The sequence below is a fragment of the Rathayibacter sp. AY2B3 genome (assembly GCF_002931755.1).
Classification (GTDB): Bacteria; Actinomycetota; Actinomycetes; order Actinomycetales; family Microbacteriaceae; genus Rathayibacter.
On sequence record NZ_PSUG01000006.1, the window covers coordinates 1 to 55790 of the forward strand.

Here is a 55790-nt window from a genome sequence, read left to right on the forward strand (position 1 = left end):
CGGCCGGACGCCCCGAGCGGGCACACTGGGCACGTGAGCATTCCCGGATCCTGGTCCCGCGCCGCGGCGGGCGCCGGCCTCCTCGGCCCCGGCGCCGAGTACACCCCCGCCCCCACCGCCACGAAGCGCCGAGCCGGAGTGGGCGTCGTCGCGGCGCTCGCCATCGGCGCGGTCGTCGGCGGAGTCGCGGGAGCCGGCGTGTTCGGCCTCTGGTCCGCCTCCAACGGCGGCGGGACCCGCGTGGTCTCCGCCGGCGGCTCCCAGACGATCACGGTCAACAACGCCGAGGACGCGACGACCGCCACTGCAGTCGCCGCCAAGGCCACTCCGAGCGTCGTCACCATCGCGGTGAGCGGCAGTTCGTCCGCCGGCACCGGCTCCGGCATCGTGCTCTCGAAGGACGGCTACGTCCTGACCAACACCCACGTGGTCACCCTCGACGGCGAGATCGCGAACGGCACCGTGTCGGTCACCACCAGCGACGGCCGGATCTTCGACGCGACCGTCGTGGGCACGGACCCGACCCTCGACCTCGCCGTCATCAAGCTGACCGGCGCGACCGACCTCAGCCCGATGACGTTCGCGGACTCCACCAAGATCAACGTCGGCGACACGGCGGTCGCCATCGGCGCCCCGCTCGGCCTCTCCGGCACCGTGACCGACGGCATCGTCAGCGCGCTCAACCGCAGCATCCAGGTCGCCTCCTCGGCGGCTCCGGACGACTCGGGCGACAGCTCGAGCGGCGGCACCGAGAGCCCGTTCAACTTCGACATCCCGGGCCAGCAGGCGCCGACCCAGGCGAAGAGCACCATCTCGCTGCCCGTCATCCAGACGGACGCGGCGATCAACCCGGGCAACTCGGGCGGCGCGCTGCTCGACAGCGACGGCGAGCTGATCGGCGTGAACGTCGCGATCGCGAGCGCCGGCCAGTCCTCCTCGAGCGGCCAGTCCGGCAACATCGGAGTCGGGTTCGCGATCCCCAGCGCGATCGCGGAGCGCATCGCGAAGGAGATCATCGCGAACGGCTCGGCCTCGCACGGCCTGCTCGGCGCGAGCGTCTCGGACTCGACCGCGGACGTCCTCGGCGCCCGCATCGAGGAGGTCTCCGGAGGCGGTGCCGCGCAGGCGGCCGGTCTCGCCAAGGGCGACATCATCACCGCGATCGACAGCACTCCGATCACGAGCGCGTCCGACCTCACCGCGCAGGTCCGCGCGCAGGCCGCGAACGCCGCGGTCGAGCTGACCTACGTCCGCAACGGCCAGAGCTACCAGGCGAAGGCGACGCTGGGCCAGATGGCCGCCGGCTGATCCTCCGCCACCGCGCACAGCCCCTCGAGGATCCGTCCCCGGGGGGCTGTGCTCGGCCACCGCGCACAGCCCCTCGAGGATCCGTCCCCGGGGGCTGTTCCGCGTCCGGGCCGGGCCCCGGGGCGGGGCGGTCCCCGCTGGTAGGGTGGTGGATCCCTGCGCCCGCGCTCCTCCCGCACGAACTGGACCCATGCAGCCCGAGATCCCGGAAGACGACCTCTCCGACCTGCCCGGCGTCTCCTACGTCATGCCCGTCCTCAACGAGGTCGCGCACGTGCGCGCCGCGGTCGACTCGCTGCTGCACCAGGACTACGCCGGCCCCTTCGACGTCGTCCTCGCCGTCGCCCCGAGCATCGACGGCACGGAGGAGCTCGTCGCCGAGCTGAGCGCGGCCGATCCGCGGATCCGCGTCGTGCCGAACGAGGTCGGCTCCACTCCTGCGGGCCTCAACGCCGCGATCCGCGCCTCGCGCCACCCGGTCGTCGTCCGCGTCGACGCGCACTCCGTCCTGCCGCCCGAGTACGCGCGCACGGCCGTCGAGGCGCTGCAGCGCTCCGGAGCGGCGAACGTGGGCGGGGTGATGGCGGCGGAGGGGCTCACCCCGTTCCAGCGCGCGGTCGCCCGGGCGTACGGCTCGCGCATCGGCCTGGGCGGCACACCGCACCACGTCGGCGGCGAGGAGGGCCCGGCCGACACGGTCTACCTCGGCGTCTTCCGCCGCTCCGCCCTCGAGCGCGCCGGACTGTTCGACGAGCGCTTCAAGCGCGGGCAGGACTGGGAGCTGAACCGGCGGCTGCGCGAGCGCGGCGAGGTCGTCTGGTTCACTCCGCGGCTCACCGTCACCTACCGGCCTCGGCCCTCGATGCGCGCCCTGCTCCGGCAGTTCCTCTCGACCGGGATGTGGCGCGGCGAGCTGACCCGGATGTTCCCGGCCTCGCGGTCACTGCGCTACTTCGCCCCGCCCGTGCTCGTCGCGATGCTCGCCGTCGGGCTGATCGTCGGGCTGGCGGGAGTCGTCCAGGCGCTCGCCGGAGCCGCACCGTGGCTCCTGCTCGGGTTCGCGGTGCCCGTCGCCTACCTCCTCCTGGTCGCGGCGGCCACCCTCGTGGTCGCGCGGCCGGACGGCGCGCGTGCGATGCTGTGGTTCGCCGTGGTCATCCCGGCGGTCCACGTGGCCTGGGGGACCGGCTTCGTGCTCGGCTTCGCCGGGCTGACCAGCAACATCTCCGCCCACCGCCACCAGCCGCGGTCCGACTCGCCGAGGGGCGCATGACCACGACGACGAGACCCCGCTCCATCGCCGAGCTGCGCGCCGTCGCGCAGCCGCCGGAGGTGCGCGGGCGCCGCAACGCCGAGCACTGGACCGCGTCGCTCTACCTGCGCCGCTTCTCGCCGTACCTGACCTGGCTGCTGCTGAAGACCTCGATCTCGGCGAACGGCGTCACCGGGCTGATGATCCTGGTCGGCTGGAGCGCGGCGGCCGCCCTCCTGATCCCCGGGATCGCCGGAGCCGCGCTGGCGCTGCTCCTCGGCCAGCTGCAGATGCTGGTGGACTGCTGCGACGGCGAGGTCGCGCGCTGGCGTCGCACGTCCTCGCCGGCGGGCGTGTTCCTCGACAAGGTCGGGCACTACACGACCGAGGCGCTGATCCCGATCGCGCTCGGGCTGCGGGCGGCGGGCCTCCCGTTCGAGGCGCCGGCGGACTTCCTCTGGACGACGATCGGCTTCGCCCTGGCCCTGGTGATCGTCCTCAACAAGGCGCTCAACGACATGGTGCACGTGGCGCGCGCGAACGCCGGGCTCACGAAGCTGGCCGACACGAAAGGCGAGGCCGTGCCGTCCTCGTCCGGACTGGCGAGCCTGCGCCGGGCGGCCCGCTTCCTGCCCTTCCACCGCCTCTACCACTCCGTCGAGCTGACGATGCTGGCCTTCGCGGCAGCGCTCGTGGGCCTCGTCGTCGGAGCGGGAACGGCCGACCGGGTCCTCGTGGGGGCGCTGCTGCCGCTCGCCCTCCTCGCTCTGGCCGGCCACTTCGTCGCGATCATGGCCTCCAAGCGTGTCCGCTCCTGAGCCCCGGGTCGGCGTCGTCGTCCTGACGCAGGGGACCCGGCCCGACGACCTCGCCGCGGGGCTGGCCGGCGTCCTCGCGCAGGAGGGCGTCGACCTCGACGTCGTCTGCGTCGGCAACGGCTGGGAGCCGGACGGCCTGCCCGAGGGAGTGCGGGCCCTGGCGCTCCCCGAGAACCTCGGCATCCCGGCCGGCCGGAACGCCGGAGTCGACGCCGTCACGGGGGAGTATCTCTTCTTCCTCGACGACGACGCCCGGATCCCGTCCCCGCGCTTCCTCGTCCACGCGGTCGCGCTGCTCGCCTCGAACCGCCGCATCGGCCTGGTCCAGCCCCGCGTCGACAGCACGGACGGCACGCCGAGCCCGCGGCGCTGGATCCCGCGCATCCTCAAGGGCGACCCCCGCCGCTCCGGCCCCGTCTTCTCGGTCTGGGAGGGAGCGGTCGTGCTGCGGCGCGACGTGTTCACCCGGACGGGCGGCTGGGCGGCTCCCTTCTTCTACGCCCATGAGGGCATCGAGCTGGCCTGGCGGGTCTGGGACACCGGACGCACCGCCTGGTACGCGGGAGAGCTCGTCGCCCAGCACCCGGTCATCCAGCCGACCCGCCACGCCGACTACTACCGGCTGAACGCGCGCAACCGCGTCTGGCTCGCCCGCCGCAACCTCGCGGCGCCTCTGGCGCTCGTCTACGTGGGGTCCTGGACCGCGATCCAGTGCCTCCGCTGGCGTCGCGACCCGTCCGCCCTGCGCGCCTGGTTCGCCGGCTGGCGGGAGGGATGGCGCTCGGATCCGGGCGGCCGGCGCGTCCTCTCGGCTCGGACGGTGCTCCGGATGGCGTTCGCCGGGCGTCCGCCGATCGTCTAGCATCGGGGAATCCGCCCCCGCCGGGGCCCCCGAAAGGACGACGGTGTTCGATTCGACCCAGCTCTCCCCGCCCGAGCGCGCCGAGGCGGAGGCGACCCCTGCCGGACCGGACCTCCTCACGGCGGTCCGCGAGCGCCTCGGCGCCGTCGACGACGAGTTCTCCGGCCGCCTCGACGAGCACCTCCCGCGCCTGGTCGATCTGCTCGCCACGGTGTACGCCGGCCGCGACGACCTCGAGGACCAGCTGGTCGCGATCGTCGAGCTCGCCGCCGCCTCCTGGGAGGAGCGGCCCGAGGAGCTCCGCGCGCTCGACCGCACTCGCGAGCAGCACCCGACGTGGTTCCTCTCGAACAAGGCGCTGGGCGGCGTCTGCTACGTCGACCGCTACGCCGGCGACCTCGAGGGGCTGCGCGCCGAGATCCCGTACTTCCGCGAGATCGGGCTGAACTACCTGCACCTGATGCCGCTCTTCGACGCGCCCGAGGGCGAATCGGACGGAGGGTACGCGGTCTCGAGCTACCGGCGTGTGCGCCCGGACCTCGGCGACATGGAGCAGCTCCGCGGGCTGGCCTCCGAGCTGCGCGAGCAGGGCATCGCGCTCGTGGTCGACTTCGTCTTCAACCACACCTCGAACGAGCACGAGTGGGCGCAGCGCGCGCTCGCCGGCGAGCAGCGCTTCGAGGACTACTACTGGATCTACCCGGATCGGGAGCAGCCCGACGCCTTCGAGCGCACGACGCGCGAGATCTTCCCGGAGGACCACCCCGGCTCCTTCGTCCAGCTGGAGGACGGCCGCTGGGTCTGGACGACGTTCCACCGCTACCAGTGGGACCTGAACTACTCCAACCCCGAGGTGTTCCGGGCGATGGCGGGCGAGATGCTCTTCCTCGCCAACCAGGGGGTCGACGCCCTGCGGATGGACGCGGTCGCGTTCATCTGGAAGGAGCTCGGCACCACCTGCGAGTCGCAGCCTCAGGCGCACCTGCTGCTGCGCGCGTTCAACGAGGTCTGCCGCCTGGCCGCTCCGGCGCTGCTGTTCAAGTCGGAGGCGATCGTGCACCCCGACGAGGTGATCGAGTACATCGACGTCGAGGAGTGCCAGCTCTCGTACAACCCGCTGCAGATGGCGCTCACCTGGGAGGCGCTCGCCACCCGCGACGTCCGCCTCCTCGCGCAGGCGCTCGAGCGCCGGCACGCCCTCCCCGAGGGCACGGCCTGGGTCAACTACGTGCGCGGGCACGACGACATCGGCTGGACCTTCGCCGACGAGGACGCCGCCGAGCTCGGGATCGACGCCGCCGGCCACCGCCGCTTCCTCAACGACTTCTACACCGACCGGTTCGACGGCACCTTCGCCCGCGGAGTCCCGTTCCAGGAGAACCCGCGCACCGGCGACCGCCGCGTCTCGGGCACGACCGCGTCCCTCGCCGGAGTGGAGGCGGGCGACGCCTACGGGATCGACCGCGTGCTGCTCGCGCACTCGATCGCCCTGAGCACCGGCGGGCTGCCGCTGCTCTACCTCGGCGACGAGGTCGGCCAGCTCAACGACCACGGCTACCTCGACGACCCGACGACGGCCGGCGACTCGCGCTGGGTCAACCGGCCGCGCCGCCCCGCGGAGCGCTACGAGGAGCGCGAGGTCCCGGGGACGGCCGCGAGCGAGGTCTTCGGCGGGCTCCTGCACCTGATCGCCGTGCGCAAGGCCGTGCCGATGTTCGCCGGCACCGCGCTGAGCGTCTTCGACCCGGTCAACGACCACGTGCTCGGCTACCAGCGCCCCGGCGACGGGGAGTCGGTGCTGGTTCTCGCGAACGTGTCGGACGAGGTCCAGGAGGTCGCGGCCGAGCGGTTCGGAGGGTTCGCCGCGGAGGCGGTCGACCTGGTCACCGAGATCGCGGTCGACCTGCGCGAGGGCTTCCGTCTCGCTCCGCTGCAGTTCGTCTGGCTGAGGGTGACCCCGGCCTGATCGGCCCGCCGGACGCCCCCGGCGCGGGAGCCGTCGCCGGTACCCTGGAGCGGATGACTCCCGCTCCCCGTGCCCTGCTCGCCCGCCTCCGCACCGACGCGCGACTCGCGCGCAAGGTGGGCGGCGAGCTGCTCGCGGCCCGCCGGGCCCGCCACGCGGTGGCCCGGCTGCTCGCGGAGCGCGGGCCGCTGCCCGAGGGCCGCTTCGAGATCGGGGTCTACTTCGCCGACGGCGACATCAACCTGTACCAGCTGCGGCAGTGGTACCGACCGCTGGCCGAGCTGGCGCTGACGCACCCGGTCGTCCTGCTCAGCCGCAACGCCGGCGCCGCGGAGGTGCTGCTGCACGAGAGCCCGGTCCCCGTCGCCTACGTCCGCTCCGTCGCCGACCTCGAGAGCACCATCGCGAGCCAGCCGCTGAGGATCGTGCTCTACGTCAACCAGAACGCCCGCAACTTCCAGATGATGCGCTACGGGCGCCGCTGGCACGTTTTCGTCAACCACGGCGAGAGCGACAAGATGTACATGACGACGAACCAGTTCAAGGCGTACGACTACAGCTTGATCGCCGGGGACGCCGCCCTCGCCCGGCTGCACCGCGTGCTCTGGGACTACGACTTCGACAAGCGCGCCCTCGCCATCGGCCGCCCGCAGGCCGACCACTTCGCCGGCGCCGTGCCGCTCACGCCCGACGAGCGGCGCGTGGTGCTCTACGCGCCGACCTGGGAGGGCGACCGCCCCGCTGCGGGTTACGGCTCGATCCGGAGCCACGGCACGGACCTCGTGCGCGGGCTCCTGGCCGACCCGCGGTTCCGGCTCGTCTACCGCCCGCATCCCCGCAGCGGGGCGGTCGACTCCGACTACGCCGCGGCCGACCGGGCGATCGTCGCGATGATCACCGCTGCCAACGCCGCCGATCCGCGCGCCGGCCACGTGCACGACACCGGTGCCGAGCTCGGCTGGCAGCTCGCCGCCGCCGACCTCGCGATCCTCGACGTCTCGGCGATGGTCTACGACCGGCTGGCCACGGGGCGCCCCCTGCTGGTCACCCGGCCCGTCAGCGCCGAGGCGGAGGTCGACGAGAGCGGCTACCTCGGCGACGCGGAGTGGCTGCGCGCCGAGGACGCCTCCGCGATCGTCGCGCGGATCGACAGCGCCGAGCACGATCCGGAGTCGGTCGAGCGGCTGGAGCGCTGGGTGCACCGCTACTTCGGCGACACGTCCCCCGGAGCGGCGACGCGGCGCTTCCACGCGGCGATCGAGCACCTGCTCGCGGAGTGGGAGCGGCACGCCGCTCTGCACCGGGGCGACGGCGCGGTCGACGACCACGATCCGGAGGGCTGAGCGGGCGGGAGCACTGCCCGGACCGCCGCGTCAAGGGTGGGCTCGGTCGCCGGGCGGCCTCCCGGCGCCCCGCTACGCTCGTCCCATGATGACCCCGCGCGCCTTCGCCCGCTCCCGCCGGCGCCGGTCGGCACCCGCCCAGCCCGCGGTCGAGCCGGACATCGTGGTCTCCGCCGACCCGGAGAAGCCGGTCTTCACGATCCGCTCCTTCCGCATCGGGCTGTTCGGCGCGCTGGGCGTGCTGGTGGCGCTCGTCCTGGGCGGCCTCGTCGTGCAGCTGGGCACGGTGCTGACCTACATCTTCGTGGCGCTGTTCTTCGCGCTCGGCCTCGATCCGCTGGTCTCCTGGCTCGAGAGCAAGCGCCTGCCGCGGCCGCTGGCGATCACGGCGGTGTTCGCCGCGGTGGTGCTGATCTTCGCCGGTCTGCTGGTCTACATCATCCCGATCCTGGTCGAGCAGCTGACGATGTTCGTCACGAGCGCTCCGCAGATCGTCACCGACATCGCCTCGCAGCAGTGGGTGCTCGACCTCGAGCAGCAGCTGCGCGGCGTGATCGACATCGATGAGCTGATCGAGAGCGTCCAGAGCTTCATCGGCAACCCCAACAACCTGCTCTCGCTCGGCGGCGGACTGATCGCGGTCGGGACCGGGATCGCCAGCGGCGTGACCGGCGCCGTCATCGTGCTGATCCTGACGCTGTACTTCCTCGCGTCGCTGCGCTCGATGAAGGCCGTCGCCTACCGCTTCGCCCCCGCCTCGCACCGCGCGAAGGCGCACGAGGTCGGCGACGAGATCACCGGCGCCGTGGGCCGCTACGTGGTCGGCCAGGTCTCGCTGGCCGGGGTGAACGGGGTGCTCACGTTCATCCTGCTGCTCTCGATCGGCGCCCCGGTGCCGGCGCTGCTGGCCTGCGTCGCGTTCCTCGGCTCCTTGATCCCGCTGGTCGGCACGCTCTCGGGCGCCGTGATCATCTCGCTCGCCTGCCTCCTGGCCTCGCCGCTGACCGCGCTGGTCGCCGCGATCTACTACCTCGTCTACATGCAGGTCGAGGCGTACCTCCTCAGCCCCCGCATCATGAACAAGGCCGTCTCGGTCCCCGGTGCGGTCGTCGTGATCGCGGCGGTCGCGGGCGGCACCATCGCGGGCGTGCTCGGCGCCCTGGTCGCGATCCCGGTCGCGGCGTCGGTGATCATCGTCGTGCAGAAGGTCGTCTTCCCCCGCCAGGACGCCAAGTAGCGGACCGCACCGCGACGGCCGGTCCGCTCAGCGCCAGGGCGGCACCGCGCCGTCGACCGCGGCGGTGAAGCGGCGGACCGACTCCGGGACCACGACGCCCTCCTCCGCCGGCACCGGCATGAGTGTGCGGGTGACCAGCGGCACGACGCCCGCCCAGACCCCTGCCTCGGGCTCGTCGCCCGCTCCGTGCGCGCGCACCTTCAGGCTCGCCTCGGCCAGGGGGAGGCGCAGCACCAGCGTCGCCGCGATCTCGCGGGCGGTGCTCGGCCGCACCTCCTCGTCGCGCCCCGGCAGGAGGCGCGCCACCAGCAGGTCGAGGGCCCTCGCCTTCTCCTCGCCCTCCAGCGCCTCGGCGCGGCCGATCACCATCGCCGAGCGGTAGTTCATCGAGCTGTCGAAGGTGGAGCGGGCGACGACCAGGCCGTCGACCAGCGTGACCGAGGCGGTGAGGAGCGAGTGCCTCGCCGCCTCCCGCAGCAGTCCGCCGCCGCTAGACCCGTGCAACAGGAGGGAGTCGCCGTCGCGGGCGAACAGGATCGGCAGCACGATCGCAGCGCCGTCCCGCACGACGGAGACGTGGGCGATCAGCGCCTCGTCGAGCAGGGCGTGCAGCTCGGCGGGATCGGTGCGCTGGCGGTCGCGGAGGCGGGAGACGCGGGTGCGGTCGGTGACGGGGAGACTGTCCATGTCGGAATCGTCCCGCGCCGACTGGATCTGCCAGGATGCCACTGGGCCGCGATCGGAGTGGTCCAGAGCGGAGCGGTCGATGGCGTCGGGCGACCTGGAGATCCCGCTGCTGCTCGGGCCGACGCCGCGCGGCTCGGTCCGCGCCGCGCTCGCCGAGGCGCTGCGCCAGGCGGTGCTGGACGGGCGCTACCGGGCGGGGGACCCGATCCCGTCGAGCCGCGTGCTCGCCGAGCGGCTCGGTGTCTCGCGAGGATCGGTCGTCGCCGCCGTGGACCAGCTGGTGGGGGAGGGCTACCTCGTCGCCCACCCGCGCGCGGCGGTGACGGTCGCCTCCGACGGACTGCTGGCGCCGGCGCCGCACGAGCCGCGGCCCGAGTCCCGGGAGACCGTCGCCCCGCCCGCTGCGGCGGACCTGCGGCCCGGCAGGCCGGACACCCGCGCCCTCGACACCCCGGAGTGGCGGGCCGCCTGGCGCCTGGCACTCGCCTCGCCGCCCTCGGCGCCTCCTCGGGGTTCCGGGGACCCGGCCCTGCGGGAGCAGATCGCGGAGCAGTTGCGCCGGTCCCGCGGCGTCGACGTCCGGGCGTCCGACGTGGTGGTGACCAGCGGTACCGCGGGTGCCGTCGCGCTCCTCGCCCGCGCCGCCTCGGCCTCGCTCGGACGCGAGGTGCGCGTCGCCGTCGAGGACCCCGGCTATCCGGCGGTCCGGCGCCGCCTGCGCGCCGACGGGCACGAGGTCGTCGGCGTCCCGGTGCGCGGGGACGGCCTCGACCTCGACGCCCTCGCGAGTTCCGGCGCGGACCTGGTCGTCGTGACTCCGTCGCACCAGTACCCGACCGGCGGCAGGCTCGCGCTGGCCGAGCGCCTGGAGCTGGTGCGCCGCGCGTCGGCCGGCCCCCTGCTCGTGGTGGAGGACGACTACGACAGCGAGTTCCGCTACGTCGGCGCCCCGCTGCCCGCGCTCGCCTCGCTGGACTCCGGCGGCGGAGTCGCCCACGTCGGGTCGTTCTCGAAGACCGTCTCGCCGTGGCTCCGCATCGCCTACCTCGCCGTTCCGCAGGCGTCCTGGCTGCGCGGTGCACTGGCCGGGCTCGACGACGAGAAGGACGCCTCCGCCTCGGGTCCGACGCAGGCGGCACTCGCGCAGTTCATGGCGAGCGGGGCGTTCCGGAGGCACCTCACCCGTTCGAGACGGCGCTACGCCCACCGCCGCGAGCTGGTCCGCGCCTTCGCGGAGTCGGCGCCGTGGGGGCGCGCGAGCGGACTCGACGGGGGTCTGCACGTCGTCCTCTCCCTGCCCGCGCCTCTGGACGCGCACGCCGTCGCGGCCGCGCTGCTCCGGGAGGGACTGCTCGTCGCCACCCTGCACGAGTACGCCCTGTCGGGACGGGCTGCGACCGAGGCGCTGGTCCTCGGCTACGGGCACGTCAGCGACCTCGAGCTCGCTTCGGCGCTGGACCTCGTCGACCGGACCGTCCGCGCGCTCGCCGCCGGGGCCGTCCGTGGTATCCCTGGAGGATGACCCGCGATTCCGCCCTGCACATCACCGACGATCCCGACGCCGACGCGCTGCTCAGCCGCGACCCGCTGGCCCTGCTGATCGGGATGCTCCTCGACCAGCAGGTCGCGATGGAGACGGCCTTCTCCGGGCCCCGCAAGATCGAGGAGCGCCTCGAGGCCGAGGGCGCCTCCTTCGACGCCGCGTCGATCGCCGGCTTCGACGAGGACGCGTTCTCGGAGCTCTGCCGGACGCCGCCGGCGATCCACCGCTATCCGGCGAACATGGCGGGCCGCGTGCAGGTCCTCTGCCGTGCTCTCGTCGACGACTGGGACGGCGACGCCGCGGCCCTCTGGACGCGCGAGGACCCCGACGGACGCACGGTGCTCGCCCGCCTGAAGGCGCTGCCCGGCTTCGGCGAGCAGAAGGCGCGGATCTTCCTCGCCCTGCTCGGCAAGCAGCGCGGGTTCACGGGCGAGGGCTGGCGCGAGGCCGCCGGCGCGTACGGCGAGGAGGACTCCTTCCGCTCGGTCGCCGACATCGTCTCGCCGGAGTCGCTGACGAAGGTCCGCGCCACCAAGCAGGCCGCGAAGGCCGCCGCCAAGGCGAAGAAGTAGGGCGCGGGGGCGGCGGATCGATCGAGCGCTCGACGACGGTCCCGGTCGCCCGCTCGGCAGTCGCAGGCCGAGTAGCCTGATCCGATGATCCCCGCCGCCACCGCCCGGCTGCGCTTCCGTGAGATGGCCGTTGAGGACCTTCCCGCGATGGCGGACCTGCTCGGCGACCCGGTCGTGATGCGGTACTACCCCGCGCCGAAGGACCGCGAACAGGCGGCCGCCTGGATCGAGTGGAACCGGCAGAACTACCGGGAGCACGGTTTCGGGCTGTGGATCGTCGAGACCCTCGACGGCGAGTTCGTCGGCGACTGCGGTCTGACCTGGCAGCGCGTCGACGGCGGCAACGAGCTCGAGGTCGGCTACCACGTGCGGGCCCGCCTGCAGGGCCGCGGCTACGCCACCGAGGCGGCTGCGGCCTGCCGCGACCTCGCGCTCGCCCACCGCCTCGCGGGACGACTCGTGGCGCTCGTGCACCCGGACAACGCCGCCTCGAGGTGCGTCGCCGAGAAGACTGGCCTCCGCGTGATCGGCGAGGACCGCGACGACAGTGGACTCGTCCGCACGATGCTCGGGATGCCGCTCGGCGGGCCCGCGAGCCTCCGCAACGAAGGCTGAGCGCCCCCGTCCGCGCTCGAGCGCCGTCGATCGACCGCTCAGCCTTCACTGTGCGGGTCTCGGTCTAGAGCCGGTCGTCCAGAGCCGCGATCAGCGCCGCCCGGTCCTCGCGGAGGATCGACGCTCCGCCCCCCGGCACGGTCCGCACCTCGACGCCGCGGCCGGCGAGAACGCCGCCCAGCGAGCCGTGGCCCAGCGGGTCCTCCGGCAGCACGGCGAGCGTCGGCACGGGGAACGTCTCGGGGGCCTCGGCCGCACCCCGCGCCGTCAGCCCGTCGGCGGAGTCCTGCTCCCAGAGGGCGTGGGCCGACACGTCGAGCTCGATCTGCTCGTCCGTCCAGATCGGGTGGCGGTGGCGGAGGGAGTCGGCGTCGCCCTTCTCGACGTGCGCGACCGAGCCGCCGCGGTGGAGCGCGCTCGTCAGACCGCGGGCGTCGGAGAACGCGGGGTCGAGCAGGATCAGCTGATCGGCCCGGTAGTCCGGAGCGAGCCGGGCGGCGACGACGGCTCCGAGGCCGTGGCCGATGACGAGGTCGGGGGTCTGCAGCACCGAGGCGCGGACGTCCGACGCCCAGCGCTCCGGCGAGTACACGGGCGACGCGGGGGAGCCGCCGTGACCGGCGAGGTCGGGGGCCACCACGCGGTAGCCGTGCTCGTGCAGTGCGGGGACCAGGGCGTACCAGATCCGGGAGTCGGAGCCGAGGCCGTGGAGGAGGAGCGCCGTCCGCTCGCCCGTTCCGCCGTAGTCGCGGACGAACAGCGCCAGCGGCTCGGCCGGCGCGGCGGCCAGCGCCTTCCGCTCGGCGCGCGTCGGTTCCAGCACGAGGGTGTTGCCGAACGCCTGCGGTGCCGGCCCGAAGGCGTCGCGCGCGCTCTGGATCACCTTGCGGCCGAGCATCGCGTTGCCGACGCCGCCCAGTGCCGCTCCGATCCCGAACGGCATCGCGCGGCCGATGAGCCCCGCGCCCTGCTGGGCGAGGAAGTGCTTGGCGAAGGACTTCTTCGCGCGGTCGGCCAGCTCGCCCACGAGGAAGGACGGCAGGCCCTTCGTGACCACCGAGCCCCAGTACTGGTTGAGGCCGCTGCCCCCGCCGACGGCCTGCCCGGCCACCTGGCGCACCATCTCGCTGCCGGAGGAGCCCATCATCAGCGTGAGCACGAGGGCCCGAGCGCGGTCCGGGTCCTCGAGCGGGATCCCGTGCACCTCCGTCACCGACTGCGCGAAGAGCGCGCTCGCCTCCAGGAACCCCGCCGCTCCCGCGCCGGAGAGGGCCACCGAGGCGGCCGTGCCGATGCCGGGGACGACGGCGGTCGCTCCGATCGCCGCGCCTCCCGCGGCCACGCTCGAGAGGTACTGCCGCTCGAGCGAGGTGATGATCTGCTCCGGAGTCGCACCGGGACGCCGGCGCCGCAGCAGACGGATGTTCGCCAGCACGGCCGGGCGCTGCACCGCGAGGAGCCGGTCGAGCAGCTTCGCCAGCTGCGCGTTCTCGGAGCCGTCGGCCTGCTCCACCTCGCCGGCCCTCTCCACGGCGCGCTCGCGCTTGCGGTCCTTCTGGGCCATGTCGTGCACTCCTGCGTCCTCGGGCGCCGCGTGCGGGAGGGGTCAGTCGTCGGAGACGGTGCCCTGGACGGGCGGGCCCTCGGCCGGCGCCGTGCTGCTCCGCGGTGTCGGCGCGTAGTCCTCAGCGTAACGCGCGAGCACCTCCTCGATCGGCGCGTCCAGCACCAGTCGGCCCTTGTCCAGGTAGAGGCCGCGGGTGCAGAAGCGGCGGAGGTCGCGCTCGTTGTGCGAGACGAAGAAGAGGGTCCGGCCGGAGGCGAGGAGCTCCTCGATCCGCGCGTAGCACTTCTCGCGGAACGCCCTGTCGCCGACTGCGAGCACCTCGTCCACCAGGATGATCGGCTCCTCGAGCCGCGACACGACGGAGAAGGCGATGCGCACCTTCATCCCGCTCGAGAGGTGCTTGTAGGGGGTGTCCAGGAAGTCGCCGATCTCGGCGAACTCGATGATCGAGTCGAAGCGGGCGTCGACCTCGCGCTTGGACATCCCGTGGAGGCCCGCGGTCAGGTAGACGTTCTCGCGGACGCTCAGGTCGGCCACGAAGCCGCCGGTGATCTCGATGAGCGGAGCGACGCCCCCGCGCACCTCCACCGCACCCTCGTCCGGCAGCACCACGCCGGCGACGAGCTTGAGCAGCGTCGACTTGCCCTGACCGTTCCGGCCGACGACGCCGATCGCCTCGCCCGCCCGCACCTGCACGTCGAGCCCGCGCAGCGCCCAGAACTCCCCGGGCCGCGAGCGGCGGGAGCGGCCGGCGAAGAGGTCCTTGAAGGAGCGGCGGCCCCGCCGGTTGCGGCGGAAGCGGATCCCGAGGCCGCGGCACTCGATGACCACCGGGGCGTCGGCCATCACAGCTCCTTCAGCACGGCGCGCTCGGAGCGGCGGAAGACGACGAGGCCCAGCACCAGCACGAGCACCGAGATCCCCGCGGAGGCGAGGATGAGCGGGACGTCGAGCTCGCTCTCGAAGAACGCGGAGCGGTAGAGGGCGAAGATCCCGCTGAGCGGATTGAGCGCCGCGAGCGGCCGGATCTGCTCCGGCAGGTTGGCCGTGGAGTAGATGATCGGCGACGCGTAGAAGAGGAACCGGAGCACGAGCTTCACGGCCCGCTCCAGATCGCGGAAGAACACCACGAGCGGAGCCACCAGCAGGCCCACGCCGAGCGTGAGCAGTGCCTGCAGGAGGATCGCCACGGGGAACAGCAGCGCCGCCCAGGTCAGGTGCGCGCCGGCGATCACGGCGAAGAGCACCAGCACCGGCAGGCTCGCCACGAACTCGATGCCCTTCGAGAGCACGATCCGGCCGACCCAGATGGTCCGCGGGATCGACGTCGACCGCACCAGCTTCGCCTCGCGGAGGAACGCGCGGGTCGCGTCGGAGGTCGCCTGGTTGAACCACATCCAGGGCAGCAGGCCCGCGAGCAGGAAGACGATGTACGGGTCCTCGCCGACGGTCCGCTGGAAGACGACGGTGAAGACGAAGAAGTAGATGCCCGACATGACGAGCGGGTCGAGCACCGACCAGACGTAGCCGAGCGCGCTCGTGGCGTAGCGGACGGTGAGGTCGCGCTTCGTGAGGAGCCAGAGGGAGTGGCGGTAGCGCCAGGCCCGGGAGCGCCGGTGGCGCAGGGCCGTCTCGGTCGCGAGGGTGTCGGCCGTGCTCACTGCGCGACTCCTCCCGTCGGCTCCGCTCGAGCCGGGGAGGGGAGCGTCAGACGAAGAGGTTCGCGCGCTCGAGGTCCTCGGCGAAGTCCACCTCGACGGCGTAGAGGTCGGAGATGTCCATCGGCTCGACGAGCAGGCGGTCCTGCTCGATCGCCAACTCTATGCCACGCTCGAAGTAGTCCTGGGCGTCGACCCGGGCGAGCTGGCGCACCAGCGCGGCCTTGTCGGAGGCGGACACGTAGTTGATCCCGACCGCCTCGCCGAGGCCGCCGCGCACCGTCTTGGAGAGCTCCTGGATGAAGCCCTCGGCGCTCGTCGTGTACTTGACCTCCTCGTCCGACACCTTCGAGGTGTTGACGGTGACGAAGGAGACGTCCTTCGCGATGAGCGCGGCCGCCCGGTCGAGGATGCGCGGGTCGAAGACGACGTCGCCGTTCATCCAGAGGACGCCGCCCTGCCCGCTCGCCTGCAGCGCGCGGAGGAGGCTCTTGGAGGTGTTCGTCTGGTCGTACTGCTCGTTGTAGACGAACGTCGCCGAGGGGAAGGCCTCGATGATGTGCTCGAGCTTGTAGCCGACGACGATGCTCACCGGGATCTTCGCGCCGAAGGCGTGGTGGATGTTGTCGAACTGCTGCTGCATGATCGTGCGCCCGTCGCTGAGCGGCGTGAGCGGCTTGGGGAGGGAGCGGCCGAGCCGGCTGCCCATCCCTGCGGCGAGGATGACGACGGTGGCGGGGCTGCTGCTCGTCGAACCTGTGTGCATCATCGTGTGTTCTCCTCGAATTAACCGCTGCGTCTCGATCTGGTCGACTCCTCGGGTAGAGACCTAGTGTACAGTTCACGCCCCCCGGGGCCAGAGTGGTTGACCTCTCGCCGTGTCGCCGGGTGTCGGCGCGGGCGCCGGGGGCCCCCGGACGAGTTGGTACCGTAGCCGGATGACGTCCGTGACGAACGCCGAGCCCGCTGAGGGTGCCGCGGATCCGGACGGCGCCTCGCCCGTCGTCTTCGAGCTGCACCAGCTGACCCGGACCTTCGGGAGGACGGTGGCGGTCGACCGCATCGACCTGGCCGTCCGTGCGGGGACCTTCTACGGGATCATCGGCCCGAACGGCGCGGGCAAGACCACCACGCTCTCGATGATGACGGGCCTGCTGCGGCCCGACACCGGCCGCGTGCTCGTGCACGGCGTCGACGTCTGGAAGGACCCGTCGGCCGCGAAGCCGCTGATCGGCGTCCTGCCCGACCGCCTCCGGCTGTTCGACCGGCTCACCGGCGCGCAGTTCCTCGCCTACTCCGCCGCGCTGCGCGGCATCGACCTCACTACCGCGAAGCAGCGCACGGTCGAGCTGGGCGAGGCGCTCGGCCTCTCCGACGCGCTGGAGCGCCTGATCTCGGACTACTCCGCGGGGATGGCGAAGAAGGTCGCCCTCGCGGCGGCGATGATCCACGCTCCGCGCGTGCTGGTCCTCGACGAGCCGTTCGAGTCGGTGGACCCGGTCTCCTCGGCCGCCGTCATCACCGTGCTGCGCCGCTTCGTCGAGGGCGGCGGCACCGTCGTCCTCTCCAGCCACGGGCTCGACTTCATCGAGCGCGTCTGCGACGACGTGGCCGTGATCGTCGGCGGGCGCGTGCTCGCCTCCGGGACGGTCGCGGAGGTCGCCGGCACCGCGACGCTGGAGGAGCGCTTCCTCGAGCTCGCGGGCGGCAAGCAGATCGCCGAGGGGCTGCAGTGGCTGCACGACTTCTCCGGCTGAGGATCGACGTCCTCCTGGGCGCGTTCCGCTCAGGGCCCGCGCGCTCGGCCGGCGCCGTCCTGGGCGTGCTCGTGGTCGTCGCGGTGACGGCCCTGCTGATCGGGGCGATCGGCGCTCTGCGCTCCTCGGACGCTTCGGCGGGAGCCCTCGTGACGGCAGGCGGCCTCGTCTCCGTCGGCTTCCTGGTGCTGCCCTTCCTGCTCGGCCCGCTCGACCCGATGGACCCGCGGGCGTTCCGGCTCTTCGGCCTTCCGCCGCTCCGCCTGGCCGGTGCGCTGGCTCTGGCCGGCCTCGTCTCGGTCCCCACGCTCGCGCTGCTGGTGGTCGGGCTCGCGAGCGCGCCGCTCGTCCCCGGTGCCGGCGCCTTCGCCGTGGTCGGCCCGCTCCTCGCGGTGGCGACGGCCTCGCTCTTCGCGCGGATCGGCCTCGCCGCCTCCGCCGCACTCGTCCCCTCCCGGACCGCCCGCGAGCTGCTGGCCGTGCTCGGCCTGGTGCTGATGCTGGGCGGTCCCGCCGCCCTCGGCGCCGCCGCGCTGGTCGACATCGGGGACACACCGGTGCTCGAGCGCTGGGGCGCGATGATGGGAGCCACACCGTTCGGTGCGGCCTGGATGATCGCCCCGGCCGCCCGGACCGGGGACGCGCTCGGCCCGCTCCTGCTGTCCCTGGCGACGCTCATCGCGGCGGGAGTGCTCTGGTGGCTCGTCGTCCGCCTGCTGACGGGGCGCCCCGAGCGCACGCACCGCCCGCCGCGCGGCCTCCGCCTGGGCTGGTTCGACGTCCTCGGCTCGACGCGCACCGGAGCGATCGCGGCGCGCAGCATCACGTACTGGCTCCGGGATCCGCGCTACCAGGCGTCGCTGGTGGCCGTGCCTGTGCTGCCCGTCGCGGCGCTGCTGCTGCTCGCGGTGGTCGGAGTCCCCTTCCCGCTGCTCTCGCTGCTCCCGGTGCCGCTGATCGCGCTGTTCCTCGGCTGGTTCCTGCACAACGACGTCGCCTACGACGGCTCGGCGTTCTGGCTGCACGTCGCCGCGGGCGTCAGCGGCTGGTCCGACCGGCTCGGCCGCGCCTTCCCGACCCTCCTGCTCGGCGTGCCGGTCGTCGTGATCGGCTCGCTGATCAGCAGCGCGACCTCGGGGCTCCCCGACGCGCTGCCCGTCGTGCTCGCGGTGAACACCTGCCTCCTGCTCGTCCCCGCCGGCGTCGCCAGCGCCGTCTCGGCACGGCTCGCCTATCCGGCTCCGCGCCCGGGCGACAGCGCGTTCACGCAGCCCCAGGCCCCCGGAGCCAGCGGTGCCGGTCCGCAGTCCCTCGCGTTCGGATTGGGGCTGCTCCTCTCGGCGCCGGCCGTGGTGCTCGGCGTCCGGGCGCTCTTCGTCGACCCGGAGGCGGCGGGGGACGCCGTGCTCGTGGGCTTCAGCAGCGCGGTGGTCGTCTTCGCCCTCGGCGTGCTCCTCGGCGGCCGGCTCTTCGAGCGCCGCGCGACCGAGCTGGTCGCGTTCACCAGCCGCTACTAGCGGCCCAGGAGCACCTCGAGCTCGGCCACGACCAGGTCCGGGCGCGTGAGGAACGGGTGGTGGCCGGTCGGCACGTCGACCGAGCGCGTCGCCCGCTCGGCGTGGGAGCGCTGGAGCCCGACGCTCGTGCTCCGGTCCTCGGTGCACACCAGGTAGGTCGACTCGGCGCCCCGCCAGCCCGCCGCCGTCGTCGGAGTGGAGAAGGCGGACGAGGCCTGCGTCGTCACCCGCTGCCAGGCGCCCTCGCGGTCCTCCTCGTCGCCGTCCTGGAGGAACCGGTCGGCGAAGGACCGCGCGTCGTAGCCCGCGATCTGCAGCGAGCCGTCGGGCAGCAGTCCGATGCGGACAGGGTCCGGCTCGCCGCTCATGATCGCGCCCTGGGAGAGCCCGGGCTCGGGGGTGTAGGAGGACACGAGCAGCAGGCCGGCCACGGCCGGGTGGGGGCCCGCCTCGGCGATCACTGTCCCGCCGTACGAGTGGCCGACGAGCACGGTCGGGCCGCCGGCCTCCAGCGCCTCCCGCAGTGCTGCGGCGTCCGCAGCCAGGCCGGGCTCCGACTCGGGATCCGCGGGGGACTCACCGCAGGAGGGGAGCGCGAGGGCGCGGCTGCGGACGCCCGTCCGCTCCTCGAGCAGGGCGGCGGTTCGCCGCCACCACCAGCCTCCGTCGCGCACCAGCGCGCCGTGCACGAACAGCACGTCCATGGAGTCTCCTTCTCTCCTCGGAGCTCCGACGCTAGCTGCCGCGCGTAGGATCGTCGGCATGATTCCGCGCGCCGAGAACAGCAGCACCGACCCCCTCGAGGGAGGCGGAGGAACCGCCACCCTCGACCGCGAGCTCGAGGAGCTCCTCAACCAGGAGTCCATCGAGCCGGGCGACCACGAGCGCTTCTCCCACTACGTGCCCAAGGACAAGATCCTCGAGAGCGCCATCACCGGCAAGCCGGTCCGCGCGCTCTGCGGCAAGAAGTGGCTCCCGGGCCGCGACCCGGAGAAGTTCCCGGTGTGCCCGGCGTGCAAGGAGATCTACGCGAAGATGAAGTGAGCTCCCGCCTCGCTCACTCGTAGCGGGTCGGGAGGACGGGCTCGCCGCGGCCGAGCCGGAGCGCGTCGATCGGCAGCTCGAGGACGGCGTTCGCGTGGTGCTCGCGGGCGGCCGCCACTCCCTCGATGCCGAGGTGCTCGGGCCGGATCGTCCCGTCCTCGATCAGGGGGACGAGCAGCGCCCGCTCGCCCTCGCCGACGGCACCCTCGGGACCGGCGCCCACGTGCACGACCTCGGCCTCGGCGACCCCGTCCTCCGAGAGCAGCCGGCCGGCGGCCTTCCGCCCGCCGATCGACGCCTTCGAGACCGACTTCTTCGCCACCGCGACCCACTCGCCCGCATCGTCCTCGTGCGCGACCAGCTTGTAGACCATGCCCGCCGTCGGGTGGCCCGAGCCCGTCGCCACCGAGGTGCCGACGCCGTAGGAGTCGACCGGTGAGGCCGCGAGCGCGGCGATCCCGTACTCGTCGAGGTCGTTGGTGACGGTGATGCGCGTGCCGGTCGCGCCGAGCGCGTCCAGCTGCTGCCGGACGGCGGCCACCTGCTGGGGGAGGTCGCCGGAGTCGATGCGCACGGCGCCGAGGCCGGTGCCCGCGACGCGGACCGCCAGGTCGACGGCGGCGGTCACGTCGTAGGTGTCCACCAGGAGGGTCGTGCCCGGGCCGAGCGCGGCGACCTGTGCGCGGAACGCCTCCTCCTCCGAGTCGTGGAGGAGCGTGAAGGAGTGCGCGGAGGTGCCCATCGTGGGCACGCCGAAGCTGCGCCCCGCCTCCAGGTTCGAGGAGGCGCCGAACCCGGCGATGTAGGCGGCGCGCGCCGCGGCGACGGCGGACCGCTCACCGGCGCGGCGCGAGCCCATCTCCGCCAGCGGGCGCCCGTCGGCGGCCGAGACCATCCGTGCGGCGGCGCTCGCCACGGCGCTGTCGTGATTGAGGACGCTGAGCACCAGGGTCTCCAGCAGCACGCCGTCGGCGAAGGGCGCCTCGACGATGAGCACGGGGGAGCCGGGGAGGTAGACCTCGCCCTCGCGGTAGCCCCAGACGTCGCCGCGGAAGCGGTAGTCGGCGAGCCAGTCCAGCGTGCGGGAGTCGACCACGCGGTTCTCGCGGAGCCAGGACAGCTCGTCCTCGCTGAAGCGGAAGCGGGAGATCAGCTCGAGGAGCCGGCCGGTCCCGGCGAGCACGCCGTAGCGGCGTCCGGGCGGGAGGCTCCGGGCGAACACCTCGAACATGCAGCGGCGGTCGGCGGTGCCGCTGCCGAGGGCGCCCTCGACCATCGTGAGCTCGTACCGGTCGGTGAGGAAGGCCGTGGAGTCCATCCGCTCAGTGTTCCACGGCCGCCCCCGCGCGGCCCAGGCGCGGGTTCCGGGGCTTGCGCGCGCCGCCGGGCCCGGGAACGGCGTGCGGCCGGGACCGGCCCGCAGGGCGCGGGTAGGCTGTTCCTCCGTGACGGACGCACCGCTGGGCATCTTCGACTCCGGAGTCGGCGGGCTCACCGTCGCCCGCTCCGTGATCGACCAGCTGCAGAACGAGTCGATCGTCTACCTCGGCGACACCGCGCACTCGCCCTACGGGCCCAAGCCGCTCGCCGACGTCCGCGCCTACGCCCTCGACACTCTCGACACCCTGGTCGACCAGGGCGCCAAGCTGCTCGTCATCGCCTGCAACACCGCCTCGGCCGCGATGATGCGCGACGCCCGCGAGCGCTACACGCTCGGCCGCGGCATCCCGGTGATCGAGGTCATCCAGCCCGCCGTCCGCAGCGCCGTGCGCGACACCCGCAACCGCCGCGTCGGCGTGATCGGCACCGTCGGCACCATCCGCTCCCGCGCCTACGACGACGCCTTCGTCGCCGCGCCCGACCTGCAGCTGTTCACCGCCGCCTGCCCGCGCTTCGTCGAGTTCGTCGAGGCGGGCGTCACCTGGAGCGACGAGCTGCTCGCGGTGGCGGAGGAGTACCTCGCGCCCCTCAAAGCCGCGGGGGTCGACACACTCGTCCTCGGCTGCACCCACTACCCGCTGCTGCGCGGTGCGATCGCGTACGTGATGGGGCCGGACGTCCGCCTCGTCTCGAGCGCCGAGGAGACCGCGCTCGACGTCTACCGGACTCTCGTGGCGCACGGCCTGCAGCGCACCTCCGCCGCGCCTCCGACCTACCGGTGGGAGGAGACGGGCTCGAGCGACTTCGTCCGCCTCGCCCGCCGCTTCCTCGGCCCGGAGGTCTCGAGCGTCGACCTCGTCGAGACCGGCACCATCAACCTGCGCGAGCTCGACCGGGCCGCGCTCCCGCACGATCGAGGGAGACCCGAGTGACCGACAGCACCGCATCGAAGGCCCTGCGCAAGGACGGGCGGGCGCCCGACGAGCTGCGCACCGTGACGATCGAGCGCGGCTGGAGCACCCAGGCCGAGGGATCCGCGCTCGTCTCGTTCGGGAACACCAGGGTGCTCTGCACCGCATCCTTCACCAGTGGCGTGCCGCGCTGGCTGCAGGGCAAGGGCAAGGGCTGGGTCACCGCCGAGTACGCGATGCTGCCCCGCTCCACCAACTCCCGCATGGACCGCGAGTCGGTCAAGGGGAAGGTCGGCGGGCGCACGCACGAGATCTCGCGGCTGATCGGCCGGAGCCTGCGCGCAGTGGTCGACACGAAGGCGCTCGGCGAGAACACCCTCGTCATCGACTGCGACGTCCTCCAGGCCGACGGCGGCACCCGCACCGCGGCGATCACCGGCGCCTACGTGGCGATGGCCGACGCGATCGAGTGGGCGCGCGGCAAGAAGTACGTGGGGCAGAAGGCGCAGCCGCTGATCGACAGCCTCTCGGCGGTGTCCGTCGGCATCATCGACGGCGTGCCGATGCTCGACCTGGCCTACGTCGAGGACGTGCGCGCCGAGACCGACATGAACGTCGTGGTCACCGGACGCGGCCTGTTCGTCGAGGTGCAGGGCACCGCCGAGGGGGCCCCGTTCGACCGCCGCGAGCTCGACGCACTGCTCGACCTCGCGGTCGCCGGCGCCTCCGACCTCGCGCGGATCCAGGCCGAGGCGCTCGCCGCGGAGTCCGGCGCGTGAGCCTGGACCTCGTCCTCGCCACGCACAACGCGGGCAAGGTGGAGGAGTTCCGCGCCATGCTGGCCGGCGCCCTCCCCGGGGTCGGCGTCCGCGCCTACGACGGACCCGAGCCCGTCGAGGACGGCGTGAGCTTCGCCGAGAACGCGCTGATCAAGGCGCGCGCGGCGGCGGCTCACACCGGCCTCGTGGCGCTCGCGGACGACTCCGGGATCTGCGTCGACGTCCTCGGCGGCGCCCCGGGCATCTTCTCGGCCCGCTGGTCGGGACGCGCGCACGACGCGACGGCCAACCTCGAGCTCCTCCTCGCGCAGCTGCACGACGTGAAGGCGGAGCACCGCGGTGCGCACTTCAGCTGCACGATCGCCCTCGTGGTACCGGACTCCGTGCTCCCCGGCGGGCAGGAGACGGTGGTCGAGGGGCGCTGGGACGGCGCGATCGCGACGGCGCCGCGGGGTGGGAACGGCCACGGTTACGATCCGGTGTTCGTCCCCGAGGCCGGTGCGCTCACGGCCGCCGAGCTCGCTCCCGAGCAGAAGAACGCCCGGAGCCACCGTGCCCGCGCGTTCACCGCGCTGCGCGCCGAGCTCGCCGCCCTGTCCGCCCGCCTCTGACCCGCGCTCGGCCCCCCTCCCTGCCCCCTCCTCGCTCTGTCCCCCGCCGCGAGATGCCACTTCGGTACACGCCCGTCGGCGTGTCGCGTACCGAAGTGGCATCTCGCGGAGGCTGAGGCGGGGCGGAGGGTGAGGCGGGGGCCGAGGCCGAGGTCAGGACTTCGGGTGCTTGTCGTCCAGGGTGTCGGCGTCGAGCACGTAGGCGGCCGACTCGGTCGAGTCGGTCTCGGGGTCCGCGGCGAGCTTCGCCTTGCGCTGCTGCTGGAAGAAGTGGAAGAGCGTCGGCACCAGCGCGAGCACGACCGCGCCGATCAGGATCACGTCGATGTAGTGCGAGACGAAGTCGGCGACCGGCGGGATGAAGGCGAGCAGCCACCCGATCAGGGTGACCCCGCTGCCCCAGATCAGGGCGCCGATGAGGTTGTAGAGGCTGTACTTGCGGTAGTTCATGTGGGCCACGCCGGCCGCGATCGGCGCGAAGGTGCGGACGATCGGCACGAAGCGCGCGAGGATCACAGCGAGGCCGCCGAAGCGCTCGAAGAACGCGTTGGTCCGCTTCACGTTCTCGATGCTGAAGAAGCCGGACTCCTTGCGCTCGAAGACGCGCGGGCCGGCCTTGTGCCCGATCAGGTAGCCGACCTCGCCGCCGAGGAAGGCCGAGAACCCGACGGCCAGGCAGATGAGCCAGATGGGGACGCCGAGGCCGCCGTTCGACGCGTTCTCGTGGGCCAGCAGGCCCGTGATGATCAGCAGCGTGTCGCCGGGGAAGAGGAAGCCGATCAGCAGCCCGGTCTCGGCGAACACGATGAGGCAGACCACCAGCACGCCCCAGGGGCCGAACGAGGTCAGGATCGTCTCCGGATCGAGCCAGGGGACGAGGGCGGCGTGGTTCAACGGATCTCCAGTCGACAGGGGCCGGTGGCCGGTCGGCGGTCACGCGAGCGCGCTCAGCGTACCGGCCGATCCCGTGCGGAAGGAGGGACTCGAACCCTCACGCCTCTCGGCACAGGAACCTAAATCCTGCGTGTCTGCCATTCCACCACTCCCGCGTGCGGGCTCCAGTGTAGGAGGAGGGCCCCGCGCCTCAGTCGCGGGGGGCTGACCGGGGGAGGTACCGCGGGATCCAGCGGGCGAGCGCCCCCGCTCCGCCCAGACCGAGCACCCCCATCACGACAGCGGCGAAGGGGAGCGAGACCAGGGCGGTGAGCGCCGACACGACGATCGGGGCGGCGGCGTTGCCCGCGTCCCCGGTGAAGCGGAACGCGCCGAGGAACGGGGCCGGATCGGCGGGCGGCGCGAGATCGGCGCCGATGGTCATCAGGATCCCGGAGCCGATGCCGTTCGCGGCCGCGAGCACGCAGGCCACGGCGACGAACCAGGGCACCGGATCGAGGGCGAGCACCGAGGCGGCGAGTGCGAGGTGCCCGAGCCCGAGGCCGATCATCGAGGGGATCGCGGTGGCGCCCCGGCCGAAGCGGTCCATCAGCTGGCCGCCGGCGTAGAAGAGGGCGAAGTCGAGCGCGCCGGCGATGCCGATGATGATCGCGGTGTCGGTCTCGGCGAGCCCGATGCTCACCGCCCAGAGAGGGAGGATCAGCGTCCTGCTCGCCCGCAGCGCCCCGATCACGGCGGCGCCGGTCCCCATCCGCGCGAGGACCCCGCGGTGCTCGCGCAGCGTCCCGAGCAGCGACTGCGGCGACTCCGGGACGGTCGCCGGCGCCTCCGCCGCGACCACCTCGCCCGGGGCGGCGCGGTCGGCCGCGGCCTGCGCCCGCCGCAGGACCGTCGCGGGGTCGGGCACGAGGAGCAGGACCGCGACCGCCGCCACGCAGCAGACGATGTGCACCCAGAAGACGGACTCGACGGAGCCGGTGAGGTGCACCACTCCGGCCGCCAGGAACGGGCCGATCAGCCAGCCGGCGCGGAAGGCCCCGGCGAGGGCGCTGAGCGCGCGGGCGCGGTGGGTGATCGGCACGAACGACGTCATGAACGCGTGCCGCGCCAGCGCGAAGACCGCGGTCGCGAGGCCGATCACGAAGACGCCGATCGTCAGCCCGACCCACGACGTCGAGAGCAGGCACACCACCAGCCCGAGGATCGACGCGGCCGAGGCTCCGAGCATCGCGCCGCGCTCGCCGATCCGCGAGACGATCCAGCCGCTCGGGATGTCGCCCGCCAGCTCGCCGATCATGATCATCCCGGCCACGAGCCCCGCCAGCGCCAGTGTCGCGCCGAGATCGCCCGCCGCGGCCGGCAGGAGGGGGATGATCGCCCCCTCGCCGATGGAGAAGAGGAGCGTGGGGAGGAAGGTCGACAGCAGCAGCGGCCCGACGGGGAAGGGGCGCGGAGCGGTGCTGGTCACCGTCCCCAGGGTACGCCCGGGCCGGAGGGCGGCTCCCGGCCCCCGGTAGTCTGGACCCACCATGCTGGACAACGACTTCACCGAGCAGATCACTGCTCTCCGCTCCACCTTCGCCGACATCCGCGCCGTCATCGACGTGGACGGCCTCCGCTCGAAGATCGCCGAGCTCAGCGAGCAGGCCGGCGCCCCCGACCTGTGGGACGACACGGCCAACGCGCAGAAGGTGACCAGCGCCCTCAGCCACCGCCAGTCCGAGCTCGCGCGGATCACCGCGATCGACCGGCGCCTGGACGACCTCGAGGTGCTCGTCGAGATGGCGAACGAGGCCGAGGACGCCGAGTCCGAGCAGGAGGCGATCGCCGAGCTCTCCTCCCTCCAGAAGGTCATGGGCGAGCTCGAGGTGCAGACCCTGCTCGACGGCGAGTACGACGACCGCCCCGCCGTGGTCACCATCCGCGCGGGAGCGGGCGGCGTCGACGCCTCCGACTTCGCCGAGATGCTCATGCGCATGTACCTCCGCTGGGCCGAGAAGCACAAGTACGCGGCGACCGTCATGGACGCCAGCTACGCGGAGGAGGCGGGCATCAAGTCGGCCACCTTCCAGATCGACGCCCCCTACGCCTTCGGCACGCTCTCGGTCGAGGCGGGCACCCACCGCCTCGTGCGGATGAGCCCCTTCGGCGCCGCGGGCAAGCGCCAGACCTCCTTCGCCGCGGTCGAGGTCATCCCGCTGATGGAGGAGGCCGGGGCGATCGAGATCCCGGACAACGACATACGCGTGGACGTCTTCCGCTCCTCCGGTCCCGGCGGCCAGTCGGTGAACACCACCGACTCCGCGGTGCGCCTCACCCACCTGCCCACCGGCACCGTCGTGTCGATGCAGAACGAGAAGAGCCAGATCCAGAACCGCGCCGCGGCGATGCGCGTGCTCCAGTCGCGGCTCCTGCTGCTGCAGAAGGAGCAGGAGGCGGCCACCAAGAAGGAGCTCGCCGGGACCATCACCGCGAGCTGGGGCGACCAGATGCGCAGCTACGTCCTCGCTCCGTACCAGATGGTGAAGGACCTGCGCACCGACCACGAGGTCGGCAACCCCTCGCACGTGTTCGACGGCGACCTGGACGGCTTCATCGCCGCCGGGATCCGCTGGCGGAAGTCCTCCTAGCGCGGCGCGGGCGCGTCCCCACCGACGCGCCGCACGCCCCCTCGGCGGACTCTTCGGGATCGTCGCTTACCCTCGTACCGACATGATTCGCTTCGACAACGTCTCCAAGCAGTATCGGGGCGGCACGAGACCCGCCCTCAACGCCATCGATCTCGAGATCCTCCGGGGCGAGTTCGTCTTCCTCGTCGGCGCCTCCGGCTCCGGCAAGTCGAGCTGCCTCCGCCTGATCCTCAAGGAGGAGCGCCCCTCCTCCGGGTCGATCCACGTGCTCGGGCAGAACCTCGGCAAGATCTCGAGCCGCAAGGTCCCGTACTTCCGCCGCAACATGGGCGTGGTGTTCCAGGACTTCCGGCTGCTGCCGAACAAGTCCGTCTTCGACAACGTCGCGTTCAGCCTCCAGGTGATCGGCAAGTCGAAGGGCTACATCCAGGAGGCGGTCCCGGACACGCTCAAGATGGTGGGCCTCGCGGGCAAGGCCTCGCGCCTGCCCCACGAGCTCTCCGGCGGCGAGCAGCAGCGCGTGGCGATCGCCCGCGCCGTCGTCAACAAGCCGGCCGTCCTGCTGGCCGACGAGCCCACGGGAAACCTCGACCCGACCACGAGCGCCGGCATCATGGCGCTGCTCGAGCGGATCAACGCCGGCGGCACGACCGTGATCATGGCGACCCACGAGGCCGGCATCGTCGACCAGATGAAGCGACGCGTCATCGAGCTCTCGGCCGGCAGCATCGTCCGCGACGAGAGCCAGGGCGGCTACGGCCAGACCGAGAGCATCACCGTCGTCCACGACGGCGTCGTGGTCGTGGCGGCCGACGACCACGCGGTCGCCGAGCAGCCCGCGCCCCCGGCCCTCATCGACAGCGAGCTCGCGCCCGCCGAGGTCCCCGAGATCGACCTGCGCCAGGAGGCCCCGGCCCCGCCGCTCGAACCCGCCCGCCTCTCGCAGACAGCCGCCCAGCCCCGCGTGCCCGAGGGCCGCCGCTCCGCCGCGGCCGAGCCGGAGCGCGAGCCGGAGCCGGCCGCCGAGCCCGCCGCCGCCCCGCGCGTCGTCGAGCTGCAGAGCCAGACCGGTCCGATCTTCCTCCCCGCCGACACCGGCGCCCTGCCCGAGGAGTCGCTCGCCGCGCGCCTCGGCCTCCGCGCCCACGCGGGCGAGGGCGACGAGACCGGCGACGACCAGCAGAACGTAGGACCCGTCAAGTGAGATTCGCACTGATCTGGTCGGAGGTCGCCAGTGGCCTCCGGCGCAACGTCTCCATGGTCGTCTCGGTGATCCTGGTGACCTTCATCTCCCTCACCTTCGTCGGCACGGCGATCCTGCTGCAGATGCAGATCGGCCAGATGAAGAACTTCTGGTACGACAAGGCGCAGGTCGCGGTGTACATGTGCACCGCCACCTCCGGCGGCTCGAACTGCAGCGGCTCCGACGCCACCGCCGAGCAGATCGACGCGGTGCAGGGCCAGCTCGAGGGCGCCACGCTCGCGCCGTACATCGACCGCTCCTACTTCGAGGACCACGACCAGGCCTACGCGAACTTCCAGGAGCAGTTCGCGGGCAACCCGGTCGCCGAGTACGTCACTCCCGACCTGCTCAACCAGACCTTCTGGATCAACCTGAAGGACCCGACCCAGTCGGACGTCATCGTGGAGAGCCTGTCGAGCGTCTCGGGGGTCGAGAGCGTCACCGACCAGCGGCAGTACCTCGACCAGATCTTCTCGATCCTCAACGCGGCGAGCTACACGGCGATCGGCATCGCCGTCCTGATGCTCGTCGCGGCCGTGCTGCTCATCGCCACCACGATCCGCCTCTCGGCGTTCTCGCGGAGACGGGAGCTGGGCATCATGCGGCTCGTGGGGGCCTCGAACAGGTTCATCCAGACCCCGTTCATCCTCGAGGGGGTCTTCGCCGCGCTGGTCGGCTCGATCCTCGCGGGAGTCGCGGTGGTCGCCATCGTGCAGTTCTTCGTGCAGGGCTTCCTGGCGTACCGGATCCCGCTGACCTCCTTCGTGGGACTCGACGACGCTCTGATCGTCGTGCCGATCCTGATCGTGGTCGGCATCGTCCTGGCCGCCGTCTCGGCCAACGTCGCGATCGCGCGGTACCTGCGGGTCTGATCCCGGACCGGACGTATACTGGTGGGCTGTCCCGTTCGGGGCGGCCCACCGGTGCATCGCCCCGACGACGCCCGCCCCCTTCATCCGCTCGCGACCCGAGGAGCAGCCGTGCCCAGAGAACAGGGACAGAAGGTCGTCGCGACCAACCGCAAGGCGCGCCACGACTACCTCATCGAGGACACCTACGAGGCGGGCCTCGTGCTCACCGGCACCGAGGTGAAGTCCCTCCGGGCCGGCCGCGCGTCGCTCGTCGACGGCTACGCCTTCGTCGACGGGGGAGAGGCGTGGCTCGACGCCGTCCACATCAACGAGTGGGCGCAGGGCACCTGGACGAACCACCCGCCGCGCCGCAAGCGCAAGCTGCTGCTGCACAAGGCGCAGATCCTCAAGATCCACAACAAGGTGAAGGAGGGCGGGTACACGCTGATCCCGCTCTCGCTGTACTTCAGCGACGGCAAGGCCAAGGTCGAGCTGGCCGTCGCCAAGGGCAAGAAGGACTACGACAAGCGCCAGGTGCTCCGCGAACGCCAGGACCGCCGCGAGGCGGACCGCGCGATGTCGACCCGTCGCCGCCTCGGCGAGTAGGCCCCGCAGCGGGTGCTGCCCGACGGGTGCCGCGCAAGCCTCTTCTTCGCGCCCGGTGCTTTGGGAGACTGGGGCTCGTGACCTCCTCCGAGAACAGCGCCCCCGCCGCCCTGAGCGCCGCCGATGAGAAGACGCGGTGGCGCGCCTTCGCGGTGAGCGTCGGAGTCGCGGCGATCACGATCCTCGACCTCTCGAAGGTCAATGTGGGCCTTCCGTCGATCGAGCGCTCGCTCGGAGCGGACGCGAGCCAGCTGCAGCTGATCGTCGCGGGCTACGCGCTCGCCTTCGGCCTGGCGCTCGTTCCGGCCGGCCGGCTGGGCGACATCCGCTCGCGCCGGCTCCTGTTCCTCATCGGACTGACCGCGTTCACGGTCACGAGCCTGCTCTGCGCCGTCGCCCCGACGATCGAGCTGCTCGTCGTCGCGCGCTTCCTGCAGGGCGTCGCCGCGGGCATCCAGATGCCCCAGGTCCTCGGCCTGGTGCAGCAGATGTTCACCGGCGCCGAGCGGGCCCGGGCCTTCGGTGTCTTCGGCGCGACCATCGGCCTGTCGACCGCCTTCGGCCCGACCCTCGGCGGTCTCCTGATCGCGATCGGCGGCGAGCAGGACGGCTGGCGCCTGCTGTTCTGGATGAACATCCCGCTGGGCGTGGCCGCGCTCGTCTTCGCCTGGAAGCTCATCCCGAAGAAGCGCTCCCGGCCCGAGGGGGACAGATCCCTCGACCCCGTCGGCCTGCTCCTGCTGGCGGTCGCGATCTTCGCGTTCATGCTGCCGTTCCTGCTGACAACGGGCTCCTCCTCGGACTCGCCCTACCGCTGGTTCTGGCTGGTCCTCGCCGCGGCCGCCGCCGCAGTCTTCGTGCGCTGGGAGGCGCACTACGCCGCGTCGGGGCGCACGCCCGTGATCGACTTCCGCATCTTCCGGACCAGCTCCTACCGCAACGGCATCCTGGTCGCGACCTCCTACTTCGCCGCGATCCCGGCGACCTTCCTCCTCACCACGCTGTTCCTCCAGCAGGGGCTCGGTCTCGAGCCGGTGTTCGCCGGCATGGTGAGCATCCCCTTCGCTCTGACCTCGGCGGTGACCGCCTGGTACGGCGGCAAGCTCGTGCAGCGCTACGGCCGCGCGCTGGTGGTGCTGGGCATCGTGCTCGTGGTCATCGGCTTCACGCTCGTGCTGCTCGCCGCCGAGCTCCTCCCGGCCGAGACCGCGGCCTACGGCATGGGTGCCGCGATGCTGGTCGCCGGGGCCGGCGGCGGCTGCGTCGTGTCGCCGAACCAGACGCTCACCCTCGCCGAGATCCCGCCGGCGCAGGGCGGGGTGGCGGGCTCCGTCGGCCAGCTCGGCCAGCGCGTGGGCACCGCGGTCGGCACGGCCTGCGCCTCCGCCGTCTTCTTCGCGACGCTGGCGAGCGAGCGGGGGATGGCCGAGGGACTGGACCAGTACCACGACGCCTTCCGCAACGGGTACTTCGTCACCCTCGGGCTGATCGCGCTGGCACTCGTGCTCGGCCTGCTCGATCTTCGCCACCGCCGGGTGAGCGCCCGCGGAGCTGAGGTAGACTAGGGCCCGTAACTCCACAGTGTGCGACGAACGACCCACTCCAGCGGCCTCCGGGCCGTCGAGTGCTCGCGGGGATGATCGGTTTCGACATTGCCTGCGAAACTGCGAGAAGCGGGTCGAGGATCCAGGGTCATCTCGTCAACGATCCCTGGAAAACACAGGTGCCGAACAGAAGCGCACCGACTTCGCTCTCGCTGCCTAAGCCAGAGTAGATAGTCCGTCAGCCCGTGGGTGCGTCCTCGCCCCGGATCCTGGCGTCATCTAGAGGACTTGCTGCGTCGTTACGCCTGAGGGCGACGCGGGACTTGCACTCGGGCTGGGCCCGTCGACCGATGCGCCGATGGTAACGGTCGGGGCCGAGCAGAACGCTCTCATCGGCTACACCCGTAGAAGGCGCAGAATCACAGCGATGGACGGGGGTTCGATTCCCCCCATCTCCACCACCGGTCGTCGTCGCACACTGGGAGTTCTTCTCCGCCGCCCTCACGACGGGCGCACGTCGAGCTGTCTGATCCGCCCGTAGAGGGTGAGCATCGCCAGCCGGTCGTCGTCGTCGTGCGCGGAGCCGGAGAGAGCCTGCGGCGGGGCCCAGTCCCGGTAGAGCACGCCCGGCGCCAGCACGGCCACGGCGGTGCCCGCCGGGTAGTGGGCGCCGCGGTCCACCGGCAGCTCGGCGAACGCGTCGGGCAGGAGCCGGTGCAGGACCTCCAGAAGAGGGCGGAGCCGTGCTGCTCGCGCCTCGTGCACGGAGAGAGTCACGGCGTTCATGGCGGCGAGCGCGGCCACCAGGTGCTCGGCGGCGGCGTCGTCGTCGCAGCGCTCGGTGACCAGCAGCGATATCACGCCGCGCGGCTTCAGCCAGCCGAGCGTCGCGGCCTCGGCGTCTCCGCCCACCGAGACGACGCGGTCGGAGGCGTGGGCGTAGTCGTGCAGGAGCCGCGACCAGACGTCGCCCGGACCGGGCCCGTCGACCTGCGCGACCGCCTCCGCTGCAGCGAGGAGGGAGCTCTGCCGGTGGAGCCTCGGGAACAGGCTGTCGGCCGGTCCCCAGTGCTGCTCGGGCGTGCGCGAGCGCTCGGGGCGTTCCTGGTCGTGCCGGTCCTGCATGTCGACTCCTGAGCCGCCGGTCTCCGCACCCCCTCGCGCCTGCCGGTCGTCCCTTCACCCTGCGCTCCGGCGGGGCGCGTGTCAATGCGCCGAACGGGGGGTCGACCGGAGCCGGAGGTCAGCGAGCGGAGCCGAAGAGGCTGCCGGTGGTGGAGTCGTCGGCCGGGTCGAGGACGGCGCAGACGATCGTGCGGTCGCCGTGACGCCAGCCGACCTCGGAGGGGACCAGCGAGCGGTACTCGAGGGCGGAGTCGCCGTAGGCGATCCCCATCACGGCGCCGAACTCCGGCTCGCAGCCCGCCTCAGCCTGAGCGAGCAGCGTGTTGCGACTGGTGTAGCGGTCTCCCGGCTGAGCGAACGTGTGGAAGACCTCCAGCGCGTGCTCCTCGGCGCACGGGACGACGTCCACGTCGGCGATGCGGTCGTCGCCCGGGTCGGCCAGGCAGTCGCCGCGCCGCAGCGAGAACACGTCGGTGACGCCCGCGGTGACCACCGCGCCGCCCTCGTCGCGCACAGCCTCGGGACCGTCCGGGCCGACGACGGAGGAGCAGCCCGAGAGCAGCAGGAGGAGCGCCGCCGAGGCGAGCGCGGCCGTCCTGCTCCTCATCGCGGCGCCACGATCGCGAGCACCTCGTCGTGCAGCAGGCCGTTGGTGGCGACGGCGCTGCCGTGCCAGGGGCCGTCCTCCCCGTCGGCGGAGGTGAAGCGCCCGCCCGCCTCCTGCACGATCGGCACCAGCGCAGCGAGGTCGTAGGGCTTCACGTCGAACTCGCCCGCGCCGTCGAGCAGCCCCTCGGCGACGAGCATGTAGGGCCACGCGTCGCCGTAGGCCCGGTCGCGCCAGACGGCTCCGGCGAGCTCGAGCAGCTGCGGGAGCCGGCCCGCGCCGACCCACTGCTGGATGCTGTTGTAGCTGAAGGTCGCCGAGGCGAGGGTGTCGATCCCCGAGACGCGGAGCGGGCGCGGCTCCGCCCCGCCCTCCAGCTCGACGGCCCAGGCGCCGGAGCCCTCGGCCGCCCACCAGCGCGTGCCGAGAGCGGGAGCGGAGACGACTCCGACGACGGGGACGCCGTCGACCGCGAGCGCGATCAGGGTCGCCCAGATCGGGACGCCGCGGAGGAAGTGGGCGGTGCCGTCGATCGGATCGAGGATCCACTGCCGCGAGGCCTCGCCCGAGGTGCCGAACTCCTCGCCGAGGATCGCGTCGTCCGGCCGCTCGGCGGCGAGCAGCGCGCGGATCGCCTCCTCGACGGCGCGGTCGGCGTCGGTGACCGGGGTGCGGTCGAGCTTCGTGTCCACGACGAGGTCGAGCGCGCCGAACCGCTCCCGCGAGATCGCATCGGCCGCGTCCGCCAGGCGGAGGGCGAGTCGGAGGTCGTCGTCGAGGCTCTGGTCACTGCTCTGCGGGGTCACGCGACCACGATACCGGTGGGCCCCGCGGAGCCTCCGATCGCTGCCGCGGGCGGTCCGCCGCGCTCGATTTGACGAGACGGGGGGAGACGCTGGTAGTGTGATCCCTCGGTTCGGCACGCACGATCAGCCGGCCGGAATGCACCTCTAGCTCAATCGGCAGAGCAACTGACTCTTAATCAGTGGGTTCTCGGTTCAAGTCCGAGGGGGTGCACCAGCAGCCCCGCACCTCCTCGTGAGGTGCGGGGCTTCGTCGTTCCCGAGGACGGCCGTTCCCGGGCCCGTCCGGTCCCGACCGGACTCCTGACGGCGCCTCCGACGGCACGCCGACCAGGGCCGCGGAACGCCGACGGCTCCCGGCCGCCGGGAGGATCCCGAGGTCGAGTGCGGCGGAGGGTCGGGATGGGCAGCGCCTGAGCATCCGCACGGTGTCCGGCGCAGAATGCGGACCGACCCCCGTTCGCGTGGCAGGATCTCCGTTCGCTTCCGTTTCCCCTCCTGAAAGGACCGATGTGCCCGAAGACGTCCTCCCCGTGATCGGCTCGATCGCGCTCGCCGTGGTGATCGCGGTCGTGATCGCCGTGGTCGCGACCGCCGTCGTCGCCCTCGTGCTGCGCTCCGTCGGCAAGCGCAAGACTTGGGCGCGGCTGCTGATCCGGCGTCTGCGCATCCCGTTCCGCGTGCTGCTGATGACCATCGCGGTCTGGGCCGCGCTCGCCGCCACCGTGTCGGGCGACCCCTGGCCGGGACTCGTGCAGCGGGTGTTCCAGATCGCCACGATCGGCGCGGCGGCGTGGGTGATCGGCTCCCTGTTCGTGTTCCTCGAGGACCTGGGCGCCGAGCGCTACCGGACCGACACGGCCGACAACCGCCGGGCCCGCCGCCTCCGCACGCAGATGACGATCATCCGGAGGGTCGCCGTGGCGGCCGTCGTGGTCATCGCGATCGGCGCCTCGCTGCTGACCTTCCCCGAGGCCCGCACGGCCGGTGCGAGCCTCCTGGCCTCGGCCGGCGTGCTCTCGATCGTGGCGGGCCTGGCCGCGCAGTCGAGCCTCACGAACATCTTCGCCGGGATGCAGCTCGCCTTCAGCGACGCCATCCGCCTGGACGACGTGGTGATCGTCGAGACCGAGTGGGGGCGGATCGAGGAGATCACGCTGACCTACGTCGTCGTCCACCTCTGGGACGACCGCCGCCTGGTGCTGCCCACGAACTACTTCACGACCCAGCCGTTCCAGAACTGGACCCGCACCGGATCCGAGCTGCTCGGCGCCGTCGAGCTCGACCTGGACTGGCGGGTGAGCCCCGAGCAGATGCGCGACGAGCTGCACCGCATGCTCGAGGAGACCGACCTCTGGGACCGGCGCACCAGCGTGCTGCAGGTGACCGACGCGACGGGCGGCTTCGTCCGGATCCGGGTGCTGGTCACCGCGAAGGACGCGCCGACGCTCTTCGACCTGCGCTGCTACGTGCGCGAGCGGCTCGTCTCGTGGCTGCACGAGAACGACCCCGTCGCCCTTCCGCGTCAGCGCGTCGAGATGGAGCGGGAGCCCGCTCCCACCGCGACCCCGCGCCGGCACGGGTCCTCCGCCCCGGACAACCTGTTCTCGGGCGACGAGGGCTCGAACGAGCGGGGCGCTCTGTTCACGGGACTCATCGACATGCGCGACACCCCGACCCGCGACACCCGCGGAGTCCCCACCCGCGACCCGCGCGACTGACCCCCTCCGCGAGATGCCACCTGTGACGACGACACGCCGAGAACGGGCGTCACAGGTGGCATCTCGCGGGGGTCGGAGCGGGCGGAGGGGCGCCTAGCGGTTCACGGAGCTCATGTCGGCGTAGCGGTCGCCGACGGGGGCCTCGAGCGAGCCGAGGACGTCGAGCTGCTCCGGAGTCAGCACGAGGGCGTCCGCGGCGGCGTTCTCCTCGATGCGCGAGACGCGCTTGGTACCCGGGATCGGAGCGATGTCGTCGCCCTGGGCGAGCAGCCAGGCGAGCGCCACCTGAGCGGCGGTCGCGTCCGCCTCGGCCGCCACGCGGTCGACGGCCTCCACGATGCGCAGGTTCGCCTCCAGCGCTCCGTCGGCGAAGCGGGGGTTGTCGCGGCGGAAGTCGTCGCTGCCCAGCTCGGCGACCGAGCGGATGCTGCCCGTGAGGAAGCCGCGGCCCAGCGGCGAGTACGGCACGAAGCCGATGCCGAGCTCGCGGAGGACCGGCAGCACCTCCGCCTCGGGGTCGCGGGTCCAGAGCGAGTACTCGGACTGCACCGCGGTGACCGGGTGCACGGCGTGAGCGCGGCGGATCGTCGCGGGCGCCGCCTCCGAGAGGCCGTAGCCGCGGAGCTTGCCCTCCTGGATCAGCTCCGCGAAGGCCCCGGCGGTCTCCTCGACGGGGACGCCCGGGTCCATGCGGTGCTGGTAGTAGAGGTCGATGCGGTCGGTGCCGAGGCGCGCGAGCGAGCCCTCGACGGCGAGACGCAGGTTCTCCGGGGAGCCGTCGAGTCCGCGGCTCCCGTCGCCGCGGTGGCGGATCATGCCGAACTTGCTCGCCAGCACGACCTCGTCGCGGCGACCGGCCAGCGCGCGGCCGAGCAGCTCCTCGTTGGTGTACGGGCCGTAGATCTCGGCGGTGTCGAGGAACGTGACGCCGAGCTCGAGGGCACGGTGCACGGTGCGGATCGACTCCGCGTCGTCGGTGCCGGCGCCGGTGTAGAACGCCGACATGCCCATCGCGCCGAGGCCGAGGCGCGAGACCTCGAGGGCGGCGACGTCGGATCCGAGGGTGATCGTCTTCATCAGTGGGTGGTCCTCTCCTGGTACGCCGCGATCTTGATGTCGATCGCGGCGAGGCTGGCGTGTGTCCGGGCGAGCTGCGCCTCGACCTCCTCGCGGTGCGTCCGGAGCAGTGCGAGGCGCTCCGGCTCCGTGGCGGGCCCGGTCCGGAGGAGCCGGGCGTACTCGCGGATCCGCGCGATCGGCATCCCGGTCGCGCGGAGCTTGCTGAGGAAGTCGACCCAGCCGACGTCGGCCGGCCGGTAGCGGCGGTGCTGCGACGAGGCGCGCTCGACCGGGTCGAGCATGAGCCCGGCGCGTTCGTAGTAGCGCAGGGTGTGCACGGTGAGACCGGTGACGGCGGCGACCTGCGAGATCGACAGCACCTCCGGCTCGGCCGGGGCGGCGGTGGCGGTGGACATGGCGTCAACCTACGACCTCGAGTGCGCTCGAGGTCAAGCGGGAGCGGCCGGCTCAGCCGACCTCGCGGCTGAAGCCCAGGAGGGCTTCGGCGATGCGGGCGTCCGCCTCCTCGTGCCTGATGGTCGCCTCGCCGTCGCCCGCCTGCGGCCCGTACCACCCGAAGTCGGCGTGATTGGCGCCGTCGATCTCGACGAGGTCGGCGGAGGAGGGCAGCCGGACGCTCGCGTCGGCGACCTTCTCGGGGGTGCTGAGCCCGTCCTCCGATCCGCTGAGGCTGAGGACGGGGAGCTCGGAGCCCGAGAGGTCGTTCGCGCAGTAGCTGCCGAGCAGCACCAGGCCCGCCACCGCCGGGTCCTCGGCCCACTGGCAGGCCTTCACACCGCCGAGGGAGTGGCCGCCGACGAGCCAGCGGTCGACGCCCTCGGCCTGGCCGGTGAAGGTCTCGAGGGAGCGCAGGTCCAAGAAGGCCAGGTGCAGGATCGGCCGCGTGATCACGACGGTCGCTCCGGCGTCGACGAGCGGAGCCAGAGTCGCCTCGTAGGAGGAGGCGTCGACCTTCGCCCCCGGGATGAAGACCAGGCCCGTGCCGGCCAGCTCGCCGGTCGAGGTCGGCGTCATCACGAGTGCATTGTCCGTGCGCTCGACGGCGACCGCCGGATCGGCGCGCACCCGTGCGAGGGCGTCCTCGTCCGGGCCGCTGACGATCGAGCTCCAGGTGAGGAAGCCGAGGACCGCGACTCCGAGCACTCCGCCGATGCTCGTGAGCACGACGCGGCGGCGCCTCATCGGGCTGCCGCGATCGCGTCGGCCGCCTGCACGAGGGCGAGGTGGGAGAGGGCCTGGGGGGTGTTGCCCGCGTGCCGGCGGCCCTCGACGTCGTACTCCTCCGAGAGGAGGCCCACGTCGTTGCAGAGCCCGACGAGCCGGTCCATGAGGGTCCGCGCGTCGGCGATCCGGCCGGAGTCGGCGTACTGCCGGACGAGCCAGAAGGAGCAGGCGAGGAAGGGGTGCTCCCCGCCGGCGAGGCCGTCGACCGAAGACTCGGTCCGGTAGCGGTGCAGCAGGCCGTCCTGGAGGAGCACGCGCTCCAGCTCGGCGACGGTGCCGAGCATCCGCGGGTCGTCGGGGCGGACGAAGCCGACCATCGGCAGGACCAGGAGCGACGCGTCGACCTCGGGGGAGCCGTAGGACTGCACGAAGTGGCCGCGCTCGGCGTCGTAGCCCTGGGCCTCGATCTCGGCGCGCACCTCGTCGCGGAGGCGCTCCCAGGTCTCGACCGGACCGGGCAGGCCGTTCTCGCGCACGGCGCGGACGCCGCGGTCCAGGGCCGCCCAGATCATCACTCGCGAGTGCGTGAAGTGGCGGGGCTCACCGCGGATCTCCCAGATGCCGTTGTCCGGCCGCTGCCAGTTGGTCTCGACGAAGCCCAGCAGGGCGCGCTGGAGCGGCCAGGAGAACTCGGTCTCGTCCACGCCGGCCACGCGGGCCTCGTGCAGCGCGACCATCACCTCGCCGATCACGTCCGCCTGGTACTGGTCGACGGCGGCGTTCCCGATCCGCACCGGGGAGGCGCCGTCGTAGCCGGGCAGGCTCGGCATCTCGCGCTCGGGCAGGTCGCGCTCGCCGGCGAGGCCGTACATGATCTGCACGTCCTCCGGGGCGCCCGCGACCGCGCGGAGCAGCCAGGCCCGCCACTTCTGCGCCTCCTGCTCGAACCCGTGCGCGAGAAGGGCCTGCAGGGTGAGCGAGGCGTCGCGGAGCCAGACGTAGCGGTAGTCCCAGTTGCGGGCGCCGCCGAACTGCTCCGGGAGCGAGGTGGTCGCCGCCGCGACGATGCCGCCGGTCTCGTCGTCGGTGAGGGCGCGGAGGGTCAGCAGCGAGCGGACGACGGCGTCCCGGTGCGGGCCGTCGTAGTCGATGGCCGACGCCCACTCGGACCACCACGAGAGCGTGCGCTCGAGCGCGCGGTCGACGTCCAGGCGCTTGGGCGCCCGCTGGTGCGAGGGGAACCACGCCATCGAGAGGTCGACGACCGCGTCCGCGTCGACGTCGAACTCCGCGGCGTGGGCGTGGTCGACGGCCTTCAGCCGCACTCCGCGCACCACGACCGCGTCGGGGCCCGCGACGGCGACGAGCAGCGGGTCCTCGTCGGTCCCCTCCTGCCGCACCCAGGGCATGGTCCGGGCGTAGTCGAAGCGGATGCGCAGCTCCTGCCGCATCCGGACGGTCCCCGAGACTCCGCGCACCCGGCGCACCAGCTCGGCGCGCTCGTCGCGCAGCGGCATCACATCCACCACCTCGACCACGCCGGTCGGGGTCGTCCAGCGGGTGACCAGCGCGAGCGTGTCGCCGAGGTAGTGGCGCTCGCTCGTCGCCGCCCCGTCCACCGGCCGCAGCGACCAGCGCCCCTGGTCGTCGCCGCCGAGGAGGGCGCCGAAGACGGAGGCGGAGTCGAAGCGCGGCAGGCACAGCCAGTCGATCCCTCCGTCGCGGGAGACGAGAGCGGCTGTGCGGCAGTCGGAGAGGACGGCGTAGTCCTCGATCGGGGAGACCATGCGGCGATCCTCTCAGGTGCGGCTGTGGCCTCCCAGTCAAGGCGGAGCGGGGCTCTTCAGCGCGGCCGTAGGGTGAGCCGCATGGCACAGACCGTCTCGACCCTGCTCATCCTCGGAGCGACGGGGGACCTGTCCTCGCGGCTCCTCCTCCCCGCCGTAGGCCAGCTGCTGACCCGCGAGACCGACCGGAGGGTCCACCTCGTCGGCGCGGGGCGCGAGGACTGGACCCAGGAGCACTGGCACGAGGTGCTGACCGCCTCCTTCGCCACCGTCGAGGCGCAGGGCGAGGGTGTGGACGCGCTCACCTCCGGCACGCGCTACCAGCAGGTGGACGTCACCGATCCGGAGGCGCTCGCCGCCCTGCTCGCGAGCTGCGACGGACCGGTGGCGGTCTACTTCGCTCTCCCGCCGGCGATCGCGGCGAAGGCCTGCGAGGCGCTCGCCGCCCACGACCTGCCGGAGGGCACCGTGCTGGCGCTGGAGAAGCCGTTCGGGACCGACGAGGCGAGCGCGCACGCCCTCAACGAGCGCCTCGCCGCGCTGGTCCCCGAGGACCGCATCCACCGCGTCGACCACTTCCTCGGCCGCGCGACCGTGATGAACGTGCTCGGCCTGCGCTTCGCGAACCGGATCCTCGAGCCGCTGTGGTCGGCCGAGCACATCGAGAGCGTCGAGATCGTCTACGACGAGCAGCTGGCCCTGGAGGGGCGGGCGAGCTACTACGACGGCGCGGGCGCGCTGACCGACATGATCCAGAGCCACCTGCTGCAGGTCCTCGCGGTGATCGCGATGGAGCCGCCGTCCTCGCTCGACGCGGCCGACCTCCGGGACGCGAAGTCGATCGTCCTGCGCGCCACGCGCCTGCACGGCGACGACCCCGCAGCGAGCTCGCGCCGTGCCCGCTACACGGCGGGGACGATCGACGGCCGTGAGCTGCCCGCCTACGCGGACGAGAAGGGCGTGGAACCCGCTCGCGGAACCGAGACGCTGGCCGAGCTGGTCGTCGAGATCGACACCTGGCGATGGGCCGGCGTGCCGTTCACCCTCCGCTCCGGCAAGGCGCTGGGGGAGCGGCGGCGCGAAGTGGTCATCCGCTTCAAGCCGGTGCCGCACCTGCCCCGCGGCTTCGTGGGCACCGAGGCGCCGTCCGTGCTGCGGCTGTTCCTCGCGCCCGACCAGATGTCGCTCGAGCTGAACATCAACGGCCCCGGCGACCCGTACACGCTCGAGCGCGCCTCGCTGGAGGCGACCTTCGGCGCGGGCGAGTTGCTCGCCTACGGCGAGGTCATCTCGGGGATCCTCGACGACGACCCGTCGCTCTCGGTCCGCGGGGACGCCGCCGAGGAGTGCTGGCGCATCGTGCAGCCCGCGATCGACGCGTGGCACGCGGACCGGGTGCCGCTCGACGAGTACCCGGCGGGCAGCGAGGGCCCCGAGAGCTGGCCGGCGGTCTGACGGGCGGCCGGGGGAGGGGCCGTCGCGGGGGATCCCGAGACGGCGGCGGTGCCGCCTCCTGGATCAGCACGAGGTGCGGCGGTGCCGCCCACTCGGTCAGCAGGAGGGGCCCGGTCAGGAGGAAGGGGCTCGGTGCCCGCTCGATCAGCGGGAAGGGCGACGTCGCTCGTCCGCTCGGCCGGAGGGCGATGCGGTCGGAGGGCGATGCGGCCGGCTCGACCGCGCGCGTCAGGAGCGGGTCGCGACGGGGGTGTCGACGGCGACGTCGGCAGGGGTCGGCTCCGCCCAGACGGCGATGGGCTTCGGCTCCCAGGTGAGGGCGGCCGGCTCCACCGGAGGAGTGGAGGCGCGCATCGCGGGGATCGCCTCGGTGACGGGGGACGAGGTCCGCTCGGCGCCGGCGCGGAGCTGCTCCTCCTGGATGGCGGCGGAGAGCTCGTGGGCGAGGGAGCGCGCGAGCATTCCGTGGAAGATCGGGTCGCGGTCGTCGTGGCTGCGGCGCGTGACGACCCAGGCGCCCTCGGATCCGACGAAGGCCGCGAGGCGCTCGTGGACGACGGCGAAGAGCTCGTCCTGAGTGAGGACGGGGGCCGCCTCGACGACCTCGGGGGCCGGCGTGCGACGCCTCAGACGAAACCTCATGACGAACCCCGTTTCCCGTGCCGGCAGCGACTGGGAACAGTGTCGCCGCCACCGCCTCGCGAGCCCGGCTGACACGCCGCCCCGCGGGGAGGCGGCGCGTCAGGAGGGCCTAGCGGTCGCGCTTCGCGCCGCGCTCCTCCGAGACGATCTTCTTGGAGTCGTAGGACACGGAGCCCAGGGCGACGGTGACCGAGATGGCCCAGCTGACCCACTGGAGGGCCAGGCGCCAGTCGCGCGGGCCCTTGCGCGTGGTCTGCAGGATCGACCAGCCGCCGACGATCGCGCTGATGACGCTGGAGTTGAGGATGAACTTGCGCATGCGTATGCCTCCCGTGTTCACCCCGACGCTAGCGGGTGCGAAAGCTCTCAGAGGAACGCTTGACAGCACCGAGGGGTTGTCCCGCTACGGTGGACCGCCGCCGGGACCCGAATCCTCGAGCCGGGGCACGCCGAGGAGAACGGGAACGACATGCGCACGGCTGTGATCGGGGCGGTGCTGCTCGTCGTCGGGGCGGCGGCCGTCGTCACGGGGGTCCTCCCGATGGACGCACTGGGCGAGCTGGTCGAGCGGACGGCGCCGATCCTCGGCTTCGTGGTCGCGGTGACCGTGGTCGCCGAGCTGGCCTCCGAGGCCGGCGTCTTCACGGTGGTCGCCGAGCGCTCCGCCGAGTGGGGCCGCGGGCGGACCGCGGTGCTCTGGCTGCTGGTGGTGGCGATGGCCGTCGTCAGCACGGTGTTCCTCTCGCTCGACACGACCGCCGTGCTCCTGACCCCGGTCGTGGTCCTGCTCGCGGCGCACGTGCGCGTCCCGCCCCTGCCGTTCGCGATGGCCACGGTCTGGCTGGCGAACTGCGCCTCCCTCCTCCTCCCCGTCTCGAACCTCACCAACCTGCTCGCGCAACGGCGCCTGGGGGTCGAGGGCCCCTTCGCCTTCGCCGCTCTGACCGCGGTCCCCGCGCTCGTCGCGGCCGTCGTGCCCGTGCTGATCCTCGCGATCCGCTACCGGCGCGAGTTGACCGGGCGCTACACCCCGGGGGAGCGCACGCCGGTGGAGGACCGGGTGCTGCTGGTCGGCGCGGGGATCGTCGTCGCGCTGCTCCTGCCGGCGCTCGTCTCGGGTCTCGAGGTGTGGATCCCGGCGACGGTCGCCGCCGCCGCGCTGATCGTCCTCTTCGCGGTGCGCCGTCCCGCGGCGCTCACGCCCGCCCTCCTGCCGTGGCAGCTCGTCGTCTTCGCGGCGGGCCTCTTCGTGGCGATGGAGGCGGCGCACCAGCTCGGGCTGGGCGCGGCGCTCGCCGTGGTCGCGGGCGAGGGGAGCGGGACGCTCGACCTGCTGCGCCTCGCCGGCTCCGGGGCCGTCGCCTCCAACCTGGTCGACAACCTGCCCGCCTACCTCGCCCTCGAGCCGGTCGCGGCGGATCCGCTCCGCCTGGTCGCCCTGCTGATCGGCGTGAACGCCGGACCGCTGATCACCCCGTGGGCCTCGCTCGCCACCCTGCTCTGGCACCAGAGGCTGACCGCGCTGGGCGTGCACGTCTCGTGGCGCCAGTACGCGCTCCTCGGACTCGTCGCCGTCGTCCCGACGGTGGGCGGAGCGACGCTCGCCCTCGCCCTCGTGCAGGGCTGATCCCCCGTCCCCCGCGCGGGGTCGGCTGATAGCCTCGACGGGCACGACGACGGCTCGACCGACGAAAAGGGACCCTCATTCCTCCGCACTCCGCTTCCTCCTCCTCCGCCGCTGACAGGACCGACGACGGGACCTCGGGAGGGACCGAGCGCAACGCGTTCGTGGTCGTCTCGAACCGCCTGCCGGTGGACCGCGTCGTGGCCGAGGACGGCACCGCCTCCTGGAAGACCTCGCCCGGCGGGCTGGTCACCGCGCTCGAGCCCGTGATGCGCGCGAACGAGGGCGCCTGGGTCGGCTGGCCCGGCGTGGCCGACGAGGAGGTCGCCCCGTTCGTCGACAACGGCGTGCAGATCGTCCCCGTCGCCCTCAGCGCGCAGGAGCTCGAGGACTACTACGAGGGCTTCTCGAACGACACGCTGTGGCCGCTGTACCACGACGTGATCGCGCCCCCCACCTACCACCGCGACTGGTGGGACGCCTACGTGCGGGTCAACCAGCGCTTCGCCGAGGCGGCCGCGGCCGTGACGGAGGAGGACGGCGTGGTCTGGGTGCAGGACTACCAGCTCCAGCTCGTGCCGAAGATGCTGCGCGAGCTGCGCCCCGACGTCACGATCGGCTTCTTCAACCACATCCCGTTCCCGCCCTACGGGATCTTCGCGCAGCTCCCGTGGCGCCGGCAGATCGTCGAGGGCCTGCTCGGCGCCGACGTGATCGGCTTCCAGCGCCAGGGCGACGCGGGCAGCTTCCTCCGCGCGGTCCGGCGGCTGCTCGGCTACGACACCCGCAGCACGGTCGTCGAGGTCCCGGTCGAGGAGGAGGCCGTCGGCGGCACCCGCCGCGTCAACCGCTCGCGGCGCGGGGCGAGCGTGCGCCCGGTCGTCGCCCGGCACTTCCCGATCTCGATCGACTCCGCGTCCTTCGAGGCGATGGCGCGCACCCCCGAGATCCAGGCCCGCGCCGCCGAGATCCGCGCCGAGCTGGGCAACCCCGCGACGATCATGCTCGGCGTCGACCGGCTCGACTACACCAAGGGGATCGGCCACCGCCTGAAAGCGTTCGGCGAGCTCCTGGCCGACGGCCGCCTCACCTCCGAGGACGCGGTGCTGGTGCAGGTCGCGAGCCCGAGCCGCGAGCGCGTGGACACCTACCGGCAGCTGCGCGACGACATCGAGCTGCAGGTCGGCCGGATCAACGGCGACTTCAGCACGCTCGGGCACCCGGCGATCAGCTACCTGCACCACGGCTACCCGCGCGAGGAGATGGTGGCGCTCTACCTCGCCGCCGACGTCATGCTCGTCACGGCGCTGCGCGACGGGATGAACCTCGTCGCGAAAGAGTACGTCGCCTCCCGCTTCGACAACGACGGCGTGCTCGTGCTGAGCGAGTTCGCCGGAGCGGCCGACGAGCTCAAGCAGGCCGTGCAGGTGAACCCGCACGACATCTCCGGGCTCAAGGACGCGATGGAGGCGTCGGCGCGGATGCCGCGCGTCGAGCGCACCCGGCGCATGCGCGCGCTCCGGCGCCGCGTGCTCGAGAACGACGTGGCGCGCTGGTCGGAGTCCTTCCTCTCCGCTCTCGCGGAGCACGCGGCCGGCCAGCAGCTCGACGTGCGCCCCGCCGCCCGCGGGCAGGAGGCGCCGCACGGCCAGGAGGCGGAGCACCGCGACGACGCGGCCCACGGGCAGGCGGCCGAGCTCGAGCGGGAGGCCGCGGACGACCGCGAGCTCGACGGCGGCGCGCGATGAGCGAGGGAGTGCCCGAGCGGCTCGCGGCGGCGCTGCAGGAGCTCGCCGCGACCGACCGGCTCCTGGTGGCTCTCGACTTCGACGGCACCCTCGCGCCCGAGGTCGACGACCCCGCCCGCGCGCGGGCCCTCCCGGAGGCGCGCGAGGCCGTGCTGCGGCTCCTCGCCCTCCCCGGCACCCGGGTCGCGCTGGTCTCGGGCCGGGCGCTCGGGAGCCTGGAGGAGGTCTCGCAGCTGCCGGACGAGGCGCTGCTGGTCGGCTCCCACGGCATCGAGATCCGCCTCGACCCCGAGGGGGACGCGGTCCGGCTCGACGACGACGAGCTCGAGAAGGTCGGAGTGCTGGAGGACGTCCTGAAGGGCATCGCCCGCGGGATCGACAACGTCTGGATCGAGGACAAGCCCGCCGGCTTCGCCCTGCACACCCGCCTCGCGACCGAGCGCCACAGCCGCGTCGCCCACGTCGTCGCCCTCTCCGAGGCGCGCGCCGAGGTGCAGGGCGTCACCGTCCGCGAGGGCAAGAACGTCCTGGAGTTCTCGGTCCGCTCGACCACGAAGGGCGAGGCCGTGCAGCACCTCCGCCGCTACACCGGCGCGACCGCCGTGCTCTACGCGGGCGACGACGTGACTGACGAGGACGCCTTCGCGGTCCTCGGCTCCGGCGACGTCGGCATCAAGAGCGGCGAGGGCACCACCGCGGCCTCCTACCGGGTCCGCGGCCCCGAGCAGGTCGCGCACGCGCTCCGGCTGCTCGCCGACCTGCGCGCGGAGTAGCCGCTCCCTCCCGGCCCTCCGCGCCCGCGGTCCCGATCCGCCGACTCGCCGCGGACGGCCGTCCTCCGACGCGGGGAGCAGCCGTTCGCGACGAGTCGGCGCTCCGCGGGGACGCCCGCATCGGGTGCCGCTGCCGGGGGCCCGGGCCGGGACGGGTGCGCGGGCCGGTCCGGGTCCGCCCGGCGAGCAGGGGCACCGCGCGCGAGGCGGTAGCCTCATCGCATGCCGGAAATCGATTGGAAGCCCCGCTCGCGCACCGTCACGGACGGCATCGAGGCCACGACGTCGCGCGGGATGCTGCGGGCGGTCGGGATGGGCGATGACGACTGGGAGAAGCCCCAGATCGGCATCGCGTCCTCGTGGAACGAGATCACCCCCTGCAACCTCTCGCTCGAGCGCCTCGCGCGCTCCGCGAAGGAGGGCGTGCACTCGGGAGGCGGCTACCCGCTCCAGTTCGGCACCATCTCCGTCTCGGACGGCATCTCGATGGGCCACGAGGGCATGCACTTCTCGCTCGTCTCCCGCGAGGTCATCGCCGACTCCGTCGAGACCGTGATGATGGCCGAGCGCCTGGACGGCACCGTCATGCTGGCCGGCTGCGACAAGTCGCTGCCCGGCATGCTGATGGCCGCGGCCCGCCTCGACCTCGCCGCCGTGTTCGTCTACGCCGGCTCGATCGCCCCGGGCTGGGTCAAGCTGTCGGACGGCACCGAGAAGGACATCACGATCATCGACTCCTTCGAGGCCGTCGGCGGCGTCAAGGCCGGGATCATGTCCGAGGAGGACGCCAAGCGCATCGAGTGCGCCTTCGCCCCGGGCGAGGGCTCCTGCGGCGGCATGTACACCGCCAACACCATGGCCAGCGTCGCCGAGGCGCTCGGCATGAGCCTGCCCGGCTCCGCCTCGCCCGCCGCGGCCGACCGCCGCCGCGACTACTTCGCCCGCAAGTCCGGCGAGGCCGTCGTCGAGCTGCTGCGCAACGGCACCACGGCCCGCGACATCCTCACCAAGGAGGCGTTCGAGAACGCGATCGCGGTGGCGATGGCCTTCGGCGGCTCCACCAACGTCATCCTGCACCTGCTCGCGATCGCCAACGAGGCCGAGGTCGACCTCACGATCGACGACTTCAACCGCATCGGCGACACGATCCCGCACATCGGCGACCTCAAGCCCTTCGGCAAGTACGTCATGAACGACGTCGACCGCCACGGCGGCGTCCCGGCCGTGATGAAGGCGCTCCTGGACGCCGGGCTGCTGCACGGCGACTGCCTGACGGTCACCGGCAGGACGGTCGCCGAGAACCTCGCCGCGATGGACATCGCCCCGCTGGACGGCGAGGTCATCCGCACCCTCGACAACCCGATCCACGCCACCGGCGGGCTCACCATCCTCAAGGGCTCGCTCGCCCCCGAGGGCGCGGTCGTCAAGACCGCCGGGTTCGACGCCTCCGTCTTCGAGGGTCCGGCCCGCGTGTTCGAGCGCGAGCGCGCCGCGATGGACGCGCTCACCGAGGGGCGGATCCAGAAGGGCGACGTGGTGGTCATCCGCTACGAGGGCCCCAAGGGCGGCCCCGGCATGCGCGAGATGCTCGCCATCACCGCCGCCATCAAGGGGGCCGGGCTCGGAAAAGATGTACTACTGTTGACGGACGGACGATTCTCAGGCGGCACAACCGGCCTGTGCATCGGCCACATAGCTCCCGAATCGGTGGACGCAGGTCCAATCGCATTCGTTCGCGACGGAGACCCGATTCGGGTCGACATCGCCGCTCGCTCGATCGACCTACTCGTCGACGAGTCCGAGCTCGCCGCCCGCCGAGAAGGCTGGGCCCCTCTCCCTCCGCGCTACACCCGCGGTGTCCTCGCCAAGTACGCCAAGCTCGTCCGCTCGGCAGCCGAGGGCGCCGTCACCGGGTGACCCGGCCCGCTCCGGCCGGCCGCGCACTCGCGTTCCCGGGCACTCGCCTCCGGCTCTGCCCGCCGCCGCACCACCTCCTGAAGGAATCGACACCCGCATGACTCCGGATCCGTCCGCCGTGCAGCCCGCACCGACGCCCCAGCCACCCCGACCCGCCCACGCTCCTGGGGCCGCCCCCGCGGCCGAGGTCCTCACCGGAGCGCAGGCGGTCGTCCGCTCGCTCGAGATGCTCGGGATCGAGGACGTCTTCGGCCTGCCCGGAGGCGCGATCCTCCCGGTCTACGACCCGCTGATGGACTCCTCGAAGATCCGGCACATCCTGGTCCGCCACGAGCAGGGCGCCGGCCACGCCGCCGAGGGCTACGCCTCGGCGACCGGCAAGCTCGGCGTGTGCATCGCGACCTCGGGCCCCGGAGCGACCAACCTGGTCACCGCGATCGCGGACGCCTACATGGACTCGGTCCCGATGCTCGCGATCACCGGCCAGGTGTTCTCGACGCTCATGGGCACCGACGCGTTCCAGGAGGCGGACATCGTCGGCATCACGATGCCGATCACGAAGCACTCCATCCTCGTGACGCGCCCCGAGGACATCCCCTCGGCCCTCGCCTCCGCCGCGCTGATCGCCACCACCGGCCGCCCCGGCCCCGTGCTGGTCGACATCACGAAGGACGCGCAGCAGGACCAGGCGCCGTTCCTCTGGCCGCCGAAGATCGACCTGCCCGGGTACCGCCCGGTCACGAAGGCCCACGGCAAGCAGATCCAGGCCGCGGCCCAGCTGCTGGTCGAGTCGAGGAAGCCGGTGCTCTACGTGGGCGGCGGCATCATCCGCGCCCGCGCGGCGGCCGAGCTGAAGGCGTTCGCCGAGGCCTGCGGCGCCCCCGTGGTGACCACGCTGATGGCGCGCGGCGCGTTCCCCGACTCGCACGAGCAGCACCTGGGCATGCCCGGCATGCACGGCACCGTCCCCGCGGTGCTCGCGCTGCAGGAGGCGGACCTGATCCTCGCGCTGGGCTCGCGCTTCGACGACCGCGTGACCGGCAAGGCGGCGCTCTTCGCGCCCCACGCCAAGGTCGTGCACGTCGACATCGACCCGGCCGAGATCTCCAAGATCCGCACCGCCGACGTGCCGATCGTGGGCGACCTCAAGGACGTCCTCCCGGACCTCACCGACGCGTTCGCCAAGGCCTCCGCCGACGGCCGCGCCGACACCTCCGAGTGGTGGAGCTACCTCAAGGGCCTCCAGAAGGAGTTCCCCCTCGGCTACACCGAGCCCGACGACGGCCTGCTCTCCCCGCAGTACGTCATCAAGCGCATCGGCGAGATCACCGGCCCCGAGGGCGTCTTCGCCTCCGGCGTCGGCCAGCACCAGATGTGGGCGGCGCAGTTCATCAAGTACGAGCGCCCCAACTCGTGGCTCAACTCCGGCGGCGCCGGCACCATGGGCTACTCCGTGCCCGCGGCGATGGGCGCCAAGGTCGGCGAGCCCGAGCGCACCGTGTGGGCGATCGACGGCGACGGCTGCTTCCAGATGACCAATCAGGAGCTCGCCACCTGCACGATCAACGACATCCCGATCAAGGTCGCGGTGATCAACAACTCCTCGCTCGGCATGGTGCGCCAGTGGCAGACCCTGTTCTACGAGGGCCGCTACTCCAACACCGACCTCAACACGGGTCACGACACCGTCCGGGTGCCCGACTTCGTGAAGCTCGCCGACGCGTACGGCGCGCTCGGCATCCGCGTCACGAAGCCGGAGGAGATCGACGACGCCATCCGCCTCGCCATCGCCACGAACGACCGGCCCGTGGTGATCGACTTCGTCGTCAGCCGCGACTCCATGGTCTGGCCGATGGTCCCGCAGGGCGTCTCCAACAGCTACGTCCAGTACGCCCGAGACCACAGCCCGACCTGGGACGACGAGGAGTAGACCCGCATGACGCACCACGTTCTCTCCCTGCTCGTCGAGGACAAGCCGGGACTGCTCACCCGTGTCGCCGGGCTGTTCGCCCGCCGCGGCTTCAACATCGAGTCGCTGGCGGTCGGTCCGACCGAGCTGGCCGGGCTCTCGCGCATCACGGTCGCCGTGGACGTCGAGGACCTGCCGCTCGAGCAGGTCACGAAGCAGCTCAACAAGCTCGTCAACGTGATCAAGATCGTCGAGCTCGACACCGACCAGTCGGTCCAGCGCGAGCACCTGCTCGTCAAGGTCCGCGTCGACAACGTCACGCGCTCGCAGGTGCTCGAGGCCGTCACGCTCTTCCGCGCCCGCGTGGTCGACGTCGCGACGGACGCCCTGGTGATCGAGGTCACCGGCGACACCGGCAAGACCAACGCGTTCCTGCGGGTGATCGAGCCCTACGGCATCAAGGAGATCGCGCAGTCGGGCCTGCTCGCCATCGGGCGCGGCTCCAAGTCGATCACCGAGCGCGTCTTCAAGAACTGACCGAACTCTCCTCTACAGAAAAGGACTCACCACGTGACCGAGCTCATCTACGACGCCGACGCCGACCTCTCCATCATCCAGTCCAAGAAGGTCGCGATCGTCGGCTACGGCTCGCAGGGCCACGCGCACGCGCAGAACCTCCGCGACTCCGGCGTCCAGGTCGTCATCGCGCTGAAGGAGGGGTCGAAGTCGACCGCCAAGGCCGAGGACGACGGCTTCGAGGTCAAGAGCGTCGCCGACGCCGCGGCCTGGGCCGACCTGATCATGATCCTCGCGCCGGACCAGCACCAGCGCGCGATCTACAGCGAGCAGATCGCCTCCGCGCTGACCGAGGGCAAGACCCTCGCCTTCGCCCACGGCTTCAACATCCGCTTCGGCTACATCGAGGCGCCCGCCGGCGTCGACGTCATCCTCATCGCGCCGAAGGCCCCGGGCCACACCGTGCGCCGCGAGTTCGTCGCCGGCCGCGGCATCCCGGACATCATCGCCGTCGAGAACGACGCGACCGGCACCGCCTGGGAGACCGCCAAGTCCTACGCGAAGGCCATCGGCGGCACCCGCGCCGGCGTCATCAAGACCACCTTCACGGAGGAGACCGAGACCGACCTGTTCGGCGAGCAGGCCGTGCTCTGCGGCGGCACCTCGCAGCTCGTCCAGTACGGCTTCGAGACCCTCGTCGAGGCCGGGTACCAGCCGGAGATCGCCTACTTCGAGGTGCTGCACGAGCTCAAGCTCATCGTCGACCTCATGTGGGAGGGCGGCATCGCCAAGCAGCGCTGGAGCGTCTCCGACACCGCCGAGTACGGCGACTACGTCTCCGGCCCGCGCGTCATCGACCCGCGCGTGAAGGAGAACATGAAGGCCGTCCTCGGCGACATCCAGAGCGGCGCCTTCGCGAAGCGCTTCATCGGCGACCAGGACGCGGGCGGACCCGAGTTCCAGGAGCTGCGCGCCAAGGGCGAGAAGCACCCGATCGAGGAGACCGGCCGTGAGCTGCGCAAGCTCTTCGCCTGGAAGCAGACCGACGAGGACTACACCGACGGCAGCGTCGCGCGCTAGTCGCACCGCGTCGACCGGGGGAGCCCCGGTCCGACGAGGGACCCGACCACCGGGACCCCCTCGCCGGGCCGGGGCTCCTCCGCGTCCGGGGCGCGGCTACCGCTCGAGTTCGCGGACGAGACGGCGGAGACCGCCCTTCGGCGGGACGAGGACGGGGTCCGGCCACCGGGGCGAGAGGTGGTCGCCGAGCGTCACCCGGCGCAGCTTGCGGCCGACGAGGGGGAGGACCCAGTCGGCGGCCCAGCGGCGCTGCTCGTGCAGCCGCGCGCGGAGGCGGAGCGGCTCGGGGGCGTCCCACGGCCCGGTCGAGATCGTGTGCGGCACTCCGAGCGCGTCGAGCACACGACCGGCGAGGACGCGGTGGCCGCGCTTGGAGAGGTGCATCCGGTCGGGCGACCAGAGCACGGGGGAGTGGAACTCGCGCATCGCCCAGTAGTCGACGAGGATCGCGCCCCGCTCGCGGGCGATCCGGCGGACGGCGCTGTTGTAGAGGTGGTTGCGGCGCAGGAACATCCGCGGGGCGGGCAGTCCCGGGATGTCGACGCCGGTGAAGAGCACGAGGGAGGCGCCGGTGGTCGCGAGCGCGTCGACGAGCGCCTCGTAGCGGGTGATCAGATCGACCGTGTCGGTGCCGAGGTCGAGGATGTCGTTGCCGCCGGCGTAGAGCGTGACCAGGGTGGGGCGGAGCGCGAGGGCGGGCGCGAGCTGGTCCTCGGTGATCTGGGCGAGGCGCTTCGAGCGGATGGCGAGGTTCGCGTACTCCCAGCCCGGCTCGGCCTTCGCCAGGCGCTCGGCGACACGGTCGGCCCAGCCGCGCACGCCGTTCGGCAGGCGCGGGTGCGGATCGCCGACCCCCTCCGTGAAGGAGTCGCCGAGGGCGACGAAGCGGCGGCGGCGGTCGTCCATCCGCTCAGCCTCGCCCCCGGGGGAGGACGCGGGGTGTCCGCCGGGTGTCGGGGAGGCGGCGGCGGGCTCCGAGCCTCCTGCGAGGTGCGCGCGGCTAGGGTGTTGCGGTGATCGATGGTGGACCGGGCCGCTCCCCGGAGGACGACGACGCGGCGATCCCGCCGGTGGACCGCGGGCCGGACACCGGCCCGGAGGACGACGCCGACGACGAGGCCCTGGAGTGGGCGGGCGAGGGCGCGGACCCGACGCTCGCCGCGGGGACGGCGCGCGTGCGCCGGACGACCCGCACGGTCGCCGGGGCGGGCACGGCGGACGACGGCTCCGACGACGACGGCTCCGACGACGAGGACCCCGCCGACGAGGACTCCGCCTACGAAGCGGCCTCCTCCTCCGCTCTGCTGATCGCCGCGGGCATCGCGGCCGGACTCTACCTCCTGTACGCCATCGCCTGGGCGATCACGGCGACGCGGCAGTCGCCGGTCGCCGCGGCCGGCTTCGCGGGCGATGCGCTCGGCGGCGCCCTCTACTCGCTCGGGCTCTGGCTAGCCGTGCTGGCGCCGCCGGTGTGGTTCGCCGTGGTGCTCCTCGCCACCCGCGACGCCCGGGTGCGCACCCGCGTGCTCTGGCTGGTCGCGGGCCTCGTCCTCCTCGCTCCGCTGCCGTTCCTGAAGGGGGCGTGATGACCGACTCGACCCGGGCCACCCTCGGCGGGACCGGCCGCCGCGACCGGCCCGGCCGGCGCCTGGCGGCCTCCGTCCTCGTCGCCGTGGTGTTCGCGCTCTTCTTCGCCTGGGACGTCTGGGAGGCGGTCGGCAACCTGATCGGCCTGCGCAGCTACGCAGCCTCCCTCGGCACCGATCTGAATCCGACGGGCTGGACGGTGCTCCTGCTCGGCCTGGTGCTGCCGGTCGCCTGCTTCGTCGCCGCCGTCCTGCTCGGGCGCCGCCGGGGGCTCCCGGCGCGCGTCGGACTGCTCGCGGCGGCGCTCTGCCTCTCGGCGGCGCTCTCGCTCGACGTGCAGCTCGTCCTCGGCGTCGAGAGCCTGGTCTCGCTGAGCTGACCGGCGGCGTCACACGGCGCGGGGCGCGCGCGCCCCTCCGCTACAGTGTCGGGGGGCTGCCGTCGCCCCCGCCTCGGTGCCCGCTCCGTCCCCTCTCCGAAGGAAGCGCCTCTCGTGACAAAGCCGGTCGTCCTGATCGCCGAAGAACTCTCGCCCGCCACCGTGGACGCGCTCGGTCCCGACTTCGAGATCCGCTCCGTGGACGGCACCGACCGCCCGGCTCTGCTCGAGGCCCTCGCCACCGCGCACGCGATCCTCGTGCGCTCCGCGACGCAGGTCGACGCGGAGGCGATCGCCGCGGCCCCCTCCCTCCAGGTGATCGCCCGCGCCGGGGTGGGCCTGGACAACGTCGACATCACCGCCGCGACCGCCGCGGGCGTCATGGTCGTGAACGCGCCGACCTCGAACATCATCTCGGCGGCCGAGCTCACCGTCGGACACATCCTGAGCCTCGCCCGCCACATCCCCGCCGCGCACAGCGCGCTCGCGCAGGGCCTCTGGAAGCGCTCGAAGTACACCGGCGTCGAGCTCTACGAGAAGACCGTCGGCATCATCGGCCTCGGCCGCATCGGCGCGCTGATCACCGCGCGCCTGCAGGCCTTCGGCGTGAACGTCGTCGCCTACGACCCCTACGTGACCAGCGCCCGCGCGCAGCAGCTCGGCGTCACGCTCCTCTCCCTCGAGGAGCTGCTGGCCGAGAGCGACTTCATCACGATCCACATGCCGAGGACGCCCGAGACGACGGGCATGATCTCGGACGAGCAGCTGGCGCTGATGAAGCCGTCGGCGTTCATCGTGAACGTGGCCCGCGGCGGCCTCATCGACGAGGACGCGCTGCACCGCGCGCTCGTCGCGAAGACCATCGCCGGCGCCGGACTCGACGTGTTCGTGAAGGAGCCTCCGACCGGCTCGCCGCTGCTCGCCCTCGAGAACGTGGTCGTCACTCCGCACCTCGGGGCCTCGACCGACGAGGCGCAGGAGAAGGCGGGCGTCTCGGTCGCCCGCTCGGTGCGCCTCGCGCTCTCGGGCGAGCTCGTGCCGGACGCCGTGAACGTCGCCGGCGGCGTGATCGACGAGTACGTGCGCCCCGGCATCCCGCTGGTCGAGAAGCTCGGCCAGGTCTTCTCGGGCCTCGCGGACTCGCCGGTCACCTCCATCGACATCGAGGTGCGCGGCGAGCTCGCCGGCTACGACGTGAAGGTCCTCAAGCTCGCGGCGCTCAAGGGCGTGTTCACCAACGTGGTCTCGGAGACGGTGTCCTACGTCAACGCGCCGGTGCTCGCGGAGCAGCGCGGCATCGAGGTGCGCCTGATCACGGAGCCGGTCTCGGACGAGTACCGCAACGTGATCACGCTGCGCGGCGCTCTCTCCGACGGCTCGCAGATCTCGGTCTCGGGGACGCTGACCGGCACCAAGCAGGTCGAGAAGATCGTGGCGATCAACGGCTACGACGTCGAGGTCCCCCTCGCGAAGCACCTCGTCGTGATGAGCTACGTCGACCGCCCCGGGATCGTCGCGGTCTACGGCCGCGAGTTCGGCGACGCCTCGGTCAACATCGCGGGCATGCAGATCGCGCGCACCGAGGCGGGCGGCAAGGCCCTCTCGGTGATCACCATCGACTCTCCCGCCCCCGACGGCCTGCTCGAGAAGGTCCGCGTCGCGATCGACGCCGATCTCATGCAGGAGATCGACATCACCGAGCAGTGAGCTCGCGGCGGTTCGCTCAGGTCGACGTCTTCGGCGCCGCGCCGTTCCGGGGCAACCCGGTGGCGGTCGTCGTGGACGGCGACGGGGTGGGCGACGCGGCGATGGCGGAGTTCGCGCGCTGGACGAACCTCTCCGAGACGACCTTCCTCCTCCGTCCCCGCGACCCCGCGGCCGACTACCGGCTGCGGATCTTCACGCCGGGCGGGGAGCTGCCCTTCGCCGGGCACCCCACCCTCGGGAGCGCGCACGCCTGGCTCGCGGCCGGAGGGGCCGCCCGCGGGGCCGGGGAGCTCGTGCAGGAGTGCGCCGCGGGCCTCGTCCGGCTGCGGGTGACGGAGGAGGGCATCGCCTTCGCCGCGCCGCCCCGGCTGCGGACCGGACCGGTCGACGAGGCGACGCTCCAGCGGGTGGCCGCGGCGCTGCGGATCCCGCGCGCGGAGATCCTCGACCACGAGTGGGTCGACAACGGTCCCGGCTGGCTGGCCGTGCGGCTCGCCTCGGCGGAGCAGGTCCTCGCGCTGCGGCCGGACCAGGCGCTGCTCGCCGGGCTCCCCGTCGGCGTCGTGGGCGAGCATCCGGCGGGAGACGGGTGCGCGATCGAGGTGCGGGCGTTCATCCCGGACGCCGGAGTGGCCGAGGACCCGGTGACGGGCAGCCTCAACGCGGGGATCGCCCAGTGGCTGATCGGCAGCGGTGTGCTGCCCGAGCGCTACACCGCGGCCCAGGGAGCGGCGATCGGCCGCGCCGGGCGGGTGCGCGTCGAGGGCGCGGGCGGCGAGATCTGGATCGGCGGCGCGACGGTGACCCTGATCGACGGGGTCGTCGAGCTCTAGCGGGTCCGCCGGGGGCGGCGCGGCTCAGCTCCCGAGGAGGCGCTGGACGACCGCGAGGACGTCCTCGGCCTCGCCGCGCGACTGCGTGCCCGTGGGGAGCAGCGCGGAGTTGTAGTAGAGCCCGTCGCTCATCAGGAC

At 72.7% G+C, this 55790-nt stretch carries 54 protein-coding genes, 2 tRNA genes and 1 other RNA gene (1 of these 57 running past the window's edge); 36 read left to right on the forward strand and 21 right to left on the reverse strand.

Going from position 1 to position 55790, the window contains the following annotated elements:
• The first annotated feature begins 33 nt into the window (after positions 1-33).
• From C5C24_RS03140 to C5C24_RS03170, 7 genes are all read left to right on the forward strand, one after another.
• Positions 34-1308, forward strand: coding sequence for a trypsin-like peptidase domain-containing protein (locus tag C5C24_RS03140; protein WP_308470808.1), 1275 nt, complete (start codon positions 34-36; stop codon positions 1306-1308).
• Between the two features lie 190 nt (positions 1309-1498).
• The gene (locus C5C24_RS03145; RefSeq protein WP_181135468.1) at positions 1499-2581 is read left to right on the forward strand and encodes a glycosyltransferase family 2 protein; all 1083 of its coding nucleotides are present in this window, start codon (positions 1499-1501) and stop codon (positions 2579-2581) included.
• Positions 2578-3378, forward strand: a complete 801-nt coding sequence (locus C5C24_RS03150) for a CDP-alcohol phosphatidyltransferase family protein (RefSeq protein ID WP_104277640.1) — start codon at positions 2578-2580, stop codon at positions 3376-3378. The genes C5C24_RS03145 and C5C24_RS03150 overlap by 4 nt, the downstream gene beginning before the upstream one ends.
• Positions 3365-4240, forward strand: coding sequence for a glycosyltransferase family 2 protein (locus C5C24_RS03155; protein WP_104304286.1), 876 nt, complete (start codon positions 3365-3367; stop codon positions 4238-4240). Before C5C24_RS03150 ends, C5C24_RS03155 begins: the two co-directional genes overlap by 14 nt.
• A gap of 43 nt (positions 4241-4283) precedes the next feature.
• A complete protein-coding gene (locus C5C24_RS03160; protein ID WP_104304287.1) occupies positions 4284-6206 on the forward strand; it encodes an amylosucrase in 1923 nt (640 codons plus the stop codon).
• Between the two features lie 53 nt (positions 6207-6259).
• Positions 6260-7549, forward strand: coding sequence for a hypothetical protein (locus C5C24_RS03165; RefSeq protein WP_181135469.1), 1290 nt, complete (start codon positions 6260-6262; stop codon positions 7547-7549).
• 85 nt (positions 7550-7634) lie between these two features.
• Positions 7635-8786, forward strand: a complete 1152-nt coding sequence (locus C5C24_RS03170) for an AI-2E family transporter (RefSeq protein ID WP_244229611.1) — start codon at positions 7635-7637, stop codon at positions 8784-8786.
• A gap of 27 nt (positions 8787-8813) precedes the next feature.
• On the opposite strand, the gene C5C24_RS03175 is transcribed toward C5C24_RS03170, so the two are convergent.
• Entirely contained in the window at positions 8814-9473 is a 660-nt protein-coding gene (locus C5C24_RS03175) for a pyridoxamine 5'-phosphate oxidase family protein (protein ID WP_104304288.1), read from the reverse strand.
• Between the two features lie 79 nt (positions 9474-9552).
• Here C5C24_RS03175 and C5C24_RS03180 point away from each other — a divergent pair, with 79 nt between their 5' ends.
• The 3 genes from C5C24_RS03180 to C5C24_RS03190 all read left to right on the forward strand — a co-directional run bounded on the left by C5C24_RS03180 (position 9553) and on the right by C5C24_RS03190 (position 12203).
• Positions 9553-10995: a PLP-dependent aminotransferase family protein gene (locus tag C5C24_RS03180; RefSeq protein ID WP_181135470.1), complete on the forward strand. Its 1443-nt coding sequence runs from the start codon at positions 9553-9555 to the stop codon at positions 10993-10995.
• Entirely contained in the window at positions 10992-11588 is a 597-nt protein-coding gene (locus C5C24_RS03185; RefSeq protein WP_104280736.1) for an HhH-GPD-type base excision DNA repair protein, read from the forward strand. Before C5C24_RS03180 ends, C5C24_RS03185 begins: the two co-directional genes overlap by 4 nt.
• A gap of 84 nt (positions 11589-11672) precedes the next feature.
• A complete protein-coding gene (locus C5C24_RS03190) occupies positions 11673-12203 on the forward strand; it encodes a GNAT family N-acetyltransferase (protein ID WP_104280735.1) in 531 nt (176 codons plus the stop codon).
• 64 nt (positions 12204-12267) lie between these two features.
• Here C5C24_RS03190 and C5C24_RS03195 read toward each other — a convergent pair whose 3' ends face one another.
• Genes C5C24_RS03195 through C5C24_RS03210 form a run of 4 tightly spaced genes read right to left on the reverse strand, consistent with a single transcriptional unit; the run spans position 12268 to position 16194 of the window.
• On the reverse strand, positions 12268-13767 hold the full coding sequence (locus tag C5C24_RS03195) for an alpha/beta fold hydrolase (RefSeq protein ID WP_104304290.1): 1500 nt from the start codon (positions 13765-13767) through the stop codon (positions 12268-12270).
• A gap of 42 nt (positions 13768-13809) precedes the next feature.
• Positions 13810-14616: an ABC transporter ATP-binding protein gene (locus C5C24_RS03200; RefSeq protein ID WP_104223571.1), complete on the reverse strand. Its 807-nt coding sequence runs from the start codon at positions 14614-14616 to the stop codon at positions 13810-13812.
• Positions 14616-15431 carry an ABC transporter permease gene (locus C5C24_RS03205; protein ID WP_374954064.1) on the reverse strand — a complete coding sequence of 272 codons (816 nt, stop codon included), beginning with the start codon at positions 15429-15431 and terminating at the stop codon, positions 14616-14618. The genes C5C24_RS03200 and C5C24_RS03205 overlap by 1 nt, the downstream gene beginning before the upstream one ends.
• A 46-nt stretch (positions 15432-15477) precedes the next feature.
• Positions 15478-16194, reverse strand: coding sequence for an NTP transferase domain-containing protein (locus C5C24_RS03210; protein WP_104280829.1), 717 nt, complete (start codon positions 16192-16194; stop codon positions 15478-15480).
• Positions 16195-16366: 172 nt separating this feature from the next.
• Between C5C24_RS03210 and C5C24_RS03215 the strand changes: the two genes are divergently transcribed.
• Positions 16367-17185 carry an ABC transporter ATP-binding protein gene (locus tag C5C24_RS03215; protein ID WP_104304291.1) on the forward strand — a complete coding sequence of 273 codons (819 nt, stop codon included), beginning with the start codon at positions 16367-16369 and terminating at the stop codon, positions 17183-17185.
• Entirely contained in the window at positions 17161-18702 is a 1542-nt protein-coding gene (locus C5C24_RS03220; RefSeq protein WP_104304292.1) for an ABC transporter permease, read from the forward strand. The genes C5C24_RS03215 and C5C24_RS03220 overlap by 25 nt, the downstream gene beginning before the upstream one ends.
• Here the strand turns inward: C5C24_RS03220 and C5C24_RS03225 are convergent.
• The gene (locus C5C24_RS03225; protein WP_104304293.1) at positions 18699-19406 is read right to left on the reverse strand and encodes an alpha/beta hydrolase; all 708 of its coding nucleotides are present in this window, start codon (positions 19404-19406) and stop codon (positions 18699-18701) included. The genes C5C24_RS03220 and C5C24_RS03225 overlap by 4 nt on opposite strands.
• Before the next feature lie 58 nt (positions 19407-19464).
• On the opposite strand from C5C24_RS03225, the gene C5C24_RS03230 reads away from it, so the two are divergent.
• Positions 19465-19746, forward strand: a complete 282-nt coding sequence (locus C5C24_RS03230; RefSeq protein ID WP_104277629.1) for a DUF3039 domain-containing protein — start codon at positions 19465-19467, stop codon at positions 19744-19746.
• A gap of 13 nt (positions 19747-19759) precedes the next feature.
• Here C5C24_RS03230 and C5C24_RS03235 read toward each other — a convergent pair whose 3' ends face one another.
• Complete coding sequence (locus C5C24_RS03235) at positions 19760-21064, reverse strand: nicotinate phosphoribosyltransferase (RefSeq protein ID WP_104304294.1); 1305 nt, start codon at positions 21062-21064, stop codon at positions 19760-19762.
• A gap of 127 nt (positions 21065-21191) precedes the next feature.
• Between C5C24_RS03235 and murI the strand changes: the two genes are divergently transcribed.
• From murI to rdgB, 3 genes are read left to right on the forward strand one after another with little or no spacing between them, the layout of a single operon-like run.
• A complete protein-coding gene (murI, locus tag C5C24_RS03240) occupies positions 21192-22058 on the forward strand; it encodes a glutamate racemase (protein ID WP_104223566.1) in 867 nt (288 codons plus the stop codon).
• Entirely contained in the window at positions 22055-22816 is a 762-nt protein-coding gene (gene rph / locus C5C24_RS03245; protein ID WP_104277627.1) for a ribonuclease PH, read from the forward strand. The genes murI and rph overlap by 4 nt, the downstream gene beginning before the upstream one ends.
• A complete protein-coding gene (gene rdgB / locus C5C24_RS03250) occupies positions 22813-23427 on the forward strand; it encodes an RdgB/HAM1 family non-canonical purine NTP pyrophosphatase (protein WP_104280731.1) in 615 nt (204 codons plus the stop codon). The genes rph and rdgB overlap by 4 nt, the downstream gene beginning before the upstream one ends.
• Before the next feature lie 153 nt (positions 23428-23580).
• Here rdgB and C5C24_RS03255 read toward each other — a convergent pair whose 3' ends face one another.
• The 3 genes from C5C24_RS03255 to C5C24_RS03265 all read right to left on the reverse strand — a co-directional run bounded on the left by C5C24_RS03255 (position 23581) and on the right by C5C24_RS03265 (position 25789).
• Entirely contained in the window at positions 23581-24321 is a 741-nt protein-coding gene (locus C5C24_RS03255; protein WP_104304295.1) for a DedA family protein, read from the reverse strand.
• Between the two features lie 74 nt (positions 24322-24395).
• Positions 24396-24476: transfer RNA gene (locus C5C24_RS03260), tRNA-Leu, on the reverse strand.
• A gap of 35 nt (positions 24477-24511) precedes the next feature.
• Positions 24512-25789, reverse strand: coding sequence for an MFS transporter (locus C5C24_RS03265; RefSeq protein ID WP_258065030.1), 1278 nt, complete (start codon positions 25787-25789; stop codon positions 24512-24514).
• A 61-nt stretch (positions 25790-25850) separates the two neighbouring features.
• Here C5C24_RS03265 and prfB point away from each other — a divergent pair, with 61 nt between their 5' ends.
• The 6 genes from prfB to ssrA all read left to right on the forward strand — a co-directional run bounded on the left by prfB (position 25851) and on the right by ssrA (position 31656).
• The gene (gene prfB / locus C5C24_RS03270; protein WP_104226967.1) at positions 25851-26951 is read left to right on the forward strand and encodes a peptide chain release factor 2; all 1101 of its coding nucleotides are present in this window, start codon (positions 25851-25853) and stop codon (positions 26949-26951) included.
• Positions 26952-27033: 82 nt separating this feature from the next.
• The gene (ftsE, locus tag C5C24_RS03275; RefSeq protein WP_104276192.1) at positions 27034-28155 is read left to right on the forward strand and encodes a cell division ATP-binding protein FtsE; all 1122 of its coding nucleotides are present in this window, start codon (positions 27034-27036) and stop codon (positions 28153-28155) included.
• Positions 28152-29066, forward strand: a complete 915-nt coding sequence (gene ftsX / locus C5C24_RS03280; RefSeq protein WP_104276191.1) for a permease-like cell division protein FtsX — start codon at positions 28152-28154, stop codon at positions 29064-29066. Before ftsE ends, ftsX begins: the two co-directional genes overlap by 4 nt.
• A 108-nt stretch (positions 29067-29174) precedes the next feature.
• Entirely contained in the window at positions 29175-29651 is a 477-nt protein-coding gene (smpB, locus tag C5C24_RS03285) for an SsrA-binding protein SmpB (protein ID WP_104223558.1), read from the forward strand.
• A gap of 77 nt (positions 29652-29728) precedes the next feature.
• Positions 29729-31216, forward strand: coding sequence for an MFS transporter (locus C5C24_RS03290; RefSeq protein ID WP_104304296.1), 1488 nt, complete (start codon positions 29729-29731; stop codon positions 31214-31216).
• Between the two features lie 67 nt (positions 31217-31283).
• Positions 31284-31656: a transfer-messenger RNA gene (gene ssrA, locus C5C24_RS03295) on the forward strand.
• Positions 31657-31696: 40 nt separating this feature from the next.
• On the opposite strand, the gene C5C24_RS03300 is transcribed toward ssrA, so the two are convergent.
• From C5C24_RS03300 to C5C24_RS03310, 3 genes are all read right to left on the reverse strand, one after another.
• Positions 31697-32320 carry a hypothetical protein gene (locus C5C24_RS03300; RefSeq protein ID WP_104304297.1) on the reverse strand — a complete coding sequence of 208 codons (624 nt, stop codon included), beginning with the start codon at positions 32318-32320 and terminating at the stop codon, positions 31697-31699.
• A gap of 118 nt (positions 32321-32438) precedes the next feature.
• Positions 32439-32927, reverse strand: coding sequence for a septum formation family protein (locus C5C24_RS03305; protein ID WP_104276188.1), 489 nt, complete (start codon positions 32925-32927; stop codon positions 32439-32441).
• Positions 32924-33733: an inositol monophosphatase family protein gene (locus tag C5C24_RS03310; RefSeq protein WP_104276187.1), complete on the reverse strand. Its 810-nt coding sequence runs from the start codon at positions 33731-33733 to the stop codon at positions 32924-32926. Before C5C24_RS03310 ends, C5C24_RS03305 begins: the two co-directional genes overlap by 4 nt.
• Before the next feature lie 138 nt (positions 33734-33871).
• Here C5C24_RS03310 and C5C24_RS03315 point away from each other — a divergent pair.
• Both C5C24_RS03315 and C5C24_RS03320 read left to right on the forward strand, forming a co-directional pair.
• Positions 33872-33947: transfer RNA gene (locus C5C24_RS03315), tRNA-Lys, on the forward strand.
• Positions 33948-34242: 295 nt separating this feature from the next.
• Positions 34243-35451, forward strand: coding sequence for a mechanosensitive ion channel family protein (locus C5C24_RS03320; protein WP_181135472.1), 1209 nt, complete (start codon positions 34243-34245; stop codon positions 35449-35451).
• 93 nt (positions 35452-35544) lie between these two features.
• Here the strand turns inward: C5C24_RS03320 and C5C24_RS03325 are convergent, their stop codons facing one another.
• The 4 genes from C5C24_RS03325 to C5C24_RS03340 are packed head-to-tail and all read right to left on the reverse strand — an operon-like array spanning position 35545 to position 39482.
• Positions 35545-36528, reverse strand: coding sequence for an aldo/keto reductase (locus C5C24_RS03325; protein ID WP_104276186.1), 984 nt, complete (start codon positions 36526-36528; stop codon positions 35545-35547).
• Entirely contained in the window at positions 36528-36926 is a 399-nt protein-coding gene (locus C5C24_RS03330) for a MerR family transcriptional regulator (protein ID WP_104276185.1), read from the reverse strand. Before C5C24_RS03330 ends, C5C24_RS03325 begins: the two co-directional genes overlap by 1 nt.
• A 52-nt stretch (positions 36927-36978) precedes the next feature.
• Positions 36979-37713, reverse strand: a complete 735-nt coding sequence (locus tag C5C24_RS03335) for an alpha/beta hydrolase (RefSeq protein WP_104304298.1) — start codon at positions 37711-37713, stop codon at positions 36979-36981.
• Entirely contained in the window at positions 37710-39482 is a 1773-nt protein-coding gene (locus C5C24_RS03340; RefSeq protein ID WP_104276183.1) for a glycoside hydrolase family 15 protein, read from the reverse strand. Before C5C24_RS03340 ends, C5C24_RS03335 begins: the two co-directional genes overlap by 4 nt.
• A gap of 81 nt (positions 39483-39563) precedes the next feature.
• Here C5C24_RS03340 and C5C24_RS03345 point away from each other — a divergent pair, with 81 nt between their 5' ends.
• The gene (locus C5C24_RS03345; RefSeq protein ID WP_181135473.1) at positions 39564-40937 is read left to right on the forward strand and encodes a glucose-6-phosphate dehydrogenase; all 1374 of its coding nucleotides are present in this window, start codon (positions 39564-39566) and stop codon (positions 40935-40937) included.
• 228 nt (positions 40938-41165) lie between these two features.
• Here the strand turns inward: C5C24_RS03345 and C5C24_RS03350 are convergent, their stop codons facing one another.
• Together C5C24_RS03350 and C5C24_RS03355 are read right to left on the reverse strand one after the other, a co-directional pair.
• Positions 41166-41579, reverse strand: a complete 414-nt coding sequence (locus C5C24_RS03350) for a hypothetical protein (protein ID WP_104280725.1) — start codon at positions 41577-41579, stop codon at positions 41166-41168.
• A gap of 109 nt (positions 41580-41688) precedes the next feature.
• Positions 41689-41898: a hypothetical protein gene (locus C5C24_RS03355; protein ID WP_104276180.1), complete on the reverse strand. Its 210-nt coding sequence runs from the start codon at positions 41896-41898 to the stop codon at positions 41689-41691.
• Between the two features lie 150 nt (positions 41899-42048).
• Here C5C24_RS03355 and C5C24_RS03360 point away from each other — a divergent pair, with 150 nt between their 5' ends.
• The 7 genes from C5C24_RS03360 to ilvC all read left to right on the forward strand — a co-directional run bounded on the left by C5C24_RS03360 (position 42049) and on the right by ilvC (position 51146).
• On the forward strand, positions 42049-43206 hold the full coding sequence (locus C5C24_RS03360) for an SLC13 family permease (RefSeq protein ID WP_104276179.1): 1158 nt from the start codon (positions 42049-42051) through the stop codon (positions 43204-43206).
• 161 nt (positions 43207-43367) lie between these two features.
• Positions 43368-44951, forward strand: a complete 1584-nt coding sequence (locus tag C5C24_RS03365; protein ID WP_104304300.1) for a trehalose-6-phosphate synthase — start codon at positions 43368-43370, stop codon at positions 44949-44951.
• Positions 44948-45724 (forward strand): trehalose-phosphatase, encoded by a 777-nt coding sequence (gene otsB, locus C5C24_RS03370; protein WP_104276177.1) that lies wholly within the window; start codon positions 44948-44950, stop codon positions 45722-45724. The genes C5C24_RS03365 and otsB overlap by 4 nt, the downstream gene beginning before the upstream one ends.
• Before the next feature lie 222 nt (positions 45725-45946).
• The gene (ilvD, locus tag C5C24_RS03375) at positions 45947-47641 is read left to right on the forward strand and encodes a dihydroxy-acid dehydratase (RefSeq protein ID WP_104276176.1); all 1695 of its coding nucleotides are present in this window, start codon (positions 45947-45949) and stop codon (positions 47639-47641) included.
• 97 nt (positions 47642-47738) lie between these two features.
• Positions 47739-49571, forward strand: a complete 1833-nt coding sequence (locus C5C24_RS03380; protein WP_104276175.1) for an acetolactate synthase large subunit — start codon at positions 47739-47741, stop codon at positions 49569-49571.
• A gap of 6 nt (positions 49572-49577) precedes the next feature.
• Entirely contained in the window at positions 49578-50087 is a 510-nt protein-coding gene (gene ilvN, locus C5C24_RS03385) for an acetolactate synthase small subunit (RefSeq protein WP_104223540.1), read from the forward strand.
• Between the two features lie 33 nt (positions 50088-50120).
• Positions 50121-51146 carry a ketol-acid reductoisomerase gene (gene ilvC, locus C5C24_RS03390; RefSeq protein WP_104223539.1) on the forward strand — a complete coding sequence of 342 codons (1026 nt, stop codon included), beginning with the start codon at positions 50121-50123 and terminating at the stop codon, positions 51144-51146.
• A 96-nt stretch (positions 51147-51242) separates the two neighbouring features.
• Here the strand turns inward: ilvC and C5C24_RS03395 are convergent, their stop codons facing one another.
• Positions 51243-52052 (reverse strand): SGNH/GDSL hydrolase family protein, encoded by an 810-nt coding sequence (locus C5C24_RS03395; protein ID WP_104304301.1) that lies wholly within the window; start codon positions 52050-52052, stop codon positions 51243-51245.
• A 107-nt stretch (positions 52053-52159) separates the two neighbouring features.
• Here C5C24_RS03395 and C5C24_RS03400 point away from each other — a divergent pair, with 107 nt between their 5' ends.
• The 4 genes from C5C24_RS03400 to C5C24_RS03415 all read left to right on the forward strand — a co-directional run bounded on the left by C5C24_RS03400 (position 52160) and on the right by C5C24_RS03415 (position 55652).
• On the forward strand, positions 52160-52732 hold the full coding sequence (locus tag C5C24_RS03400) for a hypothetical protein (RefSeq protein ID WP_104304302.1): 573 nt from the start codon (positions 52160-52162) through the stop codon (positions 52730-52732).
• On the forward strand, positions 52732-53112 hold the full coding sequence (locus tag C5C24_RS03405) for a hypothetical protein (RefSeq protein ID WP_104276172.1): 381 nt from the start codon (positions 52732-52734) through the stop codon (positions 53110-53112). Before C5C24_RS03400 ends, C5C24_RS03405 begins: the two co-directional genes overlap by 1 nt.
• A gap of 114 nt (positions 53113-53226) precedes the next feature.
• Entirely contained in the window at positions 53227-54819 is a 1593-nt protein-coding gene (gene serA / locus C5C24_RS03410) for a phosphoglycerate dehydrogenase (RefSeq protein WP_104276171.1), read from the forward strand.
• Positions 54816-55652: a PhzF family phenazine biosynthesis protein gene (locus C5C24_RS03415; RefSeq protein WP_104304303.1), complete on the forward strand. Its 837-nt coding sequence runs from the start codon at positions 54816-54818 to the stop codon at positions 55650-55652. The genes serA and C5C24_RS03415 overlap by 4 nt, the downstream gene beginning before the upstream one ends.
• Positions 55653-55676: 24 nt before the next feature.
• On the opposite strand, the gene C5C24_RS03420 is transcribed toward C5C24_RS03415, so the two are convergent.
• Positions 55677-55790: the end of a TetR/AcrR family transcriptional regulator gene (locus tag C5C24_RS03420; RefSeq protein ID WP_258065031.1), read on the reverse strand. The gene runs 417 nt beyond the window's last position; the window shows 114 of its 531 coding nt (coding positions 418-531); the start codon falls outside the window, past its right edge; it ends in the stop codon at positions 55677-55679.

Bases quoted from the DNA above. Each gene is read 5' to 3' on its own strand.
- C5C24_RS03145 (WP_181135468.1), top strand. From the start codon at position 1,499: ATGCAGCCCGAGATCCCGGAAGACGACCTCTCCGACCTGCCCGGCGTC.
- C5C24_RS03150 (WP_104277640.1), top strand. From the start codon at position 2,578: ATGACCACGACGACGAGACCCCGCTCCATCGCCGAGCTGCGCGCCGTC.
- C5C24_RS03165 (WP_181135469.1), top strand. From the start codon at position 6,260: ATGACTCCCGCTCCCCGTGCCCTGCTCGCCCGCCTCCGCACCGACGCG.
- C5C24_RS03170 (WP_244229611.1), top strand. From the start codon at position 7,635: ATGATGACCCCGCGCGCCTTCGCCCGCTCCCGCCGGCGCCGGTCGGCA.
- C5C24_RS03175 (WP_104304288.1), bottom strand. From the start codon at position 9,473: ATGGACAGTCTCCCCGTCACCGACCGCACCCGCGTCTCCCGCCTCCGC.
- C5C24_RS03180 (WP_181135470.1), top strand. From the start codon at position 9,553: ATGGCGTCGGGCGACCTGGAGATCCCGCTGCTGCTCGGGCCGACGCCG.
- C5C24_RS03185 (WP_104280736.1), top strand. From the start codon at position 10,992: ATGACCCGCGATTCCGCCCTGCACATCACCGACGATCCCGACGCCGAC.
- C5C24_RS03190 (WP_104280735.1), top strand. From the start codon at position 11,673: ATGATCCCCGCCGCCACCGCCCGGCTGCGCTTCCGTGAGATGGCCGTT.
- C5C24_RS03195 (WP_104304290.1), bottom strand. From the start codon at position 13,767: ATGGCCCAGAAGGACCGCAAGCGCGAGCGCGCCGTGGAGAGGGCCGGC.
- C5C24_RS03200 (WP_104223571.1), bottom strand. From the start codon at position 14,616: ATGGCCGACGCCCCGGTGGTCATCGAGTGCCGCGGCCTCGGGATCCGC.
- C5C24_RS03210 (WP_104280829.1), bottom strand. From the start codon at position 16,194: ATGCACACAGGTTCGACGAGCAGCAGCCCCGCCACCGTCGTCATCCTC.
- C5C24_RS03215 (WP_104304291.1), top strand. From the start codon at position 16,367: ATGACGTCCGTGACGAACGCCGAGCCCGCTGAGGGTGCCGCGGATCCG.
- C5C24_RS03225 (WP_104304293.1), bottom strand. From the start codon at position 19,406: ATGGACGTGCTGTTCGTGCACGGCGCGCTGGTGCGCGACGGAGGCTGG.
- C5C24_RS03230 (WP_104277629.1), top strand. From the start codon at position 19,465: ATGATTCCGCGCGCCGAGAACAGCAGCACCGACCCCCTCGAGGGAGGC.
- C5C24_RS03235 (WP_104304294.1), bottom strand. From the start codon at position 21,064: ATGGACTCCACGGCCTTCCTCACCGACCGGTACGAGCTCACGATGGTC.
- prfB (WP_104226967.1), top strand. From the start codon at position 25,851: ATGCTGGACAACGACTTCACCGAGCAGATCACTGCTCTCCGCTCCACC.
- ftsE (WP_104276192.1), top strand. From the start codon at position 27,034: ATGATTCGCTTCGACAACGTCTCCAAGCAGTATCGGGGCGGCACGAGA.
- C5C24_RS03300 (WP_104304297.1), bottom strand. From the start codon at position 32,320: ATGCAGGACCGGCACGACCAGGAACGCCCCGAGCGCTCGCGCACGCCC.
- C5C24_RS03305 (WP_104276188.1), bottom strand. From the start codon at position 32,927: ATGAGGAGCAGGACGGCCGCGCTCGCCTCGGCGGCGCTCCTCCTGCTG.
- C5C24_RS03325 (WP_104276186.1), bottom strand. From the start codon at position 36,528: ATGAAGACGATCACCCTCGGATCCGACGTCGCCGCCCTCGAGGTCTCG.
- C5C24_RS03330 (WP_104276185.1), bottom strand. From the start codon at position 36,926: ATGTCCACCGCCACCGCCGCCCCGGCCGAGCCGGAGGTGCTGTCGATC.
- C5C24_RS03335 (WP_104304298.1), bottom strand. From the start codon at position 37,713: ATGAGGCGCCGCCGCGTCGTGCTCACGAGCATCGGCGGAGTGCTCGGA.
- C5C24_RS03340 (WP_104276183.1), bottom strand. From the start codon at position 39,482: ATGGTCTCCCCGATCGAGGACTACGCCGTCCTCTCCGACTGCCGCACA.
- C5C24_RS03345 (WP_181135473.1), top strand. From the start codon at position 39,564: ATGGCACAGACCGTCTCGACCCTGCTCATCCTCGGAGCGACGGGGGAC.
- C5C24_RS03350 (WP_104280725.1), bottom strand. From the start codon at position 41,579: ATGAGGTTTCGTCTGAGGCGTCGCACGCCGGCCCCCGAGGTCGTCGAG.
- C5C24_RS03355 (WP_104276180.1), bottom strand. From the start codon at position 41,898: ATGCGCAAGTTCATCCTCAACTCCAGCGTCATCAGCGCGATCGTCGGC.
- C5C24_RS03360 (WP_104276179.1), top strand. From the start codon at position 42,049: ATGCGCACGGCTGTGATCGGGGCGGTGCTGCTCGTCGTCGGGGCGGCG.
- otsB (WP_104276177.1), top strand. From the start codon at position 44,948: ATGAGCGAGGGAGTGCCCGAGCGGCTCGCGGCGGCGCTGCAGGAGCTC.
- ilvD (WP_104276176.1), top strand. From the start codon at position 45,947: ATGCCGGAAATCGATTGGAAGCCCCGCTCGCGCACCGTCACGGACGGC.
- C5C24_RS03380 (WP_104276175.1), top strand. From the start codon at position 47,739: ATGACTCCGGATCCGTCCGCCGTGCAGCCCGCACCGACGCCCCAGCCA.
- ilvN (WP_104223540.1), top strand. From the start codon at position 49,578: ATGACGCACCACGTTCTCTCCCTGCTCGTCGAGGACAAGCCGGGACTG.
- C5C24_RS03395 (WP_104304301.1), bottom strand. From the start codon at position 52,052: ATGGACGACCGCCGCCGCCGCTTCGTCGCCCTCGGCGACTCCTTCACG.
- C5C24_RS03405 (WP_104276172.1), top strand. From the start codon at position 52,732: ATGACCGACTCGACCCGGGCCACCCTCGGCGGGACCGGCCGCCGCGAC.